The following is a 55,719-nucleotide window of genomic DNA, read 5'->3' as shown; positions in this document are numbered from 1 at the left end:
CCACCCCGACGAAGTCGCCGAGCCCCTCCGGCTCCGGCAGCGCCTCCCCGAGCGCCTCCAAGAGCGGCTCGCCCACCGCGGGCAGCAGCACCGGTTCCACCACGGGCAACGGTGCCTCGGCGGCCGCCGGCCGCAGCGGCGGCCCGCTGGCCTCCACCGGCAGCACGGCCGGCCTGGTCGGCATCGCCGGCGCCGGGCTGTTCGCCGTCGGCGCCGCGCTGTACCTGTCCTTCCGCCGCCGCGGCAACGGCGGCGCGCACGCGTAACCGCGTCCAAGGCGGAAAGACGAACGGCCGGTCCGGGGCGTCCCCCGGGCCGGCCGTCCTCATGGGGTGACCGGGCTGCTGTCCCCTGCCGTCCGGCCACACGAAGGGAGCGAGGTCCCACGACGCGCGCCGTAGGGCGTCGCGTCTCATCGCTCCCGTGGAGCCACGCGTGGTGCTGCGTCCCGCGTCTGGCTGGCGCGGACAACCCGACCAACGAAGGCCTCCGGGCCCGGTCACGGTCCGGACGGGTGACGAACAGGCGCCCGCGCGGTCAGACGCGGCCCCGGCACAGCTCCAGCAGGGTCATCGCGAGGGCGGTCCCGGGCTTGCCGAGCGCATCGCTCCAATGGGAGAGCACCTCCATCTCGCGTGACAGGTGCACCCGCCGGCCGCCCGCGCCGATCCGGGCCTCCTGGATGACGGCCGAGACGGCCATCCGCTCCTGGATCAGCCCGATGATCCGGTCGTCGAGGGCGTCGATGCGCTCGCGGGAGCCGGCGATCAGCTGCTCGGGGGTGGTGGTGATCGTGGTCATGGCGTCTCTCCTGTGGTGGGTGGTGGCCCGGCAGGAGCGGAAACGCGGAGCGCCCCGGTCCTGTCGGACCGGGGCGCTCTGGGAAGTCAGCGGCTCAAGCGAGCATCACGCGGACCCATGGCGACCGGACCGGCCGGTGCCATAGGTAAAGAGGAAGCTCAGCTGCTTGCGCACGGTACGGATTATTACCCCGCGCCCCGCCCGCGGCCAACCAGGTTCGGATGGTGAGACGAAGGGGAGGTGCCGCCCCCCGTTAGAATCGACAAAACAAACCCTCTTCCGCCGGAAGGCCGTCCCGTGCCAGAAGCACCCTCCGCCGCCCACGACAGCGCCCCGGACACGGTTCTCGTCGTCGACTTCGGCGCCCAGTACGCCCAGCTCATCGCCCGCCGCGTCCGCGAGGCCCGGGTCTACAGCGAGATCGTGCCCAGCACGATGCCCGTGGCCGAGATGCTCGCCAAGGAGCCCAAGGCGATCATCCTCTCCGGCGGACCGTCCTCCGTGTACGAGGAGGGCGCCCCGCGCCTGGACGACGCCCACGCCCTCTTCGGGTCCGGCGTCCCCGTCTTCGGCATGTGCTACGGCTTCCAGCTGATGGCGACGACCCTCGGCGGCACCGTCGACAACACCGGCGCGCGCGAGTACGGCCGCACCCCGCTGTCCGTCTCCAAGGCCGGGTCCACCCTCTTCGAGGGCACCCCCGAGCACCAGTCGGTGTGGATGTCCCACGGCGACGCCTGCTCCGCCGCCCCCGAGGGCTTCACCGTCACCGCGTCGACGAACGTCGTCCCGGTCGCGGCCTTCGAGAACGACGAGCAGAAGCTGTACGGCGTGCAGTACCACCCCGAGGTGATGCACTCCACGCACGGCCAGCAGGTCCTGGAGCACTTCCTCTACCGGGGCGCGGGCCTGAAGCCCACCTGGACCACCGGCAACATCGTCGAGGAGCAGATCGCGGCGATCAAGGCACAGGTCGGCGACAAGCGCGCCATCTGCGGCCTGTCCGGCGGCGTGGACTCCGCGGTCGCCGCGGCCCTCGTCCAGAAGGCCATCGGCTCCCAGCTCACCTGCGTGTACGTCGACCACGGCCTGATGCGCAAGGGCGAGACCGAGCAGGTCGAGAAGGACTTCGTCGCGGCCACCGGCGTGCAGCTGAAGGTCGTCGACGCGCAGGAGCGCTTCCTGACCGCGCTGGCCGGCGTCTCCGACCCGGAGAGCAAGCGCAAGATCATCGGCCGCGAGTTCATCCGCGTCTTCGAGCAGGCCCAGCTGGAGATCCTCCAGGAGGACGGCCCGGCGGTCGCCTTCCTGGTCCAGGGCACCCTGTACCCGGACGTCGTGGAGTCCGGCGGCGGCACCGGCACCGCCAACATCAAGTCCCACCACAACGTGGGCGGCCTCCCCGACGACATCGAGTTCGAGCTCGTCGAGCCGCTGCGCCAGCTGTTCAAGGACGAGGTCCGGATGGTCGGCCAGGAGCTCGGCCTGCCCGAGGAGATCGTCCAGCGCCAGCCCTTCCCGGGCCCCGGCCTCGGCATCCGCATCGTCGGCGAGGTCACCAAGGAGCGCCTGGACCTGCTGCGCGAGGCCGACGCCATCGCCCGCCACGAGCTCACCGCCGCCGGTCTCGACCGCGAGATCTGGCAGTGCCCGGTCGTCCTCCTCGCGGACGTCCGCAGCGTGGGCGTGCAGGGCGACGGCCGCACCTACGGCCACCCGATCGTGCTGCGCCCCGTCTCCTCCGAGGACGCGATGACCGCGGACTGGACGCGCATGCCGTACGAGGTGCTCGCCCGGATCTCGACCCGCATCACCAACGAGGTGCCGGACGTGAACCGCGTGGTCCTGGACTGCACGAGCAAGCCCCCGGGCACCATCGAGTGGGAGTAGTCCCCACCCGCCGTGCCTGACGAAGCCGCCGCTCCCCTCCACGGGGCGGCGGCTTCGCCGTCGCTATGGCCTCCTCGGTCCCGTGCCGGTACCTTGCGCCGCGCACGCCGTGACCCGAAGGAGGGCGCATGCCGGATCAGCCCGTACCCGTGCCGGTGGACCGGCTGGCCTTCGAGATGCCGCCCGCTTACGAGGACCCGGCCCAGGAGCGCGCCCACCGCAAGGAGCGGCTCGCCGGGGCGCTGCGGCTGCTGGGGCGCCTCGGGTACGAGGACGGGGTCTCGGGGCACGTCACCGCGCGGGACCCGGAGTTCGAGGACTGCTACTGGGTGAACCCCTTCGGCCGGTCCTTCGCGGGCCTGCGCCCGCAGGACCTGCTGCTGGCCGACGGGAACGGGCGGGTGCTGGAGGGCGGCCGGCGGCTCAACGAGCTGGCCTTCGCCGTGCACGCCGCCGTGCACCGGGCCCGGCCCGAGGCGGTCGCGGTGGTCCGCGCGCAGGGCCCGTACGGCAGGGCGCTGGCCTGCCTCGGCGAGCTGCTGGCCCCGGTCACGCAGGAGGCCTGCGCCTTCTACGAGGACCACGCGCTGCTGGACGAGTACCCCGGCGGCGGCGTCGCCGACCCGTGGCGGGTGGCCCGCGCCCTCGGCCCGTACAAGGCGCTGATCCTGCGCAACCAGGGGCTGCTGACGGTCGGCGGCTCGGTGGACGCGGCCGTGTGGTGGTTCATCGCGGCGGAGCGGGCCGCGCAGGTGCAGCTGATCGCGCGGGCGGCCGGCAAACCGGTGCCCGTCGAGCACCGCGCGGCCGTGGCCACGCGCGAGCGGTTCGGCGGCGATCTCGCCGCGTGGGTGAACTACCAGTCGCTGTGGCAGACCGTCGAGGACGGTGGCGTCAACATCATGAACCGTTAATCACCTGCTCTGACATCGTGCGCAATCCGGAGCACTGCCGCAGTGGTGCACAATTCGCTGGCATCGCACCGTAGTTCAGAGAGGCGGCACGCACGTGGCTGTCCAAGAGATGTCCCGGAGTACCCATACCGCCGTCTGCGCCTGCGACGACTGCGCACGGCAGGGGCACCGCAGAGCGGTCGCCGCGTTCCTGGAGAAACGGGACGAGTTCGCCGCCGGGCAGGGCGTGCCGGCCGCGGTGGCCCACTCCCTCGGCGCCTCCCGCCAGTGGGTCTCCGACGAGTTGACCCTGTCCGCCCGCACGGTCGCCGACCGGGGCCGGGAGGCCGGCAGCTCCTGGCTGTACCTGTTCTCCCGGCGGGCCGTCCTCACCCTGTGGATCGCCGCCGGGGTGCTGCTGGTGGTCCAGGTCGGCACCGCGCTCGGCACCGGCTGGTCCACCGCCCGCACGGCCGGGCTGCTGGCCGCGCTGGTGCTGGCCGGGCTGCTCACCGCCGCCGCCCGCGCCCAGTCGCTGCGCGGCGGGCTGCTGGCCCCGGTCGTCGGGGAGGACAACCGGCTGTCGACCTCGAAGGCGGTGCCGAGCGCCTGGCTGGTGCTGACCGCGTTCGCCGCGCTGCTGCCCGCGCTGCGGCTGGCCGCCTCCTCACCCGGCCCCGAGCGCGAGGCCCTGTACCAGGGGTTCGCGCTGGGACGGGCGCTGCCGCTGCTGTCGGTGGTCGCGCTGACCTCGGCGGTGGCCGTGCTGGTGCGCCGCGTGGTCTCCGTACGGATCATGGGGCAGCGGCTGCAGAAGCTGCCTGCCGACCGGCCGCGCGGGGTGGACCTGCTGACGGACGACGACGGCCGCGGCAGCTTCCCGGACGCGCAGTACGTGCTCGTCTCCACCGTGGTGCTGGCCTACGCGGCGGTGTCGCTGGCCCGCTTCCCCGACCGGCTGCCGCAGCTGCCGTGGGCGCTGGCCATGCTGGTGGCGCTGTCGGCGGCGGTGTACCTCGCGGCGAAGTACGCCGAGGGGAGCCGCCCGCTGGTGCTCTCGGTGGTGCGCAGGCGCGAGCCCGGCGACATCGACGCGGCCGTCAGGCCCGGCGACGACATCGAGATCCGCGGCGTCGGCTTCGTGCCGCCCGGCGCGCAGACCCCCGAGATGCTCGCCCGGCTGGTCGTACGGGTCGGGGCGGTCCACGTGCACGTGCCGCTGGTCCCGGTGGCGGGCGGGTTCACCAACCCCTCGGACTCGGTGCTCACCGTCCCGGTGCCCGCGGAGGTCGAGCCGGGCCGCGTCGACGTCCAGGTGGTCACGGCGGCGGGGGTGGAATCCAACCGCTGCATCATCGACGTGGCCGAGTGAACGGGGTAGACATGGGGGCGTGACCCGAACTGACGCCCCATCCGGGCAGCGGACCACCCCGCTCAAGGAGCTGGCCGGCCGCTACGCGCTCTTCCCGCTGCGGATCTTCCTCGGCGTGACCTTCGTCTACGCAGGCATCGACAAGCTGACGGCCTCGGGCTTCCTCGCGGAGACCGGCAGCGGCTCGATCGGCGACATGATGCGCGGGGTGCGCGACACCTCCGCGATCCCGGCCCTGGTGGACCTGGCCCTGAAGGCCCCCGTCGGCTTCGGCGTCGCCATCGCCATCGGCGAACTGCTCGTGGGCCTCGGCGTGCTCGCCGGGGTGCTGACCCGGCTCGCCGCCGCCGGCGGACTGCTGATCTCGCTCAGCCTGTGGCTCACCGTCTCCTGGGCCGTGACGCCGTACTACTACGGCAACGACCTGGCGTACCTGATGGCCTGGACGCCGCTGGTCCTCGCGGGGGCGCCCTACTGGTCGTTCGACTCGATGATCCGGTCGCGCTGATCCCGGCGCACGGCGTACGTGACCATCCCGACCAGGGCGGACAGCGCCAGCCCGCCCAGCGCGAACGGGACCACCAGGAACCACGGCACGTCCGTCTCGCCGGCCGCGTCGAGCAGGTAGAGCACGCCCGCGGCGGTCAGGACCAGCCCCGCCAGCAGCCGTCCCGGCTGGAACTCATGACGCCGCACGGGCCACCTCCACCTGTCCCACGCCCGCGTCCAGGCGCAGCTCGATCGTCCCGCCGGCCTCGGTGCCGGCGGCCGGGGGCAGGGTCGCCCGCCGGGTCTCCCCGTCGCTCTTGATCCGGATGCCGGGGCCGGTGTCCCCGGGCAGCTCGATGTCGCCGAGCCGGATCGACACGTCGGCCTTCGCGGTGACCTCCCGGGGGAGGACCACCTTCAGCCGGCCCGCCTCGATGGAGGCGCTCACGGCCACGGTCGTGCCCTTGGGCACGTCCAGGCGGCTCAGGTCCAAGGTCGCCAGCCCCGTCCCCGCCTCGTACGCGGGACGCACGTCGGCCACCGCCGCCGGGCGCCAGGCCACGTCCCGCCAGTCGGTGCCGATCTCACGCGGCAGGGCCACCGCACCCGCGAGCAGCACGGCGGTGAGCAGGCCGAGCAGGACCGTGCCGAAACCGGTGCGGCCCTTGACGGAGCTGACGGCCAGACCCAGCCCGAAGACGGCGAGCGCGGAGGCGAGGCCCACCTGGAGGGCGTGCCCGAGGGTGCTGCCCTCCCACACCGCGGCGGTGCCGGCCGCTCCCGCCAGCAGGGCCAGTACGAACACCCGGCCGCCGATGCCCCCGCGCGGCCGTGCGGGCGCCCCGCGACGGGGCTTCTCCGGGCCGGTGCCCGGCCGGTCCCGGTCGGAGTCGCTGTCGTCGGGGCCCCACAGGTAGCCGGCCGAGCCGACCGGGCCCGTGGTGCCGTCCTTGACCAGCGGGTCCCGCCACCAGGAGGGGCTGCCCGGCACCGGCGGCGCCTGCGTCTCGGGCGGCGCCGGGCGGTGCGCGGCCGGGGCCCGCACCTCGGGGGCGGCGGCGCCGCGGTGGCGCCGGGACCAGTAGGAGGCACCGCCGAGCGCCAGGATGACCAGGACCGAGAAGGCCCCCATCACCCCGTTGTCCAGCATCGACAGGAACAGGGCGCAGCCGACCAGGGCGCTGAACACGGCGGCCAGGGTGGCGCCCTCGACGCGGCCGGTCAGCAGCCGCTTGCCCTCGCTGTCCTCGTCGCCCTCCAGGGGGAGCAGCAGCCACGCGAAACCGTAGAAGATCAGGCCGACGCCGCCGGTGACGGCGAGCACCCCGAGCACGATCCGGAACACGACCGGGTCCAGGTCGAAGTACCGGCCGAGGCCGCCGCACACGCCCGCGAGGACCTTGTCGCGCTTGCTCCGGCGCAGAGGGGGCCGCTCGGCGGGGGCGGGTGCCCCGGGATCCCCGGGCGGGGCGTCTTGTACGTCGGTCATGTGTCCATGGTGACGGGCGGTGCGGCCCCCCGGCACCGGGCCCTACCCTGGCGCAACCCTGATATCCCCCCTACAGAAGTGGGGGGACGCCCTGATACCGGGCCGCGCCCGGGCGTGTGACCCTTGGTGACATGCCCGTAGCCGCCGCTCCACGCATACCGCAGGCACCCGACCCGGAGGACGTCCCGCAGCGCAAGCTCTACCGCAGCGCCGACGGCCGGATGCTCGGCGGGGTCGCGCGCGGCCTCGCCGGCCACCTCGGGCTGCCCGTGATCTGGGTCCGTCTCGCCTTCCTCGGCATGTTCATGTTCGGGGACGGGCTCGGCGTACTGCTCTACGCGGCGTTCTGGGTCTTCGTACCGCTCGGTCAGGGCGGCAAGACCGGGCACCACTCCTTCTTCGAGACCCTCGCCAACGGCACCCGCCGGGTGCGCAAGCCCGACAAGGGAGCGGTCTCCGGCCTGATCGCGCTGGCCGTCGGAGCGGGCATCTTCTTCTCCCAGCTGCGCTTCGGCGGCGAGAACGGCCGCTACATCTGGCCCACCCTGCTCGTCGGGGCGGGCGTCGTCCTCGTCTGGCGCCAGGCCGACAACGCCCGCCGCGCCCACTGGAGCGCCGCCGGCGACCGCCAGAAGCGCCTGTTCCAGGCGGCCCGCGCGCTCGCCGGCGTCGTCCTCGTCGGCGTGGGCCTGACCGTGTTCATCGTCGTACGGGGCTCCGCGGCCCAGCTCGGCAACCTCCTCACCGCCGTCCTCGCCGTCCTCGTCGGCATAGCCCTGCTCGCCGGGCCCTGGCTGATCCGGATGACCCAGGACCTCTCCGAGGAGCGCCTGATGCGCATCCGCGCCCAGGAGCGCGCCGAGGTCGCCGCCCACGTCCACGACTCGGTGCTGCACACCCTCACCCTGATCCAGCGCAACGCCGAGGACGTCGGCGAGGTGCGCCGCCTCGCCCGCGCCCAGGAGCGGGAGCTGCGCAACTGGCTCTACAAGCCCGAGGGCACCGGCAAGGACGAGGCCGAGGAGCCCGCCACCCTCGCCGAGGCCGTGAAGAAGACCGCCGCCGACGTGGAGGACCACCACGGCGTCCCGATCGAGGTCGTCGTCGTCGGCGACTGCCCGCTCGACGAGGGGCTCGGCGCCCAGGTCCAGGCCGCGCGCGAGGCGATGGTCAACGCCGCCAAGTACGGTGGCGACGGCGGCCCCGTCCAGGTGTACGCGGAGGTCGAGGGACAGACGGTGTTCGTGTCCGTACGCGACCGCGGACCGGGCTTCGACATGGAAGCGGTACCGGACGACCGCATGGGCGTACGAGAATCGATCATCGGCCGGATGCGGCGCAACGGGGGGACCGCGGTACTGCGGTCGGCACCCGACGGCGGCACGGTAGTCGAGCTGGAGATGGAGAGGGCGGCGAAGACAGCATGACCGAGGACAACGCGACCACCGGCGGCGCGGGCAGGAGGGTCCGGGTGGTCCTCGTCGACGACCACCGGATGTTCCGCACGGGGGTCCAGGCCGAGATCGGCGAGACCGACCGGACCGGCGTCGAGGTCGTCGGGGAGGCCGCCGACGTGGACCAGGCCGTCACCGTCATCACCGCCACCCGCCCCGAGGTGGTCCTCCTCGACGTGCACCTGCCCGGCGGCGGCGGCGTCGAGGTGCTGCGCCGCTGCGCCCCGCTGATGGCGGCCGCCGAGAACCCGGTGCGGTTCCTGGCGCTGTCCGTGTCGGACGCCGCCGAGGACGTCATCGGCGTCATCCGCGGCGGCGCGCGCGGCTACGTCACCAAGACCATCACCGGCACCGACCTGGTGGACTCCGTCTTCCGGGTCCAGGACGGGGACGCGGTGTTCTCGCCCCGCCTGGCCGGCTTCGTGCTGGACGCCTTCGCCTCGACCGACGCCCCGCCGGTCGACGAGGACCTCGACCGGCTCACCCAGCGCGAGCGCGAGGTGCTGCGGCTGATCGCGCGCGGGTACGCGTACAAGGAGATCGCCAAGCAGCTGTTCATCTCGGTGAAGACGGTGGAGTCGCACGTCTCGGCGGTGCTCAGGAAGCTCCAGCTCTCCAACCGGCACGAGCTGACCCGCTGGGCGACGGCCCGCCGGCTGGTCTGACCGGGCCGCTTCCGACGGGATGTGATCCACGCCGCAGGCGCGGAGGGCAACCGGAGGGCGGCGCCCCCGACTCTTGGGTGGCGTGATGAGCCTGACCGGGACCCCTCTCTTCGCGACGGCGGTCGCCCTGACCGTGACCGCCGTCGTCCTGCCGCTCGCCGTCTGGGGCAAGGTGCGCGGCCCCGCCGCCGCACGTGTGGCCGTCCGCGCGCTGATGGTGGTGTTCGCGCAGGTCACCGCCGTCGCCCTGGTCTTCCTCGCGCTCAACCGGGAGATGAACTTCTACGTCTCCTGGGGCGACCTGATGGGCACCGGCAAGTACGTCCAGGCCGCCCCCGACCTGGGCCCCGACGGGCTCGGCGGGAAGAAGGCCGAGCAGGTCCAGCAGGAGCCGAAGGTCCGCCAGGAGTTCGTGCCCGTCGAAGGTCTCGGCGGGCGGGTGAAGAAGACCGAGCTCGACGGCAAGATCTCCGGCGTCAAGGGCGACGTCATGGTGTGGCTGCCGCCGCAGTACGACGACCCCGCCCACAAGGACAAGAAGTTCCCGGTGGTCGAGCTGATCCCGGGCATACCCGGCACGGGCAAGTCCTGGTTCCAGGGGCTCAAGGCGCACGAGGTGCTGGAGCCCCTGATGAAGGAGGGCAAGGTCCAGCCCTTCATCCTGGTCTCCCCGCGCGCCATGCTGCTCGGCAACGGCGACACCGGCTGCGCCAACATCCCCGGCAAGGTCAACGCCGACAGCTGGTTCAGCGTCGACGTCCGCAAGATGGTCACCGACAACTTCCGCGTCTCCGACGAGGCCCGGACCTGGGGCGTGGCCGGCTACTCGGCCGGCGCGTACTGCGCCGCCAAGCTGGCGATCCTGCACCCCGACCGCTACGGCGCCGCCGTCTCCCTGTCCGGCTACAACGACCCCGGCCAGGAGCCCAGCTCGCTGGTGGCCAAGGACCCGGAGCTGCGCCGCACCCACAACCTGAAGGAACTCCTCAAGGCCCAGCCCGCGCCTCCGGCGGTCGCGCTGTGGATGTCGGGCGCCGAGCACGACGGCTACCTGTCCGGGACCGACCTCAAGGCCCTCGCGCAGAACCCGACCACCGTGCACGCCGAGAAGATCACCGGCGGGCACAACCTGGAGGCGTGGTCGAAGCAGCTGCCGCAGACCTTCGGATGGCTCAGCCAGCAGGTCAAGACGCCTTAGGGGGTGTCCTACGCGGGGCGGGAGGCGCCGGCCCAGGGCATGGAGCCGACCGGCGCCAGCCGGACCGTGGAGCCGGGGCGCGGGGCGTGGATCATCTGGCCGTTGCCGACGTACATGCCGACGTGGGTGACCCCGGAGTAGAAGAAGACCAGGTCCCCGGGGGCCAGCTGGTCCCGGGAGATCCGCCGGCCCGCGTTGATCTGGGTGTAGGTGGTGCGGGGCAGGGACACGCCGGCCGCGCGCCACGCGGCCTGGGTCAGGCCGGAGCAGTCGAACGAGCCCGGTCCCGTCGCGCCCCAGACGTACGGCTTGCCGATCGCCCCGTACGCGAAGGCCACCGCGCGGGCGGCGCGTGAGCCCTCGGGCGCCGGGGGCGGGGTGTGGGGGGCGCTCGTGGGGTCAGCCCCGACGGCGGCGGCGGTGCCGGACCGGGCCTCGTACGCCGCCCGCTCCTCGGCGGTGAGCCGGGCCAGCAGGTGGCGGGCGGTGGCGAGCCTGTCCTCGACGACGGCCTTCTGCTCGGCGAGCTCGTGCTGGCGGGCGCGCAGGTCCGCGAGCCGGCCGGCGGCCTGGTCGCGCAGCTGGCCGACCTCGTCGAGGCCGCGCCTGACGGCGGCCACCTCGGCGGCGGTCCGGTCGCCGGCCCGGGTGAGCATGCCGGCCCGGTCCAGGTAGTCCTGCGGGTCGGAGGCCATGGCCAGCTGGAGGGCCGGGCCGAGGCCGCCGCTGCGGTACTGGGAGGCGGCGAGCGAGCCGAGCGCGCTGCGGGCCGTGTTCAGCCGGTCCGCCTTGCGGGCGGTCTCCTCGCGCAGGCCGGTCAGTGCCCGCTCGGCCTCGTCGGACTTGGCCTTCGCCCCGTTGTAGCGCTCCGTCGCCGCCTCGGCCTCTCCGTAGAGCCGGTCGACCTCCGCCTTGACCTGGGCGGGGCTGAGCTGCGGGTCGGCGTGCGAGGTGCCTTCGAAGGCGGTGGCGGTGGCAGCGCCCGCGAGGGCGAGGGTGGCGGCGGTCCGTACGGTGCCGCCGGAGAACGGGCGCTGCCTGGGCTTTCGATGACTGGCCACGGGGGCCTCACGTCCTTCCGCTCGTCCCGCAGGTCTGGGGGAGGTCTTGGGGGAGGACGCTAAACCTGAAGGTAACGGGCGGATGACGAGATGATCGGAACTGCTCTTGTCCGACCGGGACTGGGTCCGGGCTGACCGGTCGGTGCCGCAGGACGGCGGTTCAGTGCCAGAGGACGGCGATGAAGATGTTGGCGACGGTCAGGCCGCCGACCGCCGCGAAGATCCCCTTCTCCACGTGCTCCTCGTCGCGCTTGACGTAGACGAGGGCCAGGATGACGAACAGGACCGCCAGCTTCACGCCGATCTTGACGTGGTTGAGCGGGGCGCCGTCGCCCATCTCGCGGAAGCCCACCAGCAGCACGCCGGTGACGAGCATGGTCAGCGCGCCGTGCAGCATCGCGGGCACGAAGCGCGCCGTACCGGCGCCCATCGCCTTCATCTGGGTCAGGAACCCGCCGAGGAGCGAGGCGATGCCGATGATGTGCAGGCCGACGAAGATGTTGGTCAGAACGGTCATGCCGCCGAGGGTACGGGGCGCCCTCCGCCCCCGATTTTCCGGGGGCGGGACCGGCTGTCGGTCCCGGCCTCTAGACTCGGAAGGCGATGAGCAGCCTCTTTGACGACAGCTTCCTGGCCGACCTCACCCCCTCCGACGAGGTCCCGCCGCCGCCCGAGGAGCACGCCGAGCCGGAGCACGGCGCGGACGACCTCTTCGGGGGTGCCTTCGACCTGCCCATGAGCGGGGACGCGTACTACCGGGACGGCGCCCCGCGCCCCGTCATCGACCCGGCGACGCTCCTGGACGGGCTGAACGAGCAGCAGGCCGCCGCCGTGGTGCACGCGGGCTCGCCGCTGCTCATCGTGGCCGGCGCCGGCTCCGGCAAGACCCGGGTGCTCACCCACCGCATCGGCCACCTGCTGTCCGCGCGGAACGTCCACCCCGGCCAGATCCTGGCGATCACCTTCACCAACAAGGCCGCCGGCGAGATGAAGGAACGCGTCGAGGGCCTGGTCGGCCCGCGCGCGAACGCCATGTGGGTGTCCACCTTCCACAGCGCCTGCGTGCGCATCCTGCGCCGCGAGTCGAAGCGGCTCGGCTTCACCTCGTCGTTCTCGATCTACGACGCGGCCGACTCGAAGCGCCTGATGGCGCTCGTCTGCCGGGACCTGGACCTGGACCCGAAGAAGTTCCCGCCCAAGTCCTTCAACGCCAAGATCTCGAACCTGAAGAACGAGCTGATCGACGAGGACGCCTTCGCCGCGCAGGCGGCCGACGGCTTCGAGAAGACGCTCGCCCAGGCGTACGCGATGTACCAGGGGCGGCTGCGCGAGGCCAACGCGCTCGACTTCGACGACATCATCATGACCACGGTCCACCTCCTCCAGGCCTTCCCGGACGTCGCCGAGCACTACCGGCGCCGCTTCCGCCACGTCCTGGTCGACGAGTACCAGGACACCAACCACGCCCAGTACACGCTGGTGCGCGAGCTGGTCGGCCCGGGCTACCCGGACCTGCCGCCCGCCGAGCTGTGCGTGGTGGGTGACGCCGACCAGTCGATCTACGCCTTCCGCGGCGCGACGATCCGCAACATCCTCCAGTTCGAGGAGGACTACAAGGACGCGACGACGATCCTGCTGGAGCAGAACTACCGCTCCACGCAGACGATCCTGTCGGCGGCCAACGCGGTCATCGAGCGCAACGAGAACCGCCGTGCCAAGAACCTGTGGACCCAGGCCGGCACGGGCGCGGTCATCACCGGCTACGTCGCCGACACCGAGCACGACGAGGCCCAGTTCGTCGCCGACGAGATCGACCGGCTCACGGACGCGGGCGACGCCAAGGCCGGCGACGTCGCGATCTTCTACCGGACGAACGCGCAGTCGCGCGTGTTCGAGGAGATCTTCATCCGCGTCGGGCTCCCGTACAAGGTCGTCGGCGGCGTCCGCTTCTACGAGCGCAAGGAGGTCCGGGACGTCCTGGCCTACCTGCGGGTGCTCGCGAACCCCGAGGACAACGTCCCGCTCCGGCGGATCCTGAACGTGCCCAAGCGGGGGATCGGCGAGCGCGCCGAGGCGATGATCGACGCCCTCGCGCTGCGCGAGAAGATCACCTTCCCGCAGGCGCTGCGGCGCGTCGACGAGGCCTTCGGCATGGCCGCCCGCTCCACCAACGCCGTCAAGCGGTTCAACGTGCTGATGGAGGAGCTGCGCACGATCGCCGACTCCGGCGCCGGCCCGGCCGTGGTGCTGGAGGCGGTGCTGGAACGCACCGGGTACCTCGCCGAGCTCCAGGCCTCGACCGACCCGCAGGACGAGACCCGGATCGAGAACCTCCAGGAGCTCGCGGCCGTGGCCCTGGAATTCGAGCAGGCACGGGACGAGTCCAACCCTGGCACGCTCGCCGAGTTCCTGGAGCAGGTCGCGCTCGTCGCCGACTCCGACCAGATCCCGGACGAGGACACCGACGGCTCGGGCGTCATCACGCTGATGACCCTGCACACCGCCAAGGGCCTGGAGTTCCCGGTGGTCTTCCTGACCGGCATGGAGGACGGGGTCTTCCCGCACATGCGCGCGCTCGGCCAGACCAAGGAGCTCGAGGAGGAGCGCCGCCTCGCCTACGTGGGCATCACCCGGGCCCGGGAGCGGCTGTACCTGACCCGCTCCGGCATGCGCAGCGCGTGGGGGACGCCCTCGTACAACCCGCCCTCGCGGTTCCTGGAGGAGATCCCGGCCGAGTACCTCCAGTGGAAGCGCACGGGCGCCGCGCAGAAGCCGGCGGGGCCGGTGCGCGGGTCCGGGTACGGCTCGTCCTCCGGGAAGGCCTCCTTCGGGACCTCGCCCGAGGCGTTCCTGTCCTCGTCGCGCACCAAGTCCGGCCCGTCCGGCTTCGCCACGCGCCGGGCCGCCGACAAGCCGGTCATCGCGCTGTCCGTCGGGGACCGGGTCACCCACGACCAGTTCGGGCTGGGCACCGTCATGGAGGTCCGCGGCGCCGGTGCGGACGCGCAGGCGACCATCGACTTCGGGGACGCCAAGCCGAAGCGGCTGCTGCTGCGCTACGCGCCGGTGCAGAAGCTGTAGGACTCGGGGGCCGGGACCGGGGCCTTCGGGCCCCGGCCGCTACCGGCGTCGGCTCAGCTCGGGTCCAGGCCGTGGCTGCGCAGCCAGGCGGCGGGGTCGATCGCGGACCCGCCGCCGGGCCGTACCTCGAAGTGGAGGTGCGGGCCGGTGGAGTTGCCCGAGTTGCCGGAGTACGCGATGACGTCGCCGGCCTTGACCTTGCCGGACCGGATCTTGGTGCTGCCGAGGTGGCAGTACCAGGTCTCGGTGCCGTCGGGGGAGGTCACTATGGCCATGTTGCCGTAGGCGCTGTTCCACTGGGTGCGCACGGTGCCGTCGGTGGCCGCCATGACCGGCGTGCCGTAGCCGACGGGGAAGTCGATGCCGGTGTGCACCGACATCCACATGCCGCCGGCCTGGCCGAAGCTGGCGCTCAGGCCCCGCTGGGCGACGGGTACGGAGAACTTGGGGCGGGCCGCTTCCTTGGCCGCGGCCTCCTCGGCCCTCTTCTTCTTCTCTTCTTCCTGGCGCTGCTTGAGGTCGATGCGCTCCTGGGTGCGGCTCGCGCGGTCCGCGAAGTCGCCCGCGTCGGCGCTGAGCGCCGCCAACTGCGTGTCGAGCTTGTTGTTCGCCTCGACCGGGTTCACCGAGGACGGGTCCGGGGCGGCCATCGTGGTCGTCTCCTCGGCCGGCTTGTCGGCGCCGGTGAGTCCGCCGACGGAGGCGGCGGCCACGCCCGCGACGCCCATCACGCACGCGGAGGGCACGGCCACGGTCAGCAGGGCGGACCGTTTGGCCGGGTTGCGCCGACGGCTTCCGGCGGCGGCGCTGCCGCTGCCCTTGGCCGCGCCGTTCCGGCCCGAGCCGGCCTTGCCGGTGGCGCGGCGGCCGGCACGGGGCCCGGCGGCGGACGGGGTGACGGGGACGGCCTGCGTGGGCATGTCGTGCACGGGAGCGTCCGGGAAGCCCGGCTCCTCCTCGGCGTCGACGGGCACGGGCTCGAAGACGGAGGTCTCGTCGTCGGCGTACGGATCGGCGTCCGCGAAGGCGTCGGCTCCGGCGTGGTCCTCGGCCGCCGCGGTCTCCGTGAACACGGGGACGACGGTCGTGGCCTCGTAGCCGGCGGACGCGGTCGCGCCGGCCGCGCCGCCGTTCCAGGCGGTGGCGTCGTACGTGCCGGTGTCCTGGCCGTAGCCGGGGAGGGTCCAGTGCCCCGTCTGCTCCTCGCCGGCGCCGTAGCCGAGGGGGGCGGACTGGTACTCGGCGGTCGCGGCGTTCCAGGCGCTCGCGTCGTACTGGCCCGTGATGTCCTCGGGGACGCTCTGGGCCGGGACGCTCGGAAGGTAACTCTCCGGAGCGGACCACCCGGTGGTGTCGTACGAGCCGGTGTCGGCCGCGGAGGGGTACGCCCCGTACGTGTCGTACGTTCCGTAACTGCCCGAAGCGGCGTGGTCCGTGACGAACTGATACCCCTGGCCCTGCGTTTCATAGGACGCATATGCCTGGTCACCAGCGAAAGTGGTGGTGGAAAGGCCGTCGTACCCGAAATCGGGGTACTGGCCCGACGTCGGGCGGTCGTTCACCAACTTCTCTTTCGCCTCGGCAGTGTGGGGCCTGGGTGGCCGGGGAACTCAAGGTTCACCGGAGGAGAGCAGTGGCGTGACTGTACCCGGCGGTTACTCGCCTCGACAATCTTCCGAGTGTTTCGACCTCAGCGGAACCGGGCATTCGGCCGCCTTTCGGTCGCCGGAAGACCGAGCCTTGGCCTTGAGTTCGAAATTCGTTCGACTGGCGGTCGACCGGTGTTGTAAGCGCAGGCCCGCGGGCGGCCGGGCGTGCACGCGGTCTTCTCAGACGACCAGGCTCTGACCGTCGGTTCCCGCTGCGCGGGCGGATTCCGCCGGGCGGGGCGCGCCGTCCGCCGGGCGGAGCGGGCCGTCGAGGGCCCGCCGGACGGCGGTGATGACGGTGGGATGGACGGGGAGGGCGAGGTGTCCGATACCGGTGACCTGCACGTTCGTCGCGTCCAGGTCCGGATGGTCGATCCGGGCCGTCCCGGTGGGCGCCATCAACGCGTCGAACTCGCTCCAGAACGCCACGAACCGGGTCCGGCAGTCGGGCGCGGGTTCGCGCAGCTCCGCCATCACCTCGGAGTCCGGGCGCATCTGGCGGACCAGGGGGTGCGCGTCCATGAAGGGCGCGACCCGGGTGCCGTCGTGCGGGGTCCCCAGGGTGACCACCGTCCGCACGCGCGCGTCGCCGCCGAGCCGCTGGACGTAGTACCGCGCGACCAGCCCGCCGAGGCTGTGCCCGATGAGGTCCACCCGCTCCTGGCCGCCGCGCTCGCACAGCTCCTCGACGCGCCGGGCGAGGTGGCGGGCCGTCACGCGCAGGTCGCGGGTGAAGGGGGAGTGGTTGTACGTCTCCACGCGCCGCAGGCCGCCCGCGCCGAGGGCCCGGCGCAGCAGGACGAAGACCGAGCGGTTGTCGGTGAAGCCGTGCAGGAGCAGCACCGGCGGCGGCTGTCCGGGCGTCCGGGCGGCCGGCAGGTCCGGCGGGCGTTCCTCCCGCATACCGGTGGGGTAGAGGAGGAGGTGCCCGGCGAGCACCGCCGCCTCCAGGACCGCCGCCCGCAGGGCGGCACCCGTGCGCGGCACGGGCAGCGGTGCGATCGTCAGCCCCATGGACGGCCTCCCCCTGGACCATTCGGGTGCGGGGCCGTACCGCCGGCGCGGCCCCGCCACCGTGCCGTGCGGCTGTCGGCGCGGTGGCGGGGCGACGGGGCGGTGGTGAATCAACGGCGTCCCACGTGTGATTTCCCCCTCCCCGTTGACCGTGAAACGGTGCCGTGCGCAATGCTGTACTTAACGTTCGTTCACTCGGGAGGCAGTGCGATGGGTGTGACCGGTCCGATCCGTGTGGTGGTGGCCAAGCCGGGTCTCGACGGCCACGACCGCGGCGCCAAGGTGATCGCGCGGGCGCTGCGCGACGCCGGTATGGAGGTCATCTACACCGGCCTCCACCAGACCCCCGAACAGATCGTGGACACCGCCATCCAGGAGGACGCGGACGCCATCGGCCTCTCCATCCTCTCCGGGGCGCACAACACGCTCTTCGTCCGCGTCATCGAGCTCCTCAAGGAGCGCGACGCGGCGGACATCAAGGTCTTCGGCGGCGGGATCATCCCGGAGGACGACATCGCTCCGCTCAAGGAGAAGGGCGTCGCCGAGATCTTCACCCCCGGCGCCACCACCACCTCCATCGTGGACTGGGTCAACGCCCACGTCCGCCAGGGCTGACCGGTCCCCGGGGAGTGCTGTCCGGCCCCGCTGCCCGGGCTCAGGCGGGCGGGGCCAGTTCCGCGAGCATCGCCGCGCGCAGCCGGAGGGTGGCCACCAGGCGCTGGAAGGCCTCCGCCCAGTAGGCGGCGGCTCCGGGTGAAGTCTCCGGCGGGTCCTGGGCGGCGGCCGTCAGGGCCTCCAGACGGTCCGCCTCCTCGGGGTCGAGGCAGCGCTCCGCCAGGCCCATCACCCCGCTGAAGCTCCACGGGTAACTGCCCGCCTCGCGCGCCGCGTCCAGCGCGTCCACCACGGCCCGGCCCAGCTCCCCCGCCCAGGGGACCAGGCAGACGCCGAGCAGCTGGAAGGCCTCCGAGAGCCCGTGGGCGCGTACGAACTCCGCGACCCACCCGGCCCGCTCCTCCTCGGTCAGCGTCTCCAGCAGCTTCGCCCGCTCCGCGAGCGACGCCGTGCCCGGGCCCGCCGCGGGCGGCGCGGAGGCGGGGCCCAGCAGGGCCTTCGACCAGAGCGGGTCGCGCTGGCGCACCGCCGCCCGGCACCAGGCCGCGTGTATCTCCTCCGCCCAGCCCTCGGCCACCGGCAGCGCCACGATCTCCGCCGGTTCGAGCCCGCCGAAGCGGTCCCGCCAGCAGGACAGCGGGGCCGCCTCCACCAGCTGGCCGAGCCACCAGGCCCGCTCCCCGCGCCCGGCCGGCGGCCGCTTGACCACCCCGTCGCGCAGCATGCCCGCGTCGCATTCCGCCGGGGGCACCACCGCCTCCGGGCCGACGCAGGCGAGCGCCCGCTCCGCCATCCGCCCGGCCAGCGCCGAGGCGGGCAGCGCGGACAGCAGTTCGGCGGCGGTCGCCCGGACATTGCGGCTGCGGTCGCCCAGCGCCGCCTCCAGGAACGGCTCGTCCCCGTCGGACAGCCCGGACCGCAGGGAGTCGAGGAACATCAGCCGGTCCTCGGCCCGCTCCGTCGCCCAGGTCGTGGCCAGCAGCCGGGGCGCCGCCGCCGGCTCGTGGGCCCGGACGGCGCCGAGCAGGGCGACCCGCTCCGCGAACAGCCCCTCCTCCCAGAGCCGGGCCACCGCCTCCCCGTCGGCCGGGTCGGGCGGTTCCCCGCTGCCTCCCGCCGCGCCGCGCAGGGCGAACCGCCACTCCGGATTCAGCCGGGCCAGCCACAGCCCCCGCGCCCCGGCCAGGGCCAGTGCCTGCGGGCGCAGGTCGGTCCGGGCCCGGGCCGCGTCCAGCAGCGCCGGGACCAGGGCCGACGGCGCCCGGTACCCGTGCCGCGCGGCGGCGGCCAGCCACTGCGGAAGCAGCTCCGTCAGATCTGGGGCGGCTCCGCGCCGCCCGCCGCCGCTGCCCGCCGCGGTCCGGCCGGCCAGCAGCTGCGCGAGCCGCCGCCGGGCGGCCTCCGGGGGCGCCGGGCGCGGATCGCGCGCCGCGGGCCGGGGCCGCCGGGCCGCCTCGGCGGGCCGCAGCCCGGCACGGCGCCGCAGCGTCTGCACGGCCGCCGCGTCGAGCAGCGCCTCCGGTGAGCCGCCCCGCCGCCCGGTGCCCAGCAGCGCGGCGGTGACCAGCTCCTCCCAGTCCCGGTACGCCCCGGCCCCATCGTCACCCTGGCCCATCGGACCCCTCCCTCGTCAGTCCCCGTCAGTCGTGCGCCGTCGGTCGTGCGTCGTCGGTCGTGCGCCGTGCCGGCCCGGGCCGCGGTCCCGCCCCCTCCGCGGGGCCGTGGCACCGGAATCGCCGTACGACCCCGTTCAGCTGGCGTGGTTGTCGTTCATGAAAGCCCCCCGGCTTCTCGTCCTCGCGGCGGCGCCCCCGCGCCTCCGCGTCCTCCATGTCGGTCTGCGAGACGGCATGGATCCCCCCAGGCCCCCTGCGTTTTCGGTTGGTTGCCCGCTTCGTCAGAGCAGCGGCACCGGCTCGGGCGAGCCGGGCTGCCAGGCCGTCAGCGGGGTGAAGCCGCGGTGGCCGCACTCGCCGAAGACCGTGACGGGCCCGCCGCCCGAGAGGGCGGCCAGCTGCCACAGCCCGGACCGCGAGCGGCCCTGCGGCAGCGTCACCGGCAGTGCGGACGTCCCCTGCGCGTCCGCCAGCTGCCAGGCCGCCTCGCCCCCTTCGCCCGGTACCGGGACGACGGGGCCGAGGACCACCGGCCAGGACTCCAGCCACGGGTCCTCCCGCAGCGCGGCCCCGTAGGCCTCCAGGGCCTCGCCGGTGCCCACCCCGGGCGGAGTGTGGGCGGCCGGCACCGCGGCCGCGGTACGGTCCCCCAACTCCGCCCGCAGCCCCGCCGACCCGGGCCGGAAGCGGGCTTCCGCCTCCAGCACCAGCCCGACGGGCAGTGCCAGCCCCGGCGGCCGCCCCGGCGGACCGAAGTCCAGGACCAGCGCCGGGCGTCCGCTCCCCAGCCCGCGCAGCCATATCCGGCGGGTGGTGAGCCGGCCGTCCGGGGACACCGAGTCGTACTGGGCCAGCACGAGCCAGCGGTCCCGGACGGTCTCGCCCTCCGCCGGAGACGGCAGCCCCACCCGGCTCCGGACGGTCGCGGCCAGCGGCTCCGGCAGCCCGGACACCCCCAGCCAGGCCCTGTCCAGCAGGTGCAGCAGCGCGAACTCCTCAAGCATCCGGGCGGGCCAGCCGGGGCCGCAACCGGGTATTGCCCCCAACTCCCTTGCCCGCGCGGCCAGTCCCGGTGCCTGGGCGTCGACCATGCGGGCCGCGACCTCCTCCCAGGGGGCGTAGCCGGCCTGCTGCTGCCCGGTCATCCCGCCGCGCAGCAGGTCCACCAGCCGCTGCTCCAGCTCGGTGACCCCCGCGCCGATCCGCTCGGCCCGCCGCTCCGCCCGCTTGCGGGCCGCCTCCGCGTCCACCGGACCGACCGCCGGACGCGCCGCCTTCGCCGCGCGCCCCGCGAGCCATTCCCCCGCCCAGTCCGGTGCCTCGGCCGGATCGCCGAACCCCTCCGCCGCCCACAGCAGCAGCAGCCCCAGCGCGTGCTTGCACGGGAACTTCCGGCTCGGGCAGGAGCACGTGTACGCGGGCCCCGTCAGGTCGACGACCGTCCGGTACGGCGTACTGCCGCTGCCCTTGCACGACCCCCACACCGCACCGGAAGCGGAACTTCCGGTCTGTGACCACGGACCCGCCCCGCCCAGCCTGCCCCCCGCCTTGCGCGACGCGTCGTCAGGAGCCAGAGCCAGTACCTGTTCCGCCGTCCAGCGGACCCCCTGCTCAGTCATGGGAACCACCGTAGAGACCCCCACTGACAATCGCCCTGACCTGCAACGACGCCCGGAACAAAGGGCGTTGTCAGTGGGGGTCCCTACGGTGGTTCCAGCAGTCGGGAGCGGCTGCCGAGCATTGGAGGGGGACCATGACCACGCCCGAGAGCAGCACCGGCACCGAGGCACTGCGACCGCACGCCGAAGACGCCTTCGCGCACGAACTGAAAGCCCTCGCCGCCCAGGACGACCGGCCCCGCCCGGCCCGCTGGAAGCTCTCCCCGTGGGCCGTGGCCACCTACCTCCAGGGCGGCACGCTCGCCGACGGGACCGTCATCACGCCCAAGTACGTCGGACCGCGCCGGATCGTCGAGGTCGCCGTCACCACCCTCGCCACCGACCGCGCCCTCCTCCTGCTCGGCGTCCCCGGCACCGCCAAGACCTGGGTGTCCGAGCACCTCGCCGCCGCCGTCAGCGGAAACTCCACCCTCCTCGTCCAGGGCACGGCCGGCACCCCCGAGGAAGCCATCCGCTACGGCTGGAACTACGCCCGCCTCCTCGCCCACGGCCCGAGCCGCGAAGCCCTCGTCCCCAGCCCCGTCATGCGGGCCATGGCCGAGGGCATGACCGCCCGGGTCGAGGAGCTGACCCGCATCCCGGCCGACGTACAGGACACGCTCATCACCGTCCTGTCCGAGAAGACCCTCCCGATACCGGAGCTCGGCGAGGAGGTGCAGGCCGTGCGCGGCTTCAACCTCATCGCCACCGCCAACGACCGCGACCGCGGGGTCAACGAGCTCTCCAGCGCCCTGCGCCGCCGCTTCAACACCGTGGTCCTGCCGCTGCCCGCCACCGCCGACGCCGAGGTCGACATCGTCGCCCGCCGCGTCGACCAGATGGGCCGCGCCCTGGACCTGCCCGCCGCGCCCGAGGGACTGGAGGAGATCCGCCGGGTCGTCACCGTCTTCCGGGAGCTGCGCGCCGGCGTCACCGACGACGGCCGCACCAAGGTCAAGTCGCCCAGCGGCACCCTGTCCACCGCCGAGGCCATCTCCGTGGTCACCGGCGGACTGGCCCTCGCCGCGCACTTCGGGGACGGCGTCCTGCGCCCCTCCGACGTGGCCGCCGGGATCCTCGGGGCCGTCGTCCGCGACCCGGCCGCCGACCGCGTCGTCTGGCAGGAGTACCTGGAGGCCGTCGTCCGCGAGCGGGACGGCTGGAAGGACTTCTACCGCGCCTGCCGGGAGGTGACGGCATGAGCCCGGCGGCCGCGGGACCGCTGCTGCTGGGCGTCCGCCACCACGGGCCCGGCTCGGCCCGCGCGGTGCGGGCCGCGCTGGACCGGGCGCAGCCGCGGGCCGTGCTGATCGAGGGGCCGCCCGAGGGGGACGCGCTGCTCGCGCTCGCCGCCGAGCCCGGGATGCGCCCGCCCGTCGCCCTGCTCGCGCACGCGGCGGACGACCCCGGCAAGGCCGCGTTCTGGCCGCTGGCCGCCTTCTCCCCGGAGTGGGTCGCCATCCGCTGGGCACAGGCCCGGGACGTGCCGGTGCGCTTCATCGACCTGCCGGCGGCCCATGCGCTGGCCGCGCCCGGGGAGGAGGAGCCGGGCGCCCCCGAGGCCGGCGACGTGCGGATCGATCCGCTCGCCGTGCTCGCGGAGACCGCCGGGTACGAGGACCCCGAGCACTGGTGGGAGGACGTGGTCGAGCACCGGGGCACGGGTGAGGTGCGGGACCCGCTGGCCGTCTTCGAGGCCCTGGCGGAGGCCATGGGCGCCTTGCGCGAGACCTACGGCGACGGCGGCCACGCCCGCGACCTGGTCCGCGAGGCGCACATGCGGCAGCGGATGCGGGCGGCCCGCAGGGAGTTCGGCGAGGACTACGCCGTGGTGTGCGGGGCCTGGCACGTCCCGGCGCTGCGCGCCGGGTCCACGGTGGCGGCGGACAAGGCGCTGCTCACCGGGCTGCCCAAGGTGAAGGTGGAGACCACCTGGGTGCCGTGGAGCCACCGCAGGCTCGCCCGGGCCGGCGGATACGGCGCGGGCGTCACCTCGCCCGGGTGGTACGCGCACCTGTTCGCGGCCCGCGACCGGCCCGTCGAGCGGTGGCTGACCAAGGTCGCCGGGCTGCTGCGGGAGGAGGACCGGCAGGTCTCCTCGGCCCATGTGATCGAGGCGGTCCGGCTGGCGGAGACGCTGGCCGCCGTGCGGGGCCGCCCGCTGCCCGGCCTCACGGAGACCCTGGAAGCGGTCCGGGCCGTGATGTGCGACGGCTCCGGGATACCGCTCGCGCTGGTCGAGGACCGGCTCGTCGTCGGGGACGTACTCGGCGAGGTCCCCGACGCGGCGCCCGTCGTACCGCTCCAGCGGGACCTGACGCGCCGGCAGCGCACCCTGCGGCTCAAGGCCGAGGCGCAGCGGCGCGAGCTGGAGCTGGACCTGCGCAAGGACTCCGACGCGGCCAAGTCCCTGCTGCTGCACCGGCTGCGGCTGCTCGGGATCGACTGGGGGACGCCGACGGCCTCCCGGAGCGGCACGGGCACGTTCCGGGAGACCTGGCGGCTGTGCTGGGAGCCGGAGCTGTCGGTGCGGGTCGCCGAGGCCGGCATCTGGGGCACCACCGTGCTGGGGGCCGCCACCGCCAAGGCGGAGGCCGACGCGGCGGCCGCCGAGGAGCTGGGGGAGGTCACCGCGCTGGCCGAGCGGTGCCTGCTGGCGGGGCTCTCGGAAGCCCTGCCCGCGGTGCTGCGGGCACTCGCCGACCGGGCCGCGCTGGACACGGACGTGGCCCGGCTCGCCAAGGCGCTGCCCGCGCTGGCGCGTTCGCTGCGGTACGGGGACGTACGGGGTACGGACGCGGCGGCGCTCGGCACGGTCGCGGCCGGGCTGGCGGAGCGGATCTGCGTGGCCCTGCCGCCGGCCTGCGCGGCCGGGCTCGACGCCGACGGGGCGGCGGAGCTGCGGGGCCACGTCGACGGGGTGCACGGGGCGGTCGGCCTGCTGGCCGACGCGGACCCGGGGCTTCGGGAGCGCTGGTCGGCGGTGCTGCGGACGCTGGCCGGGCGGGACACCGTGCCCGGGCGGATACGCGGGCGGGCCGCGCGGCTGCTGCTGGACGACGGCCGGCTCCCGGCCGGTGAGACGGCGCGGCTGATGGGGCTCGCGCTGTCCCCGGCGGCCTCCCCGGCCGACGCGGCGGGCTGGATCGAGGGGTTCGCCGGGGGTTCCGGCGGCGGGACGCTGCTGGTCCACGACGAGCGGCTGCTGGGTCTGATCGACGCCTGGCTGGTGTCGGTGCCGGAGGGCGCCTTCATCGACGTACTGCCGCTGCTGCGGCGCACGTTCGGGGGGTACGAGCCGGGCGTGAAGCGGACCCTGGGCGAGCTGGCCCGGCGCGTCCCGGGCGCCCGCGCGGCATCCACCACCGCCCCGCCGGGCTTCGCCCCGGACCTGGACCCGGCCCGCGCGGACGCGATGGCCGAACTGGCCCGGCTGCTCCTCAGGGCGGCCTGACGCAGAGGGGATCCGGGCGCAGCCCGGGAACGGGAACGGGCGAAGGGCGGGGAGGGGCAAGCCCCGCGCAGCGGTACACGCGGAACGAGAGGGGATCGGCAGATGACGGAGAGCGGCACGGAAACCGCCGGAGACGAGCGGTTGCGGCGGTGGCGGCTGGTGCTCGGCGGTGAGGCCGACGGGACGGGCCGTGCGCTCGGCGGGCGGGACGCGGCGATGGACGGGGTGCTCGGGGCGCTCTACGGCGGCGGGAGGGGGCAGGGGGAGCGGTCCGCCGGGCTCGGGGGGTCCGCGCCGCGCGTCGCGCGCTGGCTCGGGGACGTCCGTACGTACTTCCCGGGCCCGGTGGTCCAGGTCATGCAGCGGGACGCCATCGAGCGGCTCGGCCTGTCCGCGCTCCTGCTGGAGCCGGAGATGCTGGAGGCGGTCGAGCCGGACGTCCACCTGGTCGGCACCCTGCTGTCGCTGAACAAGGCCATGCCCGACACGACCAGGGAGACGGCGCGGGCCGTGGTCCGCAAGGTGGTCGAGCAGCTGGAGCGGCGGCTCGCGGCGCGCACCCGGGCCACCCTGACGGGGGCGCTGGACCGTTCCGCGCGGGTCAGCCGTCCCCGCCACCACGACATCGACTGGGACCGGACCATCCGGGCGAACCTGAAGAACTACCTCCCCGAGCACCGGACCGTCGTCCCCGAGCGGCTCGTCGGCTACGGCCGGGCCTCGCGGGCGGTGAAGAAGGAGGTGGTCCTCTGCATCGACCAGTCGGGCTCGATGGCGGCCTCGGTCGTCTACGCCTCCGTCTTCGGGGCGGTCCTCGCCTCCATGCGGTCGATCGCCACCCGGCTGGTCGTCTTCGACACGGCGGTCGTCGACCTGACCGATCAGCTCGACGACCCGGTCGACGTCCTGTTCGGCACCCAGCTGGGCGGCGGCACCGACATCAACCGGGCCCTGGCCTACTGCCAGTCCAAGATCACCCGACCGGCCGACACGGTCGTCGTCCTGATCAGCGATCTCTACGAGGGGGGGATCCGCGACGAGATGCTGGGGCGGGTGGCCGCGATGAAGGGGGCCGGGGTGGAGTTCGTGACCCTGCTGGCCCTGTCCGACGAGGGGGCTCCGGCCTACGACCGCGAGCACGCCGCGGCCCTGGCCGCGCTGGGCGCGCCCGCCTTCGCCTGCACCCCGGACCTGTTCCCGGAGGTGATGGCGGCCGCGCTGGAGAAGCGCCCCCTGCCGGTCCCCTGACGGGCGCGCCATCGGCGGATCACACGAAGACGCAGTTCAACCGTGAGGCGATCTGTGACAGGTATCACCGCTCAGGTGTGATCTGCGATTTAGGGACCTACGTCCAGCGGGGATAACCTGCGAGACGGACATGCCGCGTCCACGGTCACCGTGTGCGCCTTCCTAGTGACAGCGCCGTCACGTTGCCCTCCGCGGCACGCCCACGCAGATAGCAGACAACCGCGAATCACTGCGAATCTTTAAAGACAAGGGACGGACGCGCGTGGACCTGTTCGAGTACCAGGCGAGGGACCTCTTCGCCAAGCACGGTGTACCGGTGCTGGCCGGTGAAGTCATCGACACGCCTGAGGCGGCTCGCGAGGCCACCGAGAAGCTGGGCGGCAAGTCGGTCGTCAAGGCCCAGGTGAAGGTCGGCGGCCGCGGCAAGGCCGGTGGCGTGAAGCTCGCCGCCACCCCGGACGAGGCCGTCGCCCGCGCGACGGACATCCTCGGCATGGACATCAAGGGCCACACGGTCCACAAGGTGATGATCGCCGAGACCGCGCCGGAGATCCTGGAGGAGTACTACGTCTCCTACCTCCTCGACCGCACCAACCGCACCTTCCTGGCCATGGCCTCGGTCGCCGGCGGCATGGACATCGAGCAGGTCGCCGAGGAGACCCCGGAGAAGCTCGCCAAGGTCCCGGTGAACGCCAACGAGGGCGTGACCATCGAGAAGGCCCGCGAGATCGTCGCCCTGGCGAAGTTCCCGGCCGAGGTCGCCGAGCAGGTCGCCGAGGTCCTCGTGACCCTGTGGCAGACCTTCATCGCCGAGGACGCGCTCCTCGTCGAGGTCAACCCGCTCGCGAAGGTCGCCTCCGGTGAGGTCATCGCGCTCGACGGCAAGGTCTCGCTCGACGAGAACGCCGAGTTCCGCCAGCCGTCCCACGAGGAGTTCGTGGACCACGCCGCCGCGAACCCGCTCGAGGCCGCCGCCAAGGAGAAGGGCCTCAACTACGTCAAGCTCGACGGCGAGGTCGGCATCATCGGCAACGGCGCGGGTCTCGTCATGAGCACCCTGGACGTCGTCGCGTACGCCGGTGAGAACCACGGTGGCGTCAAGCCCGCCAACTTCCTCGACATCGGCGGTGGCGCCTCCGCCGCCGTCATGGCCAACGGCCTCGAGATCATCCTCGGCGACCCGGACGTCAAGTCCGTGTTCGTCAACGTCTTCGGTGGCATCACCGCGTGTGACGAGGTCGCCAACGGCATCGTCCAGGCGCTGCAGCTGCTCGAGGACCGGGGCGAGGCGGTCACCAAGCCGCTGGTCGTCCGCCTCGACGGCAACAACGCCGAGCTGGGTCGCAAGATCCTCTCGGACGCCAACCACCCGCTGGTGCAGCGCGTGGACACCATGGACGGCGCGGCCGACAAGGCCGCCGAGCTCGCGGCTGCGAAGTAAGGGCAGAGGTCACAGACTCACATGGCTATCTTCCTCAACAAGGACAGCAAGGTCATCGTCCAGGGCATGACCGGTGCCACGGGCATGAAGCACACCAAGCTGATGCTGGCTGACGGCACCAACATCGTCGGCGGCGTGAACCCGCGCAAGGCCGGCACGAGCGTCGACTTCGACGGCACCGACGTCCCGGTCTTCGGCTCCGTCGCCGAGGCGATGGAGAAGACGGGCGCCAACGTCTCCGTCCTCTTCGTCCCGCCGGCCTTCGCCAAGGCCGCCGTCGTCGAGGCCATCGACGCCGAGATCCCGCTGGCCGTCGTCATCACCGAGGGCATCGCGGTGCACGACTCCGCCGCCTTCTGGGCGTACGCGACCGCCAAGGGCAACAAGACCCGCATCATCGGCCCGAACTGCCCGGGTCTGATCACCCCCGGCCAGTCCAACGCCGGCATCATCCCGGGCGACATCACCAAGCCCGGCAAGATCGGTCTCGTGTCCAAGTCCGGCACGCTGACCTACCAGATGATGTACGAGCTGCGCGACATCGGCTTCACCTCCGCCGTCGGCATCGGTGGCGACCCGGTCATCGGCACCACGCACATCGACGCCCTGGAGGCCTTCGAGGCCGACCCGGAGACCGAGCTCATCGTCATGATCGGTGAGATCGGCGGCGACGCCGAGGAGCGTGCGGCGGACTTCATCGCGAAGAACGTCACCAAGCCGGTCGTCGGCTACGTCGCGGGCTTCACCGCCCCCGAGGGCAAGACCATGGGCCACGCCGGCGCCATCGTCTCCGGCTCTTCCGGCACCGCACAGGCCAAGAAGGAGGCCCTCGAGGCCGCCGGCGTCAAGGTCGGCAAGACGCCGACCGAGACGGCCAAGCTGGCGCGCGAGATCCTGGAAGCCGCGAAGTAAGCGGTCTCCGTACGGACGTACGGCTGTAAGGGCGTGGCCCGCACCCTCCGGGGTGCGGGCCACGCCCTTTTCTCATTCGAGCCGCGGGTGGAGCCGGTGGGGGCCGGCGGCCGGGTCGGCGCGGAGCTTGTCCTGGAGGAACCGGCTCGTCTCGGTGAGCCTCGGGGGGCCGCTCAGCGGCGGGACCCCGGAGACGCTCGCGCCGGGGGCGATCGGCGGCTCGTAGTGGTCCGGGGCGGTGACGGTGGTGTACCCCGTCGAGGCGGCGATCACCGCGGTCAGGACGAGCGCGGCCCGCGCCAGCCGCCGGGCCCGGCGCTCGCTGACGGTGCGGACGGTGGCCGCCGGGCGCGGCTCCAGGGACACGGCGGGCCGCACCGCGCCGAGCCGTTCGCGCAGCACGGCCGACCGTTGTCCGGGCGCCGCGTCCGCCGGGAGGGGGATCCGGCGGGCGAGTTCGGCGTGCGCGCGCAGCAGGCGGTGCCCGGTGGCCGGAGTGCTGGCCTCGGTCTCGGCGGCGGTGTCGGGCAGGTCGAGGCCGACGCCGTCGTAGAGCAGCACGGTCCGGCGGTGTACGGGCGGCAGCGCGAGGAGGGCGTCCAGCAGGATCCGGTCGGCGGGGTCGGCGGGGGGCTTGTCGGGGTGGCGGTGGGCCCGGCGGAACCGGTGCCAGGGGGAGAGGGCGTACTCGTGCGCGGCCGAGCGCACCCAGCCGACGGGGTCCCGGTCGGTGGCCACCTCGGGCCAGCGTCCCCAGGCCTGGCGGAACGCCACCTCGACGGAGTGCAGGGCGAGGGCGCGGCGGCCGGTGAGCAGGTAGGCCTGGCGGACGAGCGCGGCCGCGGCGTGGTCGTAGAGGGCGTCGAAGGCCTCGACGGGGTCCCGCGGGGGTCTCGGGCGGGGCCCGTACGGCGGCCCCGGCCGGGTGGTGCGGCCGGTGGGGGCGGGCTCCCCCCGCGCGGGGTCCGGCTGGGCGGGGCCGATCTGCTGAAACGGTTCTTCAGGGGTGGGGGCCGGTTCGGCGGCCGGTTCGCCGGCGGAGGGCGCGGGCGGCGGCGGGGCCGGCTCCGCCGGGGTGGGGTGCTCGGGTCTGGGATCCGCGCCGCCGGGGACGGTGCCCGGCGCGGCCGGGGCTCCGGGGGCCGGGGCGGCGGGCAGGGCGGCCGTGGCGGCGGGCGCCGGGTCGGGGGAGCGCTGGAGGGAGGCCGGTTCGCCCGGGGCCGGGGCCGGGGCCGGGGCCGGGGCCGGGTGGGGCCAGTGTGCCGCCTGGGGCGGGTGGGCCGACGGCCTCGGGGCGCGGTCGGCGGCGGTCCGGGGCCGGTGGGTGGGCGGGCCCGCCGCCGCGGGCCGTACCGGGGCGGCCCCGGCGGCCGCGAGCCGGTCCAGGAGGGCCGCGTACGCCACGCGCGTGCGCCCGCGAGGCTCGGTGCGGCCGCACTCCCAGGAGCGGACGGTGGTCGCGGTGACGCCGACCTCCGCCGCGGCCTCCTCGTACGTCAGCCCGCCCGACTCGCGCAGCCACCGGCGCTCCTTGGGGGACGGGAGGCCCAGCTCCGAGCCGGAGGACGCTTCGACGTCTTGTGTCATGCCACTCTCCCCGCGACACGGCTGCTCTGGGCAATAAAGTACATAAACGTATCTTGAACGACACCACGGACAATCGGTCGTTACCCGGACATAGCGCGTGTCGAGGGCACCATGGCGGAGTGACCGAAGTGACCGAACGCGGGACCCCGTTGCCGACGGCCCCGCGGGCCGCCGCGCGGCGCCGTTCACCGGCGGCCGCCGCCTGCGTACTGGGCGGCGCCGTGGCCGCCGGACTGGGGCTCGGCTTCCTCGCCGTGCTCGTGATCGTGCTGTGGATCAGCTCCCCCTACCCCGACAGCGGCCCGGGCGGCGCGCTGCACCTCGCCGCCGGGCTGTGGCTGATGGCCCACGGCACCGAACTCGTCCGCTACGAGACCCTCTCCGGGGTGCCCGCACCCGTCGGCCTGGTCCCGCTGCTGCTCGTGGCCCTGCCCGTGCTGCTCGTGCGGCGCGCGGCCCGGCTGGGCAGCGCCTCGGGGGACGCCGCCGGGGCGGAGGGGGACGAGGTGCTGCCGGCCGGTGCCGTGTTCTCCGCCGTGACCTGCGGCTACCTGACGGTCGGTGCGTTCGCCACGGTGTACGCGGCCGGCGGGCCGATGCCGGCGGACCCGCTCAGCGCGGCCTGGCACGTGCCGCTGGTGGCCGTGCTCGCCGCCGCCGGCGGGGTCTGGGCGGCCAAGGGCAAGCCGCTGGGGCCCCTGCCGGAGTGGGTTCCGGAGAGCGTGCGCCGGGCCGTGGCCCGCCCCCGGTACGGGCTGGCGCTGCGCTCCGGCGCGGCCGGGGTGCTCGTCCTGCTGGGCGGCGGTGCCCTGCTCGTCGGAGCCTCCCTGGTCTGGCACGGGGCGGAGGTGCAGAACTCCTTCCTGGCCCTGACCGGGGTGTGGTCGGGGCGGTTCGCGGTGCTGCTCCTCGCGGTGGCGCTGATCCCGAACGCCATGGTGTGGGGCGCGGCGTACGGGCTCGGGCCCGGGTTCGCGCTCGGCGCCGGGTCGGTGGCGACCCCGCTCGGGCTGGAGGGGGCGGCGGCACTGCCGAGGTTCCCCCTGCTGGCGGCGCTGCCGGCGCCGGGGCCGGGGACTCCGCTGACGTGGGCGGCGCTGGGGGTGCCGGTGGCGGCGGGGCTGACGGTGGGGTGGTTCGCGGTGAGGCGGGCGCGAGAGGTCTCGTACGGGGAGACCGCGCTGACGGCCGCACTGGGCGCGGGGGTGTGCGGACTCGGGATGGCTGGCCTCGCGGCGGCCTCGGCGGGGCCGCTGGGGTCGCGGGTGCTGGCGGGCGTCGGGCCGGTGTGGTGGGCGGTGGGGGGTGCGGCGGCGGGGTGGACGCTGGTGCTGGCCGTGCCGTTGGCGGTGGGGGTGCAGGTGTGGCGGACCCGGCCCGTGCGCTCCGCGGGGAGTGGGGTGGAGGGGGATGCGTGGCACGACTCGGGGGTGCGGGAGCTTCGGTGGGAGGCGTTGCGGAGGGCGGCGGAGCCGTTGGTCGTCTCCGCGGGGGAGGTCGCGGGCCCCGGCCCGGGCCATGCGGCTCCGCCGGTGGAGGTCGTGCCGCCGGTGGTGGCTGCGCCGGTGGTTCCGGTTCCTGCGGAGCCGTTGCTGCCGGCGGGGGTGGTGGGCGCGCGGGTGCTGGCGCGGCGGCGGCCGTCCGACTGAACCCTGGCCGGGGTGGGGCGGGCCCTGCGGGGCCGGTCCCCTACCCGCCCTTCGCCCGTTCCCCGGGCGCTGCCCGGACCCGCGCCTCAAACGCCGGCGGGGCTGAGGGCCCAGGGGCTGCGCTCCGGGCCGCTGGGGGCTGCGTCCCCGGGCTCCCGCGTCTCAGGCGTCGGCGGGGCTGAGGATCCAGGGGGCGTGGCCCCGGACCCGCGCCTCAAGCGCCGGCGGGGCTTGAAGATCCAGGGTCGTGGCCCCGGAGCCGCGTCTCAAGCGCCGGTGGGATCGGCCGGGGTCAGCGTTGGACCTTGAGGATCTTGCCCACCATGTTGTCCGGGAGGAGGGTGTTGCATTCCAGTTCCGCCGTGCGGGTCAGGGCGTCGTCGCGGCAGATGTAGAAGTCCTTGTACGCCAGCTGCAGTGCGTACGAGCTGGCCGCCAGCAGCAGTGCCAGTGAGGCCGTGACCAGCCCGCTCACCGCCGCCGCGCGCTGCGGGCGGGCCGCCGGGCCGAGGGCGGACAGGCCGCCGGGGGCCGAGTCGGTCGCCGGGCGGCCGCGCAGGGCGCTGATGCCCCAGTACATGGCCAGCGCACCCAGCAGCAGCCCCACCGAGGGGATCCCGAAGATGCCGAAGAAGAAGCCCCACATGCCCGCGAGGAGCGCGTAGCGGGCGCGTCGCTGGACCGGGTCCGTGGGGTCCCACCGGGCCGGGCCGCCCTCGCCGGGTTCCGTGGGGCCGCCGCCCGGACCGCCGCCGTCCTGCGGCCGCTGCGGCTGCCGGGGCTGCCACGGCTGGTCGGGCCGGCCCTCCGGCGGCGCCGCGAAGGGGTTGTCGTCGGTCGGGGGGTCGGGCTGGCGGCGGTCCGGCATCGAGTGTGTGACTTCCCCTGTGTCGTGGGCGGTGCGCGCCCCGCGTACGAGGGCGCGTTCCGCGTCGTTCGCGGCTTGTACGCCAGACGCTACCGCCCGCCCGTCCCCCCGTCCCTCGGGGGCGGTCCGGTGTGCCGGTATCGTTGCAGGCGGTCGGTGGCTTCGTATGGTTCCCCGTATATCGGTACCCCGAAGTTTCGTATGACCGCACAAGACGAACGTCGCAAATCCTGTGAGAAAGGGCCTCACATGGCCGCCTCCCGCCTGGTCGTGCTGGTTTCCGGCTCCGGCACCAACCTCCAGGCCCTGCTCGACGCCATCGAGGCCCACCCCGGCGGAGCCGAGGGTTTCGGGGCCGAGGTCGTCGCCGTCGGCGCCGACCGCGACAACATCGCCGGTCTGGAGCGGGCCGAGAAGGCGGGCATCCCCACCTTCGTGTGTCCGGTGAAGGCCTACGGCAGCCGTGAGGAGTGGGACGCCGCGCTCACCGAGGCGACCGACGCCCACGCACCCGACCTCGTCGTCTCCGCCGGGTTCATGAAGATCGTCGGGAAGAGCTTCATCGACCGCTTCGGCGGCCGGTTCGTCAACACCCACCCCGCCCTCCTCCCGGCCTTCCCCGGCGCGCACGGGGTGCGCGACGCCCTCGCGTACGGCGCGAAGGTCACCGGCTGCACGGTCCACTTCGTGGACAGCGGCGTGGACACCGGTCCGATCATCGCCCAGGGTGTCGTGGAGATCCGGGACGGGGAGGACGAAGCCGCGCTCCATGAGCGCATCAAGGAAGTCGAGCGCCAGCTGCTCGTCGACGTCGTGGGGCGCCTGGCCCGGCACGGCTACCGCATTGAGGGACGAAAGGTAACAATCCAGTGACCGCCAACGAAACGACGACGGCTACGACCCAGCGGCCGATCCGCCGCGCGCTCGTGAGTGTCTACGACAAGACGGGACTGGAAGAGCTGGCCCGCGGCCTGCACGAGGCGGGCGTCGCGCTCGTCTCCACGGGCTCCACCGCGTCGAAGATCGCCGCCGCCGGGGTGCCCGTCACCAAGGTCGAGGAGCTCACCGGCTTCCCCGAGTGCCTCGACGGCCGCGTCAAGACCCTCCACCCCCGCGTGCACGCCGGCATCCTCGCCGACCTGCGCCTGGAGGACCACCAGCGCCAGCTCGCCGAGCTGGGCGTGGAGCCCTTCGACCTGGTGATCGTCAACCTCTACCCGTTCCGGGAGACCGTCGCCTCCGGCGCCACCCCCGACGAGTGCGTCGAGCAGATCGACATCGGCGGCCCCTCGATGGTCCGCGCCGCCGCCAAGAACCACCCCTCGGTCGCGGTCGTCACCAGCCCCGCCCGCTACGCCGACGTCCTCGCGGCCGCCCAGGGCGGCGGCTTCGACCTGAGCGCCCGCAAGCGGCTCGCGGCCGAGGCCTTCCAGCACACCGCCGCCTACGACGTGGCCGTGGCCTCCTGGTTCGCCGCCGACTACGCCGCCGCGGACGACTCCGGCTTCCCCGACTTCCTGGGCGCGACGTACGTGCGCAACAACGTGCTGCGCTACGGCGAGAACCCGCACCAGGGCGCCGCGCTCTACGTCGACGGCACCGGCGGCCTGGCCGAGGCGGAGCAGCTGCACGGCAAGGAGATGTCGTACAACAACTACACGGACACCGACGCCGCGCGCCGGGCCGCGTACGACCACGCCGACCCCTGCGTCGCGATCATCAAGCACGCCAACCCGTGCGGCATCGCGACCGGTGCCGACGTCGCCGAGGCACACCGCAAGGCGCACGCCTGCGACCCGCTCTCCGCGTTCGGCGGCGTCATCGCCGTCAACCGCCCGGTGACGGTGGAGCTGGCCGAGCAGGTCGCGGAGATCTTCACCGAGGTCATCGTGGCCCCGGCGTACGAGGACGGCGCCGTCGAGGTGCTGGCCCGCAAGAAGAACATCCGCGTGCTGCGCGCCGAGGGCGCCCCGGCCAACCCGGTCGAGGTCAAGCCGATCGACGGCGGTGCGCTGCTCCAGGTCACCGACCGCCTCCAGGCCGAGGGCGACGACCCGGCGAACTGGACGCTGGCCACCGGCGAGGCGCTGTCCGCCGAGGAGCTGGCCGAGCTCGCCTTCGCGTGGAAGGCCTGCCGCGCCGTCAAGTCCAACGCGATCCTGCTCGCCAAGGACGGCGCCTCGGTCGGCGTCGGCATGGGTCAGGTCAACCGCGTCGACTCGGCGAAGCTCGCCGTCGAGCGGGCGGGCGCCGAGCGCGCGCAGGGCTCGTACGCGGCCTCGGACGCGTTCTTCCCCTTCCCGGACGGGCTGGAGATCCTGACCGCCGCCGGTGTCAAGGCCGTGGTCCAGCCGGGTGGTTCGGTCCGCGACGAGCAGGTCGTCGAGGCGGCGAAGAAGGCCGGCGTGACGATGTACTTCACCGGTACCCGCCACTTCTTCCACTGAGCGCCCCGGTAGACGGCGAAGGCCGCGTCCCGCACTGCGGGACGCGGCCTTCGCGTTGGTGTGCCGGGTGTTACTTCTTCACCACGAGGGTGCCCGCGGCGCGGTCGTGCCAGCCCTGGAGCTTGCCCGAGTTGTCGAAGAACGGGGACAGGTAGACCAGGATGGTGCCGATGTAGCAGAGGACGGCGCCGACGATCGGGATGATCCAGCGGATGAAGCCGCCGCCCAGACCCGGGTTCTGGCCCGTGTTCTCCTTGACGACCTTCAGGCCCAGGGCCATCTTGCCCAGGGTGGCGCCGACGAAGGCGATCATCAGCCACTCGTAGAGGGCCGTGGCGAGGCCGACGAGGGCCAGCGTGCCGAACAGGCCGGCGATGATGCCGCCGGCGGCCTCGGCCTGGTCGTTGACGCACTCCTGGTACGCGGGCGACGTGTAGTCGAGGCCCGTGCAGTCCTGGACCGAGTCGGCGAGGCCGAACAGAGCGGCGGCACCGACGGCGAAGAGGATCCACACGATGATGGTGACGATGATGCCGTCGATCACGCGGGCGCCGAAGCGGCGGCCCATCGTGGCGACCTGGACGGTGCCGAGGCCCGCGACGTTGATGTAGCCGTTGTTGGCCTGGAGGGTCCCCGGCGCCTGGGGCGGGACGCCGTAGGGCTGCTGGCCCTGCTGCGGGTAGCCGTAACCGGGCTGGCCCTGCGGCGGGACGCCCTGCGGGGCCTGCTGCGGGTAGCCGTAGCCGGGCTGGCCCTGCGGCGGCTGCTGCTGCCCGTAGGGGTTGTTCGGGTCGCCGAAGCTCATCTGGGTCTTTCCTCCGTGAAGTGCGGGGACGCACGGCACGCTGGAGGACACTTGCTTCTGCGGTACGCCCCCCGGCACTGCCCGCGGCACTCTTTCCGATCGTCTTGCTGCCCGTCATCGTGGTGGGCCCGCACCTGGCTTGTCCAGTTGGTTGCCGAGGCGGGCCAGACTTGTTGTGCAAGTGCAATCAAGAGCGCGATCCGGCCGACGCCCGAGTGGAAGCCGGACCGCCCCATCCGGGAGGATGCCCCCATGACCGCCCAGATTCTCGATGGCAAGGCCACCGCGGCCGCGATCAAATCCGAACTGAAGGCCCGCGTGGAGCAGCTGAAGGCCCGGGGCGTCACCCCCGGGCTCGGCACCCTGCTGGTCGGCGACGACCCGGGCAGCCGCTGGTACGTCAACGGCAAGCACAAGGACTGCGCCGAGGTCGGCATCGCCTCCATCCAGCGCGAACTGCCCGCGACGGCCTCCCAGGAGGACATCGAGGCGGTCGTGCGCGAGCTGAACGAAAATCCGGACTGCACGGGCTACATCGTCCAACTCCCGCTCCCCAAGGGAATCGACACCAACCGCGTCCTGGAGCTGATGGATCCGGCCAAGGACGCCGACGGCCTGCACCCGATGTCGCTGGGCCGGCTGGTCCTGAACGAGCAGGGCCCGCTGCCCTGTACCCCGTACGGGATCGTCGAGCTGCTGCGCCACCACGGGGTCGAGATCAACGGCGCGCACGTCGTCGTCCTCGGACGGGGCATCACCGTCGGCCGCTCCATCGGGCTGCTGCTCACCCGCAAGTCCGAGAACGCCACCGTGACGCTGTGCCACACCGGTACGCGCGACCTCGCCGGGCTGCTGCGCCAGGCGGACGTCATCGTCGCGGCGGCGGGCGTCCCGCACTTGGTGAAGCCGGAGGACGTGAAGCCGGGCGCGGCGGTGCTCGACGTCGGCGTCAGCCGCGACGAGAACGGGAAGATCGTCGGGGACGTCCACCCGGGCGTCGCCGAGGTGGCGGGCTGGCTCTCCCCGAACCCGGGCGGTGTCGGCCCGATGACGCGGGCGCAGCTGCTGGTGAACGTCGTCGAGGCGGCGGAGCGGACCACCAGTGCGGGCTGAGCACGACGTGAGCGGTACGGACGGGGCGCCGGGCGAGGCGTCCCGCCCGCAGGACGGCACGCGGCCGGCCGCCGGCCCGGGGCCCGGCCCCGGAAAGGAGCCCGGAAAGGAGCCCGGAAAGGAGCCCCGAAAGGAGCCCGAGCAGGCGTCCGGGCCCGAGCAGGCGGCGGAGAGGCCCGCGCCGCCGGCCGCGCGGTCCCGGCGCTTCCCCACCGTCACCCAGGACACGGCCCGCCCCGAGGGCGGCGGCCGCGCCATCCCCGGGGCGGTGTCCACGCCGGCCCGTCAGTGGCCGATGCTCAGCGTCCTCGCCGCCACCGCGGTGGGGCTGCTGACCACGGCGGTGGGGCACCCGCGGGTCGGCTGCCTGGTGATCGGCGTCGCGCTGATCACGGCGGCGGTGATGCGGCGCGTCCTGCCCTCGGTGGGCATGCTCGCGGTGCGCTCCCGCTTCACGGACATGATCACGTACGGGGTGCTGGGCGTGGCCATCACGCTGCTCGCGCTGGTCATGGAACCCGGGCCGTGGCTGCACATCCCCTTCCTGGAGAGCGCGGTCCGCTTCACGGTCCGCTAGCCCGGCCCCCGGCCCCCGGTCACCTCCACCAGGGCGTCCAGGGCAGCGGCGACCGCCGGGCGGGTCTCCGTACCTGCCCGGACCAGCGCCTGGAGGGTCCGCCCCCGGCCCGGCAGCTCCACCACCGCCGTGCCGGGCGGCGGCGCGTCGCACAGCAGCTTCGGCAGGACCGACGCGGCCCGCCCGGCGGCGACCAGCCACAGCCCGGCCCGCAGGTCGGCGCACTCGTGCGCGATGCGCGGGGTGAACCCGGCGTTGCGGCAGGTGTGCACGAGCATCTCCCGGCAGCTGCTCGGGGCGGGCGCCGAGACCCAGTCGGCCCGGCGCAGCGCCGCCGGCCCCTCCCGCTCGTAGGCCGGCAGCAGTGCCTCGGGCAGCGCCAGGCACAGCGGGTCGTCGAACAGCGGGACGGCGGTGGTCCCGCTCGCGGGCGCGGCGCCGAGCAGCGGGTACGCGTACGTCACCGCGAGGTCCAGGCGCCGCCGGCGCAGCTGCGGCACGGCCTCCTCGGGGTCGGCCTGGACCACGCGCGGCCGCAGCCCCGGGTGGCGCCGCGCCAGCAGGGCCACGAGCGGCGCGGCCACCGTCGCCAGCGCACTCGGGGCGCAGCCGACGTACAGCTCGCCGGCCGGCCCGGTGTCGAGGGCCCGCACCGCCCCCTCGGCCCGTTCCAGCGCGGCCAGCACCGGTTCGCAGGCGGCCGCCAGGGCGGCGCCGGCCTGGGTGAGCCGCAGCCCGCGCCCCTCCCGCTCGACGAGGACGGCCCCGGCCTCGGCCTCCAGGGCGCGCAGCTGCTGGGAGACCGCGGAGGGGGTCACGCGGTGCAGCTCGGCGACCACCGTCACCTTCCCGTGCTCGGCAAGGTCCCGGAGGATGACGAGCCGCTTCACATCAAGCATGAGTCCAGCTTAACGATGGGTGTAGTTGAAGTAGCTGGACTTCACGATGGGCCGGGCGGATCCTCGTCGTATGAACGCTCCCCTGAAGGTGCTCCTGGTCGGAGCCAACGGAACCCTCGGCAGCGCGGTCCGCACGGCCCTGCGCGAGCGCGGCCACGAGGTGGTCACCGCGTCCCGCAAGGACGCGGACGTGTACGTCGACATCACCGACCCCGAGTCCATCCGGGCGATGTACGACGCGGTCGGCCCCGTCGACGCGGTGGCGAGCGCCGCCGGCAGCGTCCCGTGGCGGCCGCTGTCGGAGCTGAGCACCGCCGACGTCCGCGAGGGCCTGGAGGGCAAGGCCGTCAGCCAGATCGAGCTGGTCCGCCAGGGCACCGCCCGGCTCCCCGCGCACGCCTCCTTCACCCTGGTCACCGGCATCCTCGCGCGCGAGCCGCTGCTCACCGGCTCGGTCGCCTCCCTCGTCAACGGCGCCGTCGAGGCCTTCGTGCGGGCCGCCGCCATCGAGCTCCCGGGCCGCCAGCGGGTCAACGCCGTCAGCCCGACCGTCTTCACCGAGTCCCTCGACGCGTACGGGGACGCCTTCGCCGGATTCGACCCGGTACCGGTCGCCCGCGCGGCGAACGCCTACGTCAAGTCCGTCGAGGGGCACCGGACGGGGGAGGTCTTCCGGGTGGAGTAACGGCCGCACACCCGTCCGGACCTTCGAAACCTCCGACCCCGGGCGCCCGTGTGCCGTGGACCACAGGGTCCGGGGGATTGGGGGCCCCGCGGGTCGGATAGCCTGACCGCGGATGTCTCTTCACGTCAAGATTCACAGGACAGGGAAGCGGCGTCCTCCCCAGCAATTGGGGTCCAGCACATGGGGCGGGGACGCCCCACCGCCAGCTGTCTAACGGAGAAGGCCATGACCCGCACTCCCGTGAATGTCACTGTCACCGGCGCCGCCGGCCAGATCGGCTACGCGCTGCTCTTCCGCATCGCGTCCGGCCACCTGCTCGGCGCGGACGTGCCGGTCAAGCTCCGCCTCCTGGAGATCCCCCAGGGCATGAAGGCCGCCGAGGGCACCGCCATGGAGCTCGACGACTGCGCCTTCCCGCTGCTCAAGGGCATCGACATCTTCGACGACCCGAACAAGGGCTTCGAGGGCGCCAACGTCGCGCTGCTCGTGGGCGCCCGCCCGCGCACCGCCGGCATGGAGCGCGGTGACCTGCTCGCCGCCAACGGCGGCATCTTCAAGCCGCAGGGCGCCGCGATCAACGCGCACGCCGCGGACGACATCAAGGTCCTGGTCGTGGGCAACCCGGCCAACACCAACGCGCTCATCGCGCAGGCCGCCGCCCCGGACGTACCGGCCGAGCGCTTCACCGCGATGACCCGCCTGGACCACAACCGCGCGATCACGCAGCTGGCCCAGAAGACCGGCTCGGACGTCACCGACATCAAGCGCCTCACCATCTGGGGCAACCACTCGGCGACCCAGTACCCGGACATCTTCCACGCGGAGATCGCCGGCAAGAACGCCGCCGAGGTCGTGGGCGACGAGGTGTGGCTCGCCGAGAAGTTCATCCCGACCGTGGCCAAGCGCGGTGCCGCGATCATCGACGCCCGTGGCGCCTCCTCGGCCGCCTCGGCCGCCAACGCCGCCATCGACCACGTGCACACCTGGGTCAACGGCACCGCCGCGGGCGACTGGACCTCGATGGGCATCCCGTCGGACGGCTCCTACGGCGTTCCCGAGGGCATCATCTCCTCCTTCCCCGTCACCTGCGCCGACGGCAAGTACGAGATCGTCCAGGGCCTGGACATCAACGAGTTCTCCCGCAAGCGCATCGACGCGTCCGTGGCGGAGCTCGTCGAGGAGCGCGACGCGGTGCGCGGCCTCGGCCTGATCTGATCCACCCGTCCCCACCAGGCGGTTCACCCGAACGCCTGAGGGGTACGAACACCGAAGCGCCCCGTCCAAACCCGGCCGGGGCGCTTTGGCGTGAAAGCACCTGTCTTACCGTGTAGGCGGAAAATAAGGTCGCCCGGTGACCGACCATCTGATTCCCCCTCAGCCCGGCGGCGACCACACGGCGGACCCGCGCGACGGCCGTCCCCCGGTCCACCCCTCCATAAGCGAGGCCGGCCGCCTCCTGTGCGCGGGAACCTACCTCGACGGCACCTACCGCGACCGGGTGATCGACGAGCTGTACGTCCACGAGGAGCGGATCGTCGCCCCCTCGTACGGCTTCGACGCCACCCGCGTCCTGGCCCACGCGCTCCGCGCCCGGCGCGTCGAGCTGGCGTGGGCCGGCGGGATCGTCGGTGCCTGGTTCGTGGGTTCCCTGCTGACCAGCGGGATGCTCAGCTCGCTGCTCTTCCCCTTCCTGCTGCTGAGCTTCGCCAACTGGCTCCGGCGCAAACGGAGCCTGCTCATGCGGTTCCTGTCCGTCGCGGTCAGGACGTGCGCGTGGCTGATGCTCGCCTTCACCCTCTTCTTCTTCTGGTCGTCCCTGACGGAAGGCGGGTCCGGACTCTTCGGACCGCTGTTCTCCGACTCCTCCAGCGGCTACACGGGCTACGACGGCTACGACGACTCCGGTGACTCCGACGACTCGCTGCCCCTGGCCATGTGGCTGACCCCGCCGGTATTCGCGGCCATCGTCGCCCTGGTGGCGCTCCAGCGCGGCCACGGTGCCCGGATCGTCGCCCGGGACCTCAGCCCGAACCGGTACGCCGACCAGTCCGCGGACCCCGTCACGGAGAGCCCCCGCTTCGCCCGCGTCCTCGACCGGATCCGGGGAGAGCAGCACTCGGCGCTGATCATGTACGACATCAACGGCCCGTTCACCGGGGCGGGGAACGCCTACCGCCCCTGGCAGCTGTCCGTCGAACTCCGCCCCCGCGAGGACCTCGGCGCCGACCGCAAGCCGCAGCCCGTCGCCAACGCCGACATCGTCAAGCGCATCGTGCCGCTGCTCCAGGCCCTGCGCGTGCCGTCCCCGCACGGTTCGGCACAGGCGCAGGCCGACGTACTGGACCGGCTGCGCGAGCTGGTCGTGGACGAATGCGTGTTCATTCCGGCCGTGGGGCTCCCGCACCGGGACAAGGCCCGGCTGGTGCGGGACGGGTTCCCCGCGCACCGCCTCGGCGCCATAGAGGAGGGCGGGGAGCGGCGCAGGCACTTCCTGCGCATCCGGGTCGGCGGCTGGGACGAGAACCTCGTGGTCACCGTGTTCGTACGGGTCCACACCCAGGGCGGCATGCTGATGCTGGAAGTGGCCCCGCACGTGCTGCTCCCCGTACGCACCGTCTTCCAGAACGCCGACGCGGACGCCCAGCGCTTCCTGAACAACACCTGGCTCGGCAAGGCGGTCGCGGCGCTCGCCGCCACCCCCGGATCGTTCTGGGGATCCGTCGCGAGCCTGTTCCGGGGACTCGCCACCTGGTGGCGGATCGTCACGGGCGGCCACGGCGGCGCCCGGCCCGAGGGGCCCCAGCTGTCGGCCCGGGAGATCGCCGCCATGGACGACGGCTCGCTCTTCCACCTCATGGACCTCGACCGGTATCTGAAAACCGTTCAGGACCGGGTGGTCGGCGGGGTTACCGTCGCCCTGCACGAAGCGGGCTGGCACACCGAGGAATTCGCGCAGCGCGCGATCCACGTGGCCGAGGGGGCCACCTTCATCCAGTCGGTGAGCAACAGCGCGTTCAGCGTCGGCGGCACCGGACACCACAACACCGCCGGGGGCGGTACGAGCGGCAAGGGGAGCAGCGGTGGCAAGTAACGGCGAGGACCGCCCGGTCCGGATCGGCGAAGTCAACAACAGCGCCTTCAGCATCGGCGGCAGCAACAACACCAACACCGTCCACGACAACAGGGGTGCGGAGGACCGCGCGCCCAGCGCCGCGGAGCTGCTGGAGGCCGTACGCGGGCTCCGCACGGAGCTCGTGCGGATGCCCCGCAGCAGCGGGCGAGGGGAGCTCGACGCGGAACTGGAGGACGCGGCCGCGGAGCTGGAGGAGGCCGGGGAGATCCGGCCGGGGCTGCCCGCACGGCTGCGCGCGGCGCTGGAGCGGTGGGCTCCGCTGGTCGAGACGGTGAGCGCGGCCACCGCGCTGGGCGGGCTGCTCGCCTCGCTGGGAGGCTGACCGGTGTCCTCGTCCGACGACACCTGGTGGAACCCGCGCACACAACGCTGGGAGCCGGGCCCGGAACCGGCCCGCCCGGGGCAACCGGAACACCCGCCCCGGCCGGACTCCGCGCGGCCGGGGCAGTCGGGGCCGCCGTCTGACCGGCCCGTACAGCCGGACCCGCCCGTCGGGCCGGCGGGTTCCGACGCGCCCGCGCGGGCCCAGCCGTCCGGGCAGCCGGCGCAGCCCGCGTGGTACGAGCAGTCGGCCGGGCAGTCGGTCGGGCAGGGGTGGGCTTCGCCGCCCACCGCACCGGAGCCGGGACTTCCGCCGATGCCGCCCCAGCCGCCCGGTCCCGGCGGCTGGGTCCCGCCCCCGCCCCCGCCTCCCCCGCACCAGCCCGGCGGGGGGATGCGGCAGTGGCGGACCCCGCTGCTGGTCGGGCTGGCCGCGGCGGTCGTCGGCGGAGCCTCCGTCGCTGCCTGGATGCTGCTCGGCGACAAGGAGGGGCCCGCCGCGGACGCCCGTCCGCCGACCCTGTCGGCCTCGCCGCCGCCGCAGTCCTCCGGGCCCTCCGGGAGCGCCCCGGAGAGCCCCTCCCCGAGCGGTTCACCGAGTCCCTCGGCGAGCCCCGGTCACACGGTGGTGCGCAACGAGGCGGGCTTCTCGGTGGCCGTGCCCTCCGGGTGGGTGACCAGTCGCGACGAACAGGGCAACGGAGCCTTCTACCGTCCGCCCGGCGGGGACCGCAGTGCGCTGCTCCAGATCTTCCGGATCACGGAACCGGCCTCCACCGGCTCCTGCGAGCTGCTGCGCATGTCCTCCGAGCGGCTGGACGCCGGCACCCCCGCCTACCGGCAGGTCTCCGTCGAACCGACGGCCGGGACCGGCTGCGAGCTGGTCTACGAGTACGACAGCGCGGAGTCGAACGGCCGCCGCCGGGGCATCGAGCGGATCGTCACCGTCCCGGGTGGCGGGCGGTGGGCGCTGCTCGCGGCCGGCCCGGCCGCCGACGCCGGGACGACCCGCGCGAACCTGACGGCGGCCCTGGACTCGTTCCGGCCGGACTGACCGGGGGAGCGGCCGGGACCGGCCAGGGACGGGGCCTGACCGGCCAGGGACCGGCCGGTCAGGCCCGGTCAGGCCTTCTTCACCGCCGGGGTGTAGTGCCCCGGGGTCATGCGGGTGGTGACGCCGATCCGGTTCCAGACGTTGATCGTCGCGATGACGGCGATCAGCTGGGCCAGCTCGGCCTCCTCGAAGTGCTTCGCGGCCCGCGCGTACACCTCGTCGGGCACGAAGCCGTCCGTCAGGACGGTGACGGCCTCGGTCAGTTCGATCGCGGCCAGCTCCCTCTCGGTGTAGAAGTGCCGCGACTCCTCCCAGGCGCCGAGCAGCAGCAGGCGCTCGACGCTCTCGCCGGCGGCGAGCGCGTCCTTGCTGTGCATGTCCATGCAGAAGGCGCAGTGGTTGACCTGCGAGGCGCGGAGCTTGACGAGTTCGACGAGGCTCGGGTCCAGGCCCTTCTTCGCCGCGATCTCCAGGCCGATGACGGCCTTGTAGACCTCGGGGGCGACCTTGGCGAACTGCATCCGGGGGGCGTGCTCGGCCGCCAGTTCGGCGGTGGGGGCGTGATTTCCGTTCTGGTTGCTCATGTCTCCACCGTAGGGGCGAGGCGGCCCGCCTATATGGTCCATGTTCATGACGGAATCGTGGGCCACTTTCGGAGCCGACCTGCACGTGGACCTCGCCGCGGCGGCGGGCGGCCGAGGGCTGCGGGCCGCGCTGACGGAGGCGCTGCGGGAGGCCGCCCGCAGCGGACGGCTCGCGCCCGGGACCCGGCTGCCGTCCTCGCGCTCCTTCGCCGCCGACCTGGGGATCGCCCGCAACACCGTCGCCGAGGCGTACGCGGAACTCGTCGCCGAGGGCTGGCTGACGGCCCGCCAGGGCTCCGGCACCCGCGTCGCGGAGCGGGCCAGGGTCCGCCGGGCCGCCGGCGCCCCGCAGGTACGCCGCCCCGCGCGGCGGGGACCCGCGTACAGCCTGGTCCCCGGCTCCCCGGACCTGGGCGGCTTCCCGCGCGGGGCATGGCTGGCGGCGGCCCGGCGGGCCCTGACCGACGCACCGAACGAGGCCTTCGGGTACGCGGTCGACGTGCGCGGCCGGGCCGAACTGCGGGAGGCGCTCGCCGGGTACCTGGCGCGGGCCCGCGGGGTGTACGCGGACCCGGACCGGATCGTGCTGTGCGCCGGCTTCGCGCACGCGCTCCAGCTCCTCGGGCGGGTGCTGCGCGGGCGCCGGGTGCGGGAGGTGGCGGTGGAGGGGTACAGCCTCGACGTGCACCGGGACCTGCTGACCGGCGCCGGGCTGGCGACCCGCCCGCTGTGGGTGGACGAGGCCGGGGCCCGGACCCCGGACCTGGCCGGGCTCGGCCCCCGGACGGGCGCGGTGCTGCTGACCCCGGCACACCAGTTCCCGACGGGCGCCGCCCTCACCCCCGCGCGGCGGGCGGCCGCCGTGGACTGGGCGCGGAGCACGGGCGGGGTGATCCTGGAGGACGACTACGACGGGGAGTTCCGCTACGACCGCCAGCCCGTCGGCGCGCTCCAGGGGCTGGACCCGGACCGGGTGGTGTACCTGGGCACCGCCAGCAAGTCCCTGGCCCCGGCGCTGCGGATGGGCTGGATGGTGGTCCCGCCGGACCTGCTGGAGGAGGTGCTGGCGGCGAAGGGCGTGGTCGACTGGACGTCCAGCGCGCTGGACCAGCTGACCCTGGCGGAGTTCATCACCTCCGGGGCGTACGACCGCCACGTGCGCGGCATGCGCCTGCGGTACCGGCGCCGCCGGGACGAGCTGGTGGCCGCGGTGGCGGGGCGGGTCCCGGTGTCCGGCATCGCGGCCGGGCTGCACGCGGTGCTCGACCTCCCGCCGGGCACGGAACGGTCCATCGTCCAGGCCGCCGCCTGGCAGGACCTCGCGCTGGAGGGCCTCGCGCGGTTCCGCCACCCGGACTCGCGGATGCCGGCGCGCGAGGCCCTGATCGTCGGCTACGGCACCCCGCCGACCAGCGCCTGGACCCCGGCCCTGACGGCCCTGACGGCCGCCTTGCCTTCGCCTTCTTGACGCGCCGCTCACGCCGCTCGCGCCCCCCGTGCCCCCCGTGCCCCTCGCGCCGCCCGGCCCCGGACGGGGAACGGTCCGGCCGGGGCCTACGGTTCGCCGAAGCGGGACAGGGCCAGGGAGCCGGCCACCGCCACCGCGAAGCCCGCCACCGCCAGCCACGTCAGGCCCTCGCGGGTGCGGTCGCCGAGCCAGGCCACGCCCACCACCGCCGGGCCGATCGTCTCGCCCAGCACCAGGCCCGCCGTCGCCGCCGTCACCGAGCCGCGCTGCAGGGCGGAGGTGAGCAGCAGGAACGCCGCCGCCCCGCCCAGCAGCAGCGCGTACAGCGCCGGGTTGCGCAGCTCCCGCGGGGAGAGGGAGTCGATGAGCCGGACGGCCACCTCCACCACCCCGAAGCCCGTCCCCGCCGCCAGCCCGAGCACCAGCGCGCGCGAGCCGTCCGGCAGCCGCCCCGCCACCGCGCCGACCACCAGCACCAGCGCCGCCACGCCCAGCAGGCCCAGCTCCAGCGCGAGCGTCCCGGTCCCGGAGCCCTCCTCGCCGGAGGCCAGCCCGAGCATCAGCAGCCCCGCGCACACCACGCCCACCGCACCCCATTCCAGCCGCGACAGCCGCACCCGCAGCAGCCGGGCCGCGACCACCGCCGTCACCGCCAGGCTCGCGGCCAGCGCGGCCCCCACCGCGTAGATCGGGACGTGCCGCAGGGCGATGATCTGGAGCACGAATCCGACCGCGTCCAGCCCGAGCCCCGCCAGGTACCGCCACTGCCGCACCGCCCGCAGGAACAGCGCCGCGTCCACCCCCGAGCCGGCTCCCGGCCTCGCCGCCGCCCGGGCCGCCACCGCCTGGAGCACGGACGCCGTACCGAAACAGACCGCCGCACCCAGCGCGCAAACCATCCCAATCAGCACGAACCGACTCTAGGTCACCATCGTGACAAGGGTGTGACGGCGGCCGGATTCCATACCCCCGCGCCCCCGCTCTAGGGTGCAGGCCATGGATACCGGCAACACGACCAGACGACGCATGCGCTCCGGCGCGGTCGCCCTCGGCGGCATGGGCCTGCTCGCCGCCACCCTCGTGGCCTGCGGGAGCAGCGACGAACCCGACAAGCGCTGCGCCTCCCGCTCGACGCTGGACCACCTGAACGCCAAGGAGTGCAAGAGCGGCGGCACCGGCTCGTACTACTACGGCGGGTCCGTCCGCAACGGCAAGGTGACCGGCGGCAGCTTCGACAAGTCCGCCGTCACCCGCGGCGGCATCGGCGGCCACAGCAGCTCCGGCTCCTCCGGCGGCTGAGCGCACATGCAGCGGCACACCATCGAACCGCGCCCGGACTGGCAGAAGACCGTCGAGGAGCAGGGGCTGATCTACCCCCTCACCCGCTACCCCGACGACTCCCTGCGCCCCTACTGGGACGAGAGCGCGTACTACTCGTTCTCGCTCCCGGAGGTCGAGGCGCTGGAGGGGGTGGTCGAGGAGCTGCACGCCATGTGCCTGGCCGCGGCCGCGCACATCGTCGACCACGACCGCTTCGCGGACCTCGGCATCACCGACCCGAAACTGGCCGCCCGGATCGCCGAGTCCTGGCGGCGGCGCGCCGAACAGCCCTCCCTCTACGGCCGGTTCGACCTGCGTTACGACGGCGCCGGCGAGCCCGCCAAGCTGCTGGAGTACAACGCCGACACGCCCACCTCCCTGGTGGAGGCCGCGAGCCCGCAGTGGTTCTGGATGGAGGAGCGCTTCCCCGGCGCCGACCAGTGGAACTCCCTCCACGAGCGGCTCGTCGAGGCCTGGCGCCGCCAGGCCGAGCTGCTGCCGCCGGGGCCGGTGCACTTCGCGCACTCCGAGACCGACGAGCTCGGCGAGGACCTGATGACGGTCGCCTACCTCCAGGAGACCGCCGAGCAGGCCGGGCTGGAGACGCACGCGCTGTCGGTGGAGACGATCGGCTGGGACAGCCTCTCGGGCCGGTTCGTGGACGAGAAGCTCCGCTTCATCCGCAGCTGCTTCAAGCTCTACCCGTGGGAGTGGCTGGCCACCGACGAGTTCGGCCCGCAGGTGCTGGGCACCTACGACCACGGCGGCGGCTCGGGCACCACCGCCTGGATCGAGCCGCTGTGGAAGATGCTCCTCGCCAACAAGGCGCTGCTGGCGATCCTGTGGGAACTCTTCCCCGAGCACCCCAACCTGCTGCCCGCCTACCTCGACGGCCCCCGCGAGCTGGCCGGCACCTGCGGGTACGTGGCCAAGCCGCTGCTGGGCCGGGAGGGCGCCGGGGTCACGCTGCACGAGGCGGGCGCGGAGGGCGAGCCCTTCGTCCCGGCCGAGGGGGAGACGTACGTGTTCCAGGCGCTGGCCCCGCTGCCCGACTTCGACGGCAACCGCGTGGTGCTCGGCGCGTGGGTCGTCGAGGAGGAGGCGGCGGGGCTCGGCATCCGCGAATCGGCGGGGCCGGTCACGGACGAGTACGCCCGCTTCCTGCCGCACGTCATCCTGTAGGACGGTCCGCGGCGGCCGGCCGTTCTAGCCGGGGCAGTACCTGAAGTAGGAGGCTTCGGCGCCCTTCGTCCAGCCGCGCCAGTAGGACTCGGAACGGTCCTGGCTCTTGTCCGGCTCGGGAGGGATGCCGCAGCCCGTCCGGGACGCCGCCTTCACGCCGTCGAGGTACCCCGCTTCGAAACCCCGCCGGAAATCCTGGCTGTTCGTGGTGGGGAGCGGGGACGGGGACGTGGGCTGGCCGGGCCGGCAGTTGACGAAGGTGAAGTCCTGGGTGGAGTTCACCGCGAGGACGGTGTAGTCGGCGTTCTTCTGGTTCCGCTGCACCCGGAAGTTCCCGTTCGCGTCGATGTTCAGGGGTTCGGTGGTCTCGCCGTCGTTGAGGTTGCGCGGCCCCTTGAACCCCTCGCCGGTGATGACGACGAACCGTCCTTCCGGGTCGGGGGTGACCGTACAGGTGGCGGTGGGCACCGCCGCCGGTGCGGCGGCGGCCGGTACGGCCAGGGCGGCGGCCCCGAGGACCAGGGAGGACGCCAGGGCGGCGCGGAGCAGGGCGTTTCGGTTGCGTCGGTGCATGGGGGCTCCCAGCGGAGGGTCGGCCCGGGAAGACCGGGGACGCGCACCCGTACGGGTCCTCCCATCGTCCGGCGGGCCGCTCCGGGTGTCCAACGCAGGGCGGGGAACGGCGGCGGGCACGGCCGGGACCCGCGCGTGTCCCGGCCGCGCCCGCCCTCCCGGACAGGACCTAGGCGGAGAGCACCGACCGCAGCTGGTCGAGCCCCCAGTCCAGGTCCTCCTTGGAGATCACCAGCGGCGGCGCGATCCGGATCGTCGACCCGTGGGTGTCCTTCACCAGGACGCCCAGCTCCATCAGCTTCTCGGAGACCTCGCGGCCCGTCCCGAGTGCCGGGTCGATGTCCACGCCCGCCCACAGCCCGCGGCCGCGTACGGCGGTCACCGAGCCGCCGCCGACCAGCAGGTTCAGCTCCCGGTGCAGGTGGTCGCCCAGTTCCGCGGCGCGCTGCTGGTACTCGCCGGTGCGCAGCATCGCGATCACCTCCAGCGCGACGGCGCAGGCGAGGGGGTTCCCGCCGAAGGTGGACCCGTGCTCGCCGGGGCGGAAGACCCCGAGCACGTCCCGGTCGGCGACCACGGCCGACACGGGCACGACCCCGCCGCCGAGCGCCTTGCCGAGGACGTACACGTCGGGCACGACGTCCTCGTGCTCGCACGCGAAGGTCCGGCCGGTGCGGCCCAGGCCCGACTGGATCTCGTCCGCCATGAACAGGACGTTCCGCCGGCGCGTCAGCTCCCGTACGCCCGCCAGGTATCCGGCGGGCGGTACGAGTACACCGGCCTCGCCCTGGACCGGTTCCAGCAGCACGGCCACGGTGTTGGCGGTGACGGCGGCGTCGAGGGCGGTCAGGTCCCCGTACGGGACGATCTCGAAGCCGGGCGTGTAGGGGCCGTAGTGGTCGCGGGCCTCGTGGTCGGTGGAGAAGGACACGATGGTCGTCGTACGGCCGTGGAAGTTGTTCGCGGCGACGACGATCTTGGCCTGGCCGTCGGGTACGCCCTTGACCTCGTACCCCCACTTGCGGGCCGTCTTGACCGCCGTCTCCACCGCCTCCGCGCCCGTGTTCATGGGCAGCACCATCTCCTTGCCGCAGAGCGCGGCCAGCTCGGCGCAGAAGTCGGCGAAGCGGTCGTGGTGGAAGGCGCGCGAGGTGAGGGTGACCCGCTCCAGCTGCGCGCGGGCGGCGTCGATCAGCCTGCGGTTGCCGTGGCCGAAGTTGAGCGCCGAGTACCCGGCGAGCATGTCGAGGTACCGGCGGCCCTCCACGTCGGTCATCCACGCCCCGTCCGCCGACGCGACGACGATCGGCAGGGGGTGGTAGTTGTGCGCGCTGTGTTCGTCGGCGGAGCGGATGGCATCAGCAGTTCTCGACACGGGGTCTCCGATCGTCCGTCTGGCTGGTGGCGCGGGTGACGTGGGTGACGTCATTTGTATCGTCGCTCGGATCGTGGAACCGGAAACCTCATCGGTGCCGCGCCCGCTATGGTGTTCGGTACGCACGGCGACTGGCGTACGGAGAACCGACTCCGGGGGAGTCGTGCGCGCACGACCGCACACAGGGCCGCTCGCCTGGGCCTCGCGGGGACGAGATTCGACATCGACCCCGGAGGAGCCGCGATGACCGCGCACCGCCAGCCCGCCCTGTACGCCACCGACCCCGAACTCGCCTCGCTCGTATCCGCCGAGGAGACCCTCCAGGCGGAGACCCTGCGGCTGATCCCCAGCGAGAACTACGTCTCCGCGGCCGTGCTGGAGGCCTCCGGCACCGTCCTGCAGAACAAGTACAGCGAGGGCTACCCGGGCCGCCGCTACTACGAGGGCCAGCAGAACATCGACCGCGTCGAGGCCCTCGCGGTCGAGCGGGCCAAGGGCCTGTTCGGGGTGGACCACGCCAACGTCCAGCCGTACTCCGGCTCCCCGGCCAACCTGGCCGTCTACCTGGCCTTCGCCAAGCCCGGCGACACGGTGATGGGCATGGCCCTGCCGATGGGCGGGCACCTGACGCACGGCTGGGGCGTCTCGGCCACGGGCTCCTGGTTCCGCGGCGTGCAGTACGGCGTCCGGCCCGACACCGGCCTCATCGACTACGACGCGGTGCGGGAGCTGGCCCTGGCCGAGCGCCCGAAGATCATCTTCTGTGGCGGTACGGCCCTTCCCCGCACCATCGACTTCGCGGCCTTCGCCTCCATCGCCGAGGAGGCCGGCTCGATCCTCGTCGCGGACGTGGCCCACATCGCCGGTCTGATCGCGGGCGGGGCCCACCCCTCCCCGGCGGGGCACGTGGACGTGATCTCCACGACCACGCACAAGACCCTGCGCGGCCCGCGCGGCGCGATGCTGATGTGCCGGGAGGAGCACGCGAAGGCCATCGACAAGGCGGTCTTCCCGGGCCTCCAGGGCGGCCCGCACAACCAGACGACGGCGGGCATCGCGGTGGCCCTGCACGAGGCCGCGCAGCCGTCCTTCGTCTCGTACGCGCACGCGGTCGTGGCCAACGCGAAGGCGCTGGCCGCCGCCCTGCTGGAGCGGGGCTTCGACCTGGTCTCGGGCGGTACGGACAACCACCTGATCCTCATGGACCTCACGGGGAAGGACGCCCCGGGCAAGGTCGCGGCGAAGGCGCTGGACCGGGCGGGGATCGTGGTGAACTACAACACGGTGCCGTTCGACCCGCGCAAGCCGTTCGACCCGTCGGGGATCCGCATCGGCACGCCGTCGCTGACGTCGCGCGGCCTGGGCGTGGAGCACATGCCGGCGGTGGCGGACTGGATCTCGCGCGCGGTGGACGCCGCCGCCAAGGCCGACGAGCCGGCCCTCGCCGCGATCCGCTCCGAGGTCGCGGACCTCATGTCCGCCTTCCCGGCCCCTGGGCTGCCTCTTTGACGCGCCGCTCGCGCGGTGCGCCGTCTGCGGGTGGGTGGGCCGCTGCGAAGGGCTGGGAGGCGCCGGCCCCGCGCAGCGGCCGCCCGCCCGCACACGATCCACCGGCCCCGGCCCGCCGGACGGAGGTGTGCCGGGCAGGTGGAAGAATGGGGCCATGGCTTCTGACCGTCCTCGCGCGCTCTCCGGCATCCAGCCCACCTCCGGTTCGTTCCACCTCGGGAACTACCTCGGAGCGATCCGCCAGTACGTCGCCCTCCAGGAGACGCACGACGCCTTCTACATGGTCGTCGACCTCCACGCGATCACCATGCCGCAGGATCCGAAGGACCTCCGCGCGAACACCCGCCTGTCCGCCGCGCAGCTCCTCGCGGCCGGCCTGGACCCCGAGCGGTGCACGCTCTTCATCCAGAGCCACGTTCCGGAGCACGCGCAGCTCGGCTGGGTCATGAACTGCATCACCGGCTTCGGCGAGGCCAGCCGGATGACCCAGTTCAAGGACAAGTCCGCCAAGGGCGGGGTCAACAGCGCCAGCGTCGGCCTGTTCACGTACCCGATCCTCCAGGTCGCCGACATCCTCCTCTACCAGGCGAACGCCGTCCCGGTCGGCGAGGACCAGCGCCAGCACATCGAGCTGACCCGCGACCTGGCCGAGCGCTTCAACCAGCGCTTCGGCCGGACCTTCACCCTCCCCGCCGCGCACATCGTCAAGGAGGTCGCGAAGATCTACGACCTCCAGGACCCGGCGATCAAGATGTCGAAGTCCGCGTCCTCCCCCAAGGGGCTGATCAACCTCCTCGACGAGCCCAAGGTCACCGAGAAGAAGATCAAGAGCGCGGTCACCGACACGGACACCGTGATCCGCTTCGACACCGAGAACAAGCCCGGCGTCAGCAACCTGCTCACGATCCTCTCCACCCTCACGGGCGAGTCGATCTCCGCCCTGGAGGCCTCGTACGAGGGCAAGGGCTACGGTGCGCTCAAGACCGACCTCGCCGGCGTGATGGTCGATTTCGTCACACCCTTCAGGCAGCGCACGCAGGAGTTCCTGGACGACCCGGAGACCCTGGACTCCCTGCTGGCCAAGGGCGCGGAGAAGGCCCGGGCGGTCGCCGCCGAGACCCTGGCGCAGGCCTACGACCACCTCGGTTTCCTGCCCGCCAAGCACTGACGGACATCAGGCCCCTGGCGGCCGAGGGGGTGCTGCCGCCACACTGAGCGGCAGCACCTCGTACACACACCAAGGAGACACACGTGGGGACCGTAACGCTCGGCGTTTCGATCGCGGTCCCGGAGCCGTACGGCAGCCAGCTCCAGGAGCTGCGCGCCGGCTTCGGGGACGCCGCCGCGCACGGCATCCCCACGCACGTCACCCTCGTGCCGCCCACCGAGGTGGAGGCGGACCGGCTGCCCGCGATCCGCGCCCACCTGGCGGAGGTCGCGAGGGCCTTCCCGGCCTTCCCGATGCGGCTGGAGGGGACGGGGACCTTCCGCCCCCTCTCGCCGGTCGTCTTCGTCAGGCTGGCCGAGGGCACCCCGGGCTGCACCCGCCTCCAGGGGGAGGTGCGCGACCCCGAGGGGCCGCTCGCCCGTGAGCTGGCGTTCCCGTACCACCCGCACGTCACGGTCGCCCACGGGATCTCCGAGGAGGCGATGGACCGGGCCTTCACCGAGCTCGCCGACTACGCCGCCGGCTGGCTGTGCGAGGGCTTCGCGCTCTACGAGCAGGGCTCGGACGGGGTCTGGCGCAAGCTGCGCGAGTACCCTTTCGGCACCGGCGCCGCCGGCGTCCCCGCACAGCCCGCTCCGCTGGGCGACGCGGCCGTGCCGCGCCCCTGACGCAGGAGCCGCTGGGCCCGGTGCGCACGGAAGCGGAGACTCCGAAGTAGCAGGGCATGGAACGGGCGGGTCTGGGGACGATCCGTAGGGCGAAAAGTCACAATCGACGACCGTAGCGCCCAAAACCGGCAATCCCTGCTATTTCAAGCAGCTCATTTACGGTGGCCCCATGGACTGGCTGAAGAAACTCCCGGTGGTCGGACCGGCGGCCTCCGCCGCCATGCGGACCCACGCCTGGCGTTCGTACGAGCGCCTCGACCGCGCGCACTGGACCCGGCTCGCCGCCGCGATCACCTTCATCAGCTTCCTCGCGCTCTTCCCGCTGATCACCGTCGCCGCCGCGATCGGCGCCGCGCTGCTCAGCCAGGAACAGCTGGACAAGCTCCAGAAGAGCCTCGCCGAACAGGTCCCCGGCATCTCCGACCAGCTCGACCTGGAGGGGCTCGTCGCCAACGCCGGCACCGTCGGCCTCGTCGCCGGCGCCCTCCTCCTGTTCACCGGCATCGGCTGGATCGGCTCGATGCGCGACTGCCTGCGCGCCGTCTGGGAGAAGGACGGCGAGGACGAGGGCAACCCCGTCCTGCGCAAGGGCAAGGACGCCCTGGTCCTCCTCGGCCTCGGCGGCGCGGCCCTCGCCTCGGCCGCCGCTTCGATCGTCGGGGCCAGCGCGGTCGGCAAGTCCGCCGAGCTCCTGGGCATCCCGCGCGAGGGCGCGGGAGGGGCGCTGCTGCGGGCCGCGGCCTTCCTCGTCGGCGTGCTGGCGGCCTTCCTGCTCCTGCTCTACCTGCTGACCCTGCTGCCCGGGGTCGAGCCGCCGCGCGGCCGCCTGATCCAGGCGGCGCTCATCGGCGCGGCGGGCTTCGAACTGCTGAAGCTGCTGCTCAGCGGCTACATGCGGGAGGTCGCGGGCAAGAGCATGTACGGGGCCTTCGGCGTGCCGATCGCCCTGCTGCTGTGGATCAGCTTCACGGCGAAGCTGCTGCTCTTCTGCGCGGCCTGGACGGCCACCCGGGACGAGGACGAGGCCCCCTCCGCAGGGGACACCGCCCCCGAGGAGGAGGCGCCCGACGACGGGGCCGAGGCCGTGCCCTAAGGGCTGCCGCCTCCCGGGCCGCGGCGGCCGCGCGGCCAGCGGCGGTTGACCACGAAGGCCCCGCCGGCCAGGACGGCCAGCGCCCCGCCCGCGATGCCGAGCGCCGTGCCGAGCCCGCTGCCGCCGGAGGCCCCGCCGTCCGCCGCGGGCTTGCCCTTCTCGTGCGACGTGGCGGGGGAGCCGTGCGGGGAGGTGTCCGCGCTCTTCGGCGGCACCAGCTCGCCGACCGGCTTGACCTTCCCGGCCGCCGCGAACCCCCAGTCGAAGAGCTCGGCCGTCTCCTCGTAGACCGAGTTGACCCCGCCGTTGTCCGGGTTCATCACGGTCACGAGCAGCTTCTTGTCGCCGCGCTGGGCGGCGCCGGTGAAGGTCGAGCCGGCCATGGTGGTGTTGCCGTTCTTCACCCCGGCGATGCCCTTGTACGGGGTGATGCCGCCGGCGCCGGTCATCAGCCGGTTGGTGTTCTGGATCTCGAAGTACTCGCGGGGCCTGCCCGCCTCCTGCCTCCCGGGGAACTTCGCCTCGGCCGTGCCGCAGTACTCGCGGAAGTCCTGCTTCTGGAGCCCGGAGCGGGCGATGAGGGTGAGGTCGTACGCGCTCGACACCTGCTCGGGGGCGTCGTAGCCGTCCGGGGACACCACGTGGGTGTCCAGAGCCTGGAGCTCCTCGGCGTGGGCCTGCATGTCCTTGACGGTCTTGTCGATGCCGCCGTTCATGGCCGAAAGCACGTGCACCGCGTCGTTCCCGGAGCGCAGGAACACGCCGAGCCACAGGTCGTGGACGCTGTAGTCGTGGTCCTCCTTGACCCCCACCAGGCTGCTGCCCGGGCCGACGCCGTCCATGTCCTGGTCGGTGACGTGGTGCACCTGGTCCTTGGGGAGGCCGGGCAGCACGGTGTCGGCGAAGAGCATCTTCATGGTGGAGGCCGGGGGCAGCCGCCAGTGGGCGTTGTGCGCGGCCAGCACCTCGCCGGTCTCGGCGTCCGCCACGATCCAGGACCGGCCGCTGAGGTTGGCGGGCAGGGCGGGCGCGCCGGGCAGCGGGTTGACCTGGGTCCCGGGCTGCCCGAGGCGGGCCCCGCCGACGCTGGACATCGAGGGGGGCGGCGCGGGGGCGTTCGGTGCCTTCGGGGGCTGACCCTTCCCGTCGGCCGCCGGGGGCGGCGTGGGCACGGCGAGCGCGGGCGTGCTCGCGGGTGCCGCGAGCACCGCCGGGACCAGCAGTGCGGCGGAAAGGACCGTCAGCGCGGTCTTCTTGGCAGACACGCAGGTGAACGTACATCCCGATGGACTGCCTGGCGTCCGGGACCGGCCAACCGGGCCCAACCACCCCCGGTACGGCCCACCCCGGCGCGTCCGTCCTGGGGACGAATCCGATACTGGGGGCATGAAACTCAGCCGCACCGCGTCCTGGTTCCTCGCAGCGTTCGGAGCTTGGTCCTGGGTGATCTGGTCCACGTTCGTCAAGAACCTCTTCAATGACGCCAGCGGTCTGGCATTCGATGACGGTCAGCCCACGGCCTACTTCTGGGTCCACCTCCTCCTGGCGGTCACGTCCTTTCTCCTGGGGACCGCCGTTGGTGTGATCGGGTTGCGCGGTGTCCTGGCTCTGCGGCGTGAATCACGATGACCGTGTTTGTGG

52 protein-coding genes and 1 riboswitch (2 of these 53 only partly in view) are annotated in these 55,719 nt (G+C 73.6%); of the genes, 34 read left to right on the top strand and 18 right to left on the bottom strand.

What is annotated here, in order from left to right:
- Positions 1-266, top strand: the 3' portion of a protein-coding gene (locus tag ACZ7IF_RS12080) for a hypothetical protein (protein ID WP_470967741.1). The gene continues 1,387 nt to the left of window position 1, outside the view; the window shows 266 of its 1,653 coding nt (coding positions 1,388-1,653); the start codon falls outside the window, past its left edge; it ends in the stop codon at positions 264-266.
- A 271-nt stretch (positions 267-537) separates the two neighbouring features.
- Here ACZ7IF_RS12080 and ACZ7IF_RS12075 read toward each other — a convergent pair whose 3' ends face one another.
- On the bottom strand, positions 538-891 hold the full coding sequence (locus ACZ7IF_RS12075; protein ID WP_470968207.1) for a chorismate mutase: 354 nt from the start codon (positions 889-891) through the stop codon (positions 538-540).
- Positions 892-1,098: 207 nt separating this feature from the next.
- Here ACZ7IF_RS12075 and guaA point away from each other — a divergent pair, with 207 nt between their 5' ends.
- The 4 genes from guaA to ACZ7IF_RS12055 all read left to right on the top strand — a co-directional run bounded on the left by guaA (position 1,099) and on the right by ACZ7IF_RS12055 (position 5,464).
- Positions 1,099-2,691 (top strand): glutamine-hydrolyzing GMP synthase, encoded by a 1,593-nt coding sequence (guaA, locus tag ACZ7IF_RS12070; RefSeq protein WP_470967737.1) that lies wholly within the window; start codon positions 1,099-1,101, stop codon positions 2,689-2,691.
- A 128-nt stretch (positions 2,692-2,819) separates the two neighbouring features.
- Positions 2,820-3,605, top strand: coding sequence for a class II aldolase/adducin family protein (locus tag ACZ7IF_RS12065; RefSeq protein ID WP_470967731.1), 786 nt, complete (start codon positions 2,820-2,822; stop codon positions 3,603-3,605).
- 94 nt (positions 3,606-3,699) lie between these two features.
- Positions 3,700-4,956: a hypothetical protein gene (locus ACZ7IF_RS12060; protein ID WP_470967728.1), complete on the top strand. Its 1,257-nt coding sequence runs from the start codon at positions 3,700-3,702 to the stop codon at positions 4,954-4,956.
- A 19-nt stretch (positions 4,957-4,975) separates the two neighbouring features.
- Entirely contained in the window at positions 4,976-5,464 is a 489-nt protein-coding gene (locus tag ACZ7IF_RS12055) for a DoxX family protein (RefSeq protein WP_470967721.1), read from the top strand.
- On the opposite strand, the gene ACZ7IF_RS12050 is transcribed toward ACZ7IF_RS12055, so the two are convergent.
- Together ACZ7IF_RS12050 and ACZ7IF_RS12045 are read right to left on the bottom strand one after the other, a co-directional pair.
- A complete protein-coding gene (locus ACZ7IF_RS12050; protein WP_470967715.1) occupies positions 5,428-5,652 on the bottom strand; it encodes a hypothetical protein in 225 nt (74 codons plus the stop codon). The genes ACZ7IF_RS12055 and ACZ7IF_RS12050 overlap by 37 nt on opposite strands.
- Complete coding sequence (locus ACZ7IF_RS12045) at positions 5,639-6,934, bottom strand: PspC domain-containing protein (protein ID WP_470967708.1); 1,296 nt, start codon at positions 6,932-6,934, stop codon at positions 5,639-5,641. Before ACZ7IF_RS12045 ends, ACZ7IF_RS12050 begins: the two co-directional genes overlap by 14 nt.
- A gap of 131 nt (positions 6,935-7,065) precedes the next feature.
- Between ACZ7IF_RS12045 and ACZ7IF_RS12040 the strand changes: the two genes are divergently transcribed.
- The 3 genes from ACZ7IF_RS12040 (at position 7,066) to ACZ7IF_RS12030 (ending at position 10,251) form a co-directional block, all read left to right on the top strand.
- Complete coding sequence (locus ACZ7IF_RS12040) at positions 7,066-8,361, top strand: PspC domain-containing protein (protein ID WP_470967705.1); 1,296 nt, start codon at positions 7,066-7,068, stop codon at positions 8,359-8,361.
- Entirely contained in the window at positions 8,358-9,053 is a 696-nt protein-coding gene (locus tag ACZ7IF_RS12035) for a LuxR C-terminal-related transcriptional regulator (protein ID WP_427715168.1), read from the top strand. Before ACZ7IF_RS12040 ends, ACZ7IF_RS12035 begins: the two co-directional genes overlap by 4 nt.
- 85 nt (positions 9,054-9,138) lie before the next feature.
- The gene (locus ACZ7IF_RS12030; protein WP_470967696.1) at positions 9,139-10,251 is read left to right on the top strand and encodes an alpha/beta hydrolase; all 1,113 of its coding nucleotides are present in this window, start codon (positions 9,139-9,141) and stop codon (positions 10,249-10,251) included.
- A gap of 8 nt (positions 10,252-10,259) precedes the next feature.
- Here ACZ7IF_RS12030 and ACZ7IF_RS12025 read toward each other — a convergent pair whose 3' ends face one another.
- On the bottom strand, positions 10,260-11,312 hold the full coding sequence (locus tag ACZ7IF_RS12025) for a C40 family peptidase (RefSeq protein WP_470967690.1): 1,053 nt from the start codon (positions 11,310-11,312) through the stop codon (positions 10,260-10,262).
- 160 nt (positions 11,313-11,472) lie between these two features.
- On the bottom strand, positions 11,473-11,829 hold the full coding sequence (locus ACZ7IF_RS12020) for a hypothetical protein (protein ID WP_470967683.1): 357 nt from the start codon (positions 11,827-11,829) through the stop codon (positions 11,473-11,475).
- Between the two features lie 86 nt (positions 11,830-11,915).
- Between ACZ7IF_RS12020 and pcrA the strand changes: the two genes are divergently transcribed.
- Positions 11,916-14,393, top strand: coding sequence for a DNA helicase PcrA (pcrA, locus tag ACZ7IF_RS12015; RefSeq protein WP_470967676.1), 2,478 nt, complete (start codon positions 11,916-11,918; stop codon positions 14,391-14,393).
- 53 nt (positions 14,394-14,446) lie between these two features.
- On the opposite strand, the gene ACZ7IF_RS12010 is transcribed toward pcrA, so the two are convergent.
- Both ACZ7IF_RS12010 and ACZ7IF_RS12005 read right to left on the bottom strand, forming a co-directional pair.
- Positions 14,447-15,955, bottom strand: a complete 1,509-nt coding sequence (locus ACZ7IF_RS12010) for a M23 family metallopeptidase (RefSeq protein WP_470967671.1) — start codon at positions 15,953-15,955, stop codon at positions 14,447-14,449.
- A 267-nt stretch (positions 15,956-16,222) separates the two neighbouring features.
- Entirely contained in the window at positions 16,223-17,056 is an 834-nt protein-coding gene (locus ACZ7IF_RS12005; RefSeq protein WP_470967664.1) for an esterase/lipase family protein, read from the bottom strand.
- 210 nt (positions 17,057-17,266) lie between these two features.
- On the opposite strand from ACZ7IF_RS12005, the gene ACZ7IF_RS12000 reads away from it, so the two are divergent.
- Positions 17,267-17,671, top strand: a complete 405-nt coding sequence (locus ACZ7IF_RS12000; protein ID WP_470967660.1) for a cobalamin B12-binding domain-containing protein — start codon at positions 17,267-17,269, stop codon at positions 17,669-17,671.
- Positions 17,672-17,711: 40 nt separating this feature from the next.
- Here ACZ7IF_RS12000 and ACZ7IF_RS11995 read toward each other — a convergent pair whose 3' ends face one another.
- Positions 17,712-19,286 (bottom strand): DUF5691 domain-containing protein, encoded by a 1,575-nt coding sequence (locus ACZ7IF_RS11995; RefSeq protein WP_470967654.1) that lies wholly within the window; start codon positions 19,284-19,286, stop codon positions 17,712-17,714.
- A 282-nt stretch (positions 19,287-19,568) separates the two neighbouring features.
- On the bottom strand, positions 19,569-20,906 hold the full coding sequence (locus tag ACZ7IF_RS11990; RefSeq protein WP_470967649.1) for an SWIM zinc finger family protein: 1,338 nt from the start codon (positions 20,904-20,906) through the stop codon (positions 19,569-19,571).
- Between the two features lie 134 nt (positions 20,907-21,040).
- Between ACZ7IF_RS11990 and ACZ7IF_RS11985 the strand changes: the two genes are divergently transcribed.
- The 5 genes from ACZ7IF_RS11985 to sucD all read left to right on the top strand — a co-directional run bounded on the left by ACZ7IF_RS11985 (position 21,041) and on the right by sucD (position 28,000).
- Positions 21,041-22,147 carry an ATP-binding protein gene (locus tag ACZ7IF_RS11985; RefSeq protein ID WP_470967644.1) on the top strand — a complete coding sequence of 369 codons (1,107 nt, stop codon included), beginning with the start codon at positions 21,041-21,043 and terminating at the stop codon, positions 22,145-22,147.
- A complete protein-coding gene (locus tag ACZ7IF_RS11980; protein WP_470967639.1) occupies positions 22,144-24,399 on the top strand; it encodes a DUF5682 family protein in 2,256 nt (751 codons plus the stop codon). The genes ACZ7IF_RS11985 and ACZ7IF_RS11980 overlap by 4 nt, the downstream gene beginning before the upstream one ends.
- Before the next feature lie 102 nt (positions 24,400-24,501).
- Positions 24,502-25,647, top strand: coding sequence for a VWA domain-containing protein (locus tag ACZ7IF_RS11975; RefSeq protein WP_470967635.1), 1,146 nt, complete (start codon positions 24,502-24,504; stop codon positions 25,645-25,647).
- A 262-nt stretch (positions 25,648-25,909) separates the two neighbouring features.
- Positions 25,910-27,088, top strand: a complete 1,179-nt coding sequence (gene sucC / locus ACZ7IF_RS11970; RefSeq protein WP_470967631.1) for an ADP-forming succinate--CoA ligase subunit beta — start codon at positions 25,910-25,912, stop codon at positions 27,086-27,088.
- A 21-nt stretch (positions 27,089-27,109) separates the two neighbouring features.
- Positions 27,110-28,000 (top strand): succinate--CoA ligase subunit alpha, encoded by an 891-nt coding sequence (sucD, locus tag ACZ7IF_RS11965; RefSeq protein WP_470967628.1) that lies wholly within the window; start codon positions 27,110-27,112, stop codon positions 27,998-28,000.
- Positions 28,001-28,072: 72 nt separating this feature from the next.
- Here the strand turns inward: sucD and ACZ7IF_RS11960 are convergent, their stop codons facing one another.
- On the bottom strand, positions 28,073-29,587 hold the full coding sequence (locus ACZ7IF_RS11960; RefSeq protein WP_470967624.1) for a helix-turn-helix domain-containing protein: 1,515 nt from the start codon (positions 29,585-29,587) through the stop codon (positions 28,073-28,075).
- Positions 29,588-29,706: 119 nt separating this feature from the next.
- Here ACZ7IF_RS11960 and ACZ7IF_RS11955 point away from each other — a divergent pair, with 119 nt between their 5' ends.
- Positions 29,707-31,236, top strand: a complete 1,530-nt coding sequence (locus ACZ7IF_RS11955) for a cell division protein PerM (RefSeq protein ID WP_470967620.1) — start codon at positions 29,707-29,709, stop codon at positions 31,234-31,236.
- Positions 31,237-31,528: 292 nt separating this feature from the next.
- Here the strand turns inward: ACZ7IF_RS11955 and ACZ7IF_RS11950 are convergent, their stop codons facing one another.
- On the bottom strand, positions 31,529-32,104 hold the full coding sequence (locus ACZ7IF_RS11950) for a hypothetical protein (RefSeq protein ID WP_470967616.1): 576 nt from the start codon (positions 32,102-32,104) through the stop codon (positions 31,529-31,531).
- A gap of 249 nt (positions 32,105-32,353) precedes the next feature.
- Between ACZ7IF_RS11950 and purN the strand changes: the two genes are divergently transcribed.
- Positions 32,354-32,977, top strand: a complete 624-nt coding sequence (gene purN / locus ACZ7IF_RS11945; protein WP_470967611.1) for a phosphoribosylglycinamide formyltransferase — start codon at positions 32,354-32,356, stop codon at positions 32,975-32,977.
- Entirely contained in the window at positions 32,974-34,551 is a 1,578-nt protein-coding gene (gene purH / locus ACZ7IF_RS11940) for a bifunctional phosphoribosylaminoimidazolecarboxamide formyltransferase/IMP cyclohydrolase (protein ID WP_470967606.1), read from the top strand. The genes purN and purH overlap by 4 nt, the downstream gene beginning before the upstream one ends.
- Before the next feature lie 70 nt (positions 34,552-34,621).
- Here purH and ACZ7IF_RS11935 read toward each other — a convergent pair whose 3' ends face one another.
- Positions 34,622-35,356, bottom strand: coding sequence for an RDD family protein (locus tag ACZ7IF_RS11935; RefSeq protein ID WP_470967603.1), 735 nt, complete (start codon positions 35,354-35,356; stop codon positions 34,622-34,624).
- Between the two features lie 252 nt (positions 35,357-35,608).
- On the opposite strand from ACZ7IF_RS11935, the gene ACZ7IF_RS11930 reads away from it, so the two are divergent.
- Positions 35,609-36,469 carry a bifunctional methylenetetrahydrofolate dehydrogenase/methenyltetrahydrofolate cyclohydrolase gene (locus ACZ7IF_RS11930; protein ID WP_470967600.1) on the top strand — a complete coding sequence of 287 codons (861 nt, stop codon included), beginning with the start codon at positions 35,609-35,611 and terminating at the stop codon, positions 36,467-36,469.
- A 7-nt stretch (positions 36,470-36,476) separates the two neighbouring features.
- Positions 36,477-37,046, top strand: coding sequence for a DUF3017 domain-containing protein (locus ACZ7IF_RS11925; RefSeq protein ID WP_470967596.1), 570 nt, complete (start codon positions 36,477-36,479; stop codon positions 37,044-37,046).
- Here the strand turns inward: ACZ7IF_RS11925 and ACZ7IF_RS11920 are convergent.
- Positions 37,043-37,945 carry a LysR family transcriptional regulator gene (locus tag ACZ7IF_RS11920; RefSeq protein WP_470967592.1) on the bottom strand — a complete coding sequence of 301 codons (903 nt, stop codon included), beginning with the start codon at positions 37,943-37,945 and terminating at the stop codon, positions 37,043-37,045. The two genes, ACZ7IF_RS11925 and ACZ7IF_RS11920, sit on opposite strands and share 4 nt — an antisense overlap.
- A 70-nt stretch (positions 37,946-38,015) precedes the next feature.
- Between ACZ7IF_RS11920 and ACZ7IF_RS11915 the strand changes: the two genes are divergently transcribed.
- The 5 genes from ACZ7IF_RS11915 (at position 38,016) to ACZ7IF_RS11895 (ending at position 43,138) form a co-directional block, all read left to right on the top strand.
- Positions 38,016-38,630, top strand: coding sequence for a short chain dehydrogenase (locus ACZ7IF_RS11915; RefSeq protein ID WP_470967589.1), 615 nt, complete (start codon positions 38,016-38,018; stop codon positions 38,628-38,630).
- 225 nt (positions 38,631-38,855) lie between these two features.
- The gene (locus ACZ7IF_RS11910) at positions 38,856-39,845 is read left to right on the top strand and encodes a malate dehydrogenase (protein ID WP_470967586.1); all 990 of its coding nucleotides are present in this window, start codon (positions 38,856-38,858) and stop codon (positions 39,843-39,845) included.
- 136 nt (positions 39,846-39,981) lie between these two features.
- Positions 39,982-41,721: a hypothetical protein gene (locus tag ACZ7IF_RS11905; RefSeq protein WP_470967583.1), complete on the top strand. Its 1,740-nt coding sequence runs from the start codon at positions 39,982-39,984 to the stop codon at positions 41,719-41,721.
- A complete protein-coding gene (locus tag ACZ7IF_RS11900; RefSeq protein WP_470967579.1) occupies positions 41,711-42,085 on the top strand; it encodes a hypothetical protein in 375 nt (124 codons plus the stop codon). Before ACZ7IF_RS11905 ends, ACZ7IF_RS11900 begins: the two co-directional genes overlap by 11 nt.
- Positions 42,086-42,478: 393 nt before the next feature.
- On the top strand, positions 42,479-43,138 hold the full coding sequence (locus ACZ7IF_RS11895) for a hypothetical protein (protein ID WP_470967576.1): 660 nt from the start codon (positions 42,479-42,481) through the stop codon (positions 43,136-43,138).
- A 68-nt stretch (positions 43,139-43,206) separates the two neighbouring features.
- Here ACZ7IF_RS11895 and ACZ7IF_RS11890 read toward each other — a convergent pair whose 3' ends face one another.
- Positions 43,207-43,722, bottom strand: a complete 516-nt coding sequence (locus ACZ7IF_RS11890) for a carboxymuconolactone decarboxylase family protein (protein ID WP_470967572.1) — start codon at positions 43,720-43,722, stop codon at positions 43,207-43,209.
- A 46-nt stretch (positions 43,723-43,768) separates the two neighbouring features.
- On the opposite strand from ACZ7IF_RS11890, the gene pdxR reads away from it, so the two are divergent.
- A complete protein-coding gene (pdxR, locus tag ACZ7IF_RS11885; RefSeq protein WP_470967568.1) occupies positions 43,769-45,190 on the top strand; it encodes a MocR-like pyridoxine biosynthesis transcription factor PdxR in 1,422 nt (473 codons plus the stop codon).
- Positions 45,191-45,276: 86 nt separating this feature from the next.
- Here pdxR and ACZ7IF_RS11880 read toward each other — a convergent pair whose 3' ends face one another.
- Positions 45,277-46,089, bottom strand: coding sequence for a DMT family protein (locus ACZ7IF_RS11880; protein WP_470968202.1), 813 nt, complete (start codon positions 46,087-46,089; stop codon positions 45,277-45,279).
- A 97-nt stretch (positions 46,090-46,186) separates the two neighbouring features.
- Here ACZ7IF_RS11880 and ACZ7IF_RS11875 point away from each other — a divergent pair, with 97 nt between their 5' ends.
- Positions 46,187-46,489: a hypothetical protein gene (locus ACZ7IF_RS11875; protein ID WP_470967564.1), complete on the top strand. Its 303-nt coding sequence runs from the start codon at positions 46,187-46,189 to the stop codon at positions 46,487-46,489.
- 6 nt (positions 46,490-46,495) lie between these two features.
- Complete coding sequence (locus ACZ7IF_RS11870; RefSeq protein ID WP_470967560.1) at positions 46,496-47,692, top strand: glutathionylspermidine synthase family protein; 1,197 nt, start codon at positions 46,496-46,498, stop codon at positions 47,690-47,692.
- A gap of 24 nt (positions 47,693-47,716) precedes the next feature.
- On the opposite strand, the gene ACZ7IF_RS11865 is transcribed toward ACZ7IF_RS11870, so the two are convergent.
- Entirely contained in the window at positions 47,717-48,265 is a 549-nt protein-coding gene (locus ACZ7IF_RS11865; RefSeq protein ID WP_470967555.1) for a hypothetical protein, read from the bottom strand.
- A 169-nt stretch (positions 48,266-48,434) separates the two neighbouring features.
- Positions 48,435-49,640 carry an ornithine--oxo-acid transaminase gene (rocD, locus tag ACZ7IF_RS11860; protein WP_470967551.1) on the bottom strand — a complete coding sequence of 402 codons (1,206 nt, stop codon included), beginning with the start codon at positions 49,638-49,640 and terminating at the stop codon, positions 48,435-48,437.
- Positions 49,641-49,757: 117 nt separating this feature from the next.
- Positions 49,758-49,848, top strand: a riboswitch (ZMP/ZTP riboswitch).
- 35 nt (positions 49,849-49,883) lie between these two features.
- On the opposite strand from rocD, the gene ACZ7IF_RS11855 reads away from it, so the two are divergent.
- The 4 genes from ACZ7IF_RS11855 (at position 49,884) to ACZ7IF_RS11840 (ending at position 54,078) form a co-directional block, all read left to right on the top strand.
- Positions 49,884-51,149, top strand: a complete 1,266-nt coding sequence (locus ACZ7IF_RS11855; RefSeq protein ID WP_470967547.1) for a serine hydroxymethyltransferase — start codon at positions 49,884-49,886, stop codon at positions 51,147-51,149.
- Positions 51,150-51,303: 154 nt separating this feature from the next.
- Complete coding sequence (trpS, locus tag ACZ7IF_RS11850) at positions 51,304-52,317, top strand: tryptophan--tRNA ligase (RefSeq protein ID WP_470967542.1); 1,014 nt, start codon at positions 51,304-51,306, stop codon at positions 52,315-52,317.
- A gap of 83 nt (positions 52,318-52,400) precedes the next feature.
- Positions 52,401-52,985: a 2'-5' RNA ligase family protein gene (locus tag ACZ7IF_RS11845; protein ID WP_470967539.1), complete on the top strand. Its 585-nt coding sequence runs from the start codon at positions 52,401-52,403 to the stop codon at positions 52,983-52,985.
- Positions 52,986-53,154: 169 nt separating this feature from the next.
- Complete coding sequence (locus tag ACZ7IF_RS11840; RefSeq protein WP_470967534.1) at positions 53,155-54,078, top strand: YihY/virulence factor BrkB family protein; 924 nt, start codon at positions 53,155-53,157, stop codon at positions 54,076-54,078.
- Here the strand turns inward: ACZ7IF_RS11840 and ACZ7IF_RS11835 are convergent.
- Positions 54,075-55,343, bottom strand: coding sequence for a D-alanyl-D-alanine carboxypeptidase family protein (locus ACZ7IF_RS11835; protein ID WP_470967530.1), 1,269 nt, complete (start codon positions 55,341-55,343; stop codon positions 54,075-54,077). The two genes, ACZ7IF_RS11840 and ACZ7IF_RS11835, sit on opposite strands and share 4 nt — an antisense overlap.
- A gap of 121 nt (positions 55,344-55,464) precedes the next feature.
- Here ACZ7IF_RS11835 and ACZ7IF_RS11830 point away from each other — a divergent pair, with 121 nt between their 5' ends.
- Positions 55,465-55,707 (top strand): SCO4848 family membrane protein, encoded by a 243-nt coding sequence (locus tag ACZ7IF_RS11830; RefSeq protein WP_470967526.1) that lies wholly within the window; start codon positions 55,465-55,467, stop codon positions 55,705-55,707.
- Positions 55,704-55,719: the start of a metallophosphoesterase gene (locus tag ACZ7IF_RS11825; protein WP_470967522.1), read on the top strand. Its footprint extends 1,433 nt past the window's final position; the window shows 16 of its 1,449 coding nt (coding positions 1-16); it begins with the start codon at positions 55,704-55,706; the stop codon falls past the right edge of the window. The genes ACZ7IF_RS11830 and ACZ7IF_RS11825 overlap by 4 nt, the downstream gene beginning before the upstream one ends.

The organism is Streptomyces sp. NPDC037421 (genome assembly GCF_055602105.1).
Note: the sequence above shows the minus strand (reverse complement) of the source record. Positions and strands in the feature narration are given on the sequence as shown.

Coding starts and splice junctions, on each gene's coding strand:
- ACZ7IF_RS12065 (WP_470967731.1), top strand. CDS start 2,820: ATGCCGGATCAGCCCGTACCCGTGCCGGTGGACCGGCTGGCCTTCGAG.
- ACZ7IF_RS12045 (WP_470967708.1), bottom strand. CDS start 6,934: ATGACCGACGTACAAGACGCCCCGCCCGGGGATCCCGGGGCACCCGCC.
- ACZ7IF_RS12040 (WP_470967705.1), top strand. CDS start 7,066: ATGCCCGTAGCCGCCGCTCCACGCATACCGCAGGCACCCGACCCGGAG.
- ACZ7IF_RS12035 (WP_427715168.1), top strand. CDS start 8,358: ATGACCGAGGACAACGCGACCACCGGCGGCGCGGGCAGGAGGGTCCGG.
- ACZ7IF_RS12030 (WP_470967696.1), top strand. CDS start 9,139: ATGAGCCTGACCGGGACCCCTCTCTTCGCGACGGCGGTCGCCCTGACC.
- ACZ7IF_RS12020 (WP_470967683.1), bottom strand. CDS start 11,829: ATGACCGTTCTGACCAACATCTTCGTCGGCCTGCACATCATCGGCATC.
- pcrA (WP_470967676.1), top strand. CDS start 11,916: ATGAGCAGCCTCTTTGACGACAGCTTCCTGGCCGACCTCACCCCCTCC.
- ACZ7IF_RS12005 (WP_470967664.1), bottom strand. CDS start 17,056: ATGGGGCTGACGATCGCACCGCTGCCCGTGCCGCGCACGGGTGCCGCC.
- ACZ7IF_RS12000 (WP_470967660.1), top strand. CDS start 17,267: ATGGGTGTGACCGGTCCGATCCGTGTGGTGGTGGCCAAGCCGGGTCTC.
- ACZ7IF_RS11995 (WP_470967654.1), bottom strand. CDS start 19,286: ATGGGCCAGGGTGACGATGGGGCCGGGGCGTACCGGGACTGGGAGGAG.
- ACZ7IF_RS11990 (WP_470967649.1), bottom strand. CDS start 20,906: ATGACTGAGCAGGGGGTCCGCTGGACGGCGGAACAGGTACTGGCTCTG.
- ACZ7IF_RS11985 (WP_470967644.1), top strand. CDS start 21,041: ATGACCACGCCCGAGAGCAGCACCGGCACCGAGGCACTGCGACCGCAC.
- ACZ7IF_RS11980 (WP_470967639.1), top strand. CDS start 22,144: ATGAGCCCGGCGGCCGCGGGACCGCTGCTGCTGGGCGTCCGCCACCAC.
- ACZ7IF_RS11975 (WP_470967635.1), top strand. CDS start 24,502: ATGACGGAGAGCGGCACGGAAACCGCCGGAGACGAGCGGTTGCGGCGG.
- sucD (WP_470967628.1), top strand. CDS start 27,110: ATGGCTATCTTCCTCAACAAGGACAGCAAGGTCATCGTCCAGGGCATG.
- ACZ7IF_RS11960 (WP_470967624.1), bottom strand. CDS start 29,587: ATGACACAAGACGTCGAAGCGTCCTCCGGCTCGGAGCTGGGCCTCCCG.
- ACZ7IF_RS11950 (WP_470967616.1), bottom strand. CDS start 32,104: ATGCCGGACCGCCGCCAGCCCGACCCCCCGACCGACGACAACCCCTTC.
- purN (WP_470967611.1), top strand. CDS start 32,354: ATGGCCGCCTCCCGCCTGGTCGTGCTGGTTTCCGGCTCCGGCACCAAC.
- ACZ7IF_RS11935 (WP_470967603.1), bottom strand. CDS start 35,356: ATGAGCTTCGGCGACCCGAACAACCCCTACGGGCAGCAGCAGCCGCCG.
- ACZ7IF_RS11930 (WP_470967600.1), top strand. CDS start 35,609: ATGACCGCCCAGATTCTCGATGGCAAGGCCACCGCGGCCGCGATCAAA.
- ACZ7IF_RS11920 (WP_470967592.1), bottom strand. CDS start 37,945: ATGCTTGATGTGAAGCGGCTCGTCATCCTCCGGGACCTTGCCGAGCAC.
- ACZ7IF_RS11915 (WP_470967589.1), top strand. CDS start 38,016: ATGAACGCTCCCCTGAAGGTGCTCCTGGTCGGAGCCAACGGAACCCTC.
- ACZ7IF_RS11910 (WP_470967586.1), top strand. CDS start 38,856: ATGACCCGCACTCCCGTGAATGTCACTGTCACCGGCGCCGCCGGCCAG.
- ACZ7IF_RS11895 (WP_470967576.1), top strand. CDS start 42,479: ATGCGGCAGTGGCGGACCCCGCTGCTGGTCGGGCTGGCCGCGGCGGTC.
- ACZ7IF_RS11890 (WP_470967572.1), bottom strand. CDS start 43,722: ATGAGCAACCAGAACGGAAATCACGCCCCCACCGCCGAACTGGCGGCC.
- pdxR (WP_470967568.1), top strand. CDS start 43,769: ATGACGGAATCGTGGGCCACTTTCGGAGCCGACCTGCACGTGGACCTC.
- ACZ7IF_RS11880 (WP_470968202.1), bottom strand. CDS start 46,089: ATGGTTTGCGCGCTGGGTGCGGCGGTCTGTTTCGGTACGGCGTCCGTG.
- ACZ7IF_RS11875 (WP_470967564.1), top strand. CDS start 46,187: ATGGATACCGGCAACACGACCAGACGACGCATGCGCTCCGGCGCGGTC.
- ACZ7IF_RS11870 (WP_470967560.1), top strand. CDS start 46,496: ATGCAGCGGCACACCATCGAACCGCGCCCGGACTGGCAGAAGACCGTC.
- ACZ7IF_RS11865 (WP_470967555.1), bottom strand. CDS start 48,265: ATGCACCGACGCAACCGAAACGCCCTGCTCCGCGCCGCCCTGGCGTCC.
- ACZ7IF_RS11855 (WP_470967547.1), top strand. CDS start 49,884: ATGACCGCGCACCGCCAGCCCGCCCTGTACGCCACCGACCCCGAACTC.
- trpS (WP_470967542.1), top strand. CDS start 51,304: ATGGCTTCTGACCGTCCTCGCGCGCTCTCCGGCATCCAGCCCACCTCC.
- ACZ7IF_RS11840 (WP_470967534.1), top strand. CDS start 53,155: ATGGACTGGCTGAAGAAACTCCCGGTGGTCGGACCGGCGGCCTCCGCC.
- ACZ7IF_RS11830 (WP_470967526.1), top strand. CDS start 55,465: ATGAAACTCAGCCGCACCGCGTCCTGGTTCCTCGCAGCGTTCGGAGCT.